Genomic DNA, 57,671 nt, shown 5'->3' with positions numbered 1-57,671 from the left:
ATCTCCGAGGGCGCGGCCATGATCCGCTCCAAGGGGGAGGCCGGTACCGGGAACGTGGTCGAGGCCGTGCGTCACATGCGGCAGATCAAGAGCGACATCGCCCGGCTGCGAGGCCTGGACAACCACGAGCTGTACGCCGCGGCCAAGGAACTGCGTGCCCCCTACGAACTGGTCAAGGAAGTCGCCGGGCTCGGCCGGCTGCCGGTGGTCCTGTTCTCCGCCGGCGGGGTGGCCACCCCGGCCGACGCGGCGCTGATGCGCCAGCTCGGGGCCGAGGGCGTCTTCGTCGGCTCGGGCATCTTCAAGTCCGGTGACCCTGCCAAGCGGGCCGCCGCCATTGTGAAGGCCACCACCTTCTGCGACGACCCCAAGGTGATCGCGGATGTGTCCCGCGGCCTGGGCGAGGCCATGGTCGGCATCAACTGCGACACGCTGCCGGAAGCCGAGCGCTACGCGTCCCGCGGCTGGTGACCAGCCGGTGTCCCTGAGGGCGGGCGCGCTTGTGCGCCCGCCCGCAGCCGTTGTCGAGAGGTATCACGTGAGCATGCCCGAGATCGGTGTCCTGGCTCTCCAGGGCGATGTCCGCGAACATCTGGACGCGCTGACCGGGGCCGGCGCGCGGGGCCGCCCCGTCCGGCGCCCGGAGGAGCTGGCGGCGGTGGACGGTCTGGTGATCCCCGGCGGCGAGTCCACCACCATGTCCAAGCTGGCCACGGCGTTCGGCCTGCTGGAGCCGCTGCGCGAGCGGGTGAGGGCGGGCATGCCCGCCTACGGCTCCTGTGCCGGGATGATCATGCTCGCGGACAAGATCCTCGACCCCCGTTCGGGGCAGGAGACCATCGGCGGCATCGACATGATCGTGCGCCGGAACGCCTTCGGACGGCAGAACGAGTCCTTCGAGGCGGCTGTGGAGGTCGAGGGCATCGACGGTGGTCCCGTGCAGGGTGTTTTCATCAGGGCCCCGTGGGTGGAGTCCACCGGAGCAGGGACCCTCTCGCTGGCCCGGTACGGGGGACACAGCGTGGCGGTCCGCCAGGGCGGGCTTCTGGCGACCTCCTTCCACCCGGAACTGACCGGGGACCACCGGGTGCACCGCTACTTCGCGGACATGGTCCGGGCCGCGGGCTGATCCACTGGCGGTAGGATCTCCCGCGTCGGTTCTGTTGGCGCCATCGAAGGAGCGAGGCTGTGTCCGGCCACTCGAAGTGGGCAACCACCAAGCACAAGAAGGCCGTGATCGATGCCAAGCGCGGCAAGCTCTTCGCCAAACTGATCAAGAACATCGAGGTCGCCGCGCGTACGGGAGGCGCCGACCCGGACGGCAACCCCACGCTGTTCGACGCCATCCAGAAGGCGAAGAAGAGCTCGGTCCCGAACAACAACATCGACCGTGCGGTCAAGCGCGGCGCCGGTCTGGAGGCCGGCGGCGCCGACTATCAGACGATCATGTATGAGGGCTACGGTCCCAACGGTGTCGCGGTGCTCATCGAGTGCCTCACCGACAACCGCAACCGCGCAGCCTCGGACGTCCGGGTCGCGATGACCCGCAACGGCGGGTCCATGGCCGATCCGGGCTCGGTGTCGTACCTCTTCCACCGGAAGGGCGTGGTCATCGTCCCCAAGGAGGGCCTGAGCGAGGACGACGTCCTGGGCGCGGTGCTGGATGCCGGTGCGGAGGAGGTCAATGACCTCGGGGAATCCTTCGAGGTGGTGAGTGAGGCGACCGATCTGGTGGCGGTCCGCACCGCTCTGCAGGAGGCGGGCATCGACTACGACTCCGCGGACAACAGCTTCCTGCCCACCATGCAGGTCGAGCTGGACGAGGAGGGCGCCCGCAAGATCTTCAAGCTGATCGAGGCGCTGGAGGACAGCGACGACGTGCAGAACGTCTTCGCCAACTTCGATGTCCCCGACGATGTGATGGCGAAGGTCGACGCCTGAGAGCCCGGCCCGGACTCGTCCGGCCGAGCCCGTCCGCCGCTGTCGGCGGCGGACGGTAGCCTCCAGGGAGGCAGGCAGGGCCGGGGAAGGGGAGTGCGCATGCGGGTACTCGGGGTCGATCCGGGCCTGACCCGTTGCGGCATCGGAGTGGTGGAGGGCACCACGGGCCGCCCACTGCGGATGGTCGCGGTGGGGGTGGTGCGCACCGACGCGGGATCCGCCACCGCCGGGCGTCTGGTCCTGATCGAACGCGGCATCGAGGAGTGGCTGGACGCCCATCGGCCCGAAGCCGTCGCCGTGGAGAGAGTGTTCAGCCAGCACAACGTCCGTACCGTGATGGGCACCGCCCAGGCCAGCGCCGTCGCCATGCTGTGCGCGGCCCGGCGGGGCCTGCCCGTCGCCCTGCACACCCCCAGCGAGGTCAAGGCGGCCGTCACCGGCAGCGGACGTGCGGACAAGGCTCAGGTCGGGGCGATGGTCACCCGGCTGCTGCGGCTGGCCGCCCCGCCCCGCCCGGCCGACGCCGCGGACGCGCTGGCCCTGGCCATCTGCCATATCTGGCGTGCCCCGGCGCACAACCGCCTGGAGCAGGCCCACGCCGCGGCGGCCGGCCGTGGCGCCGTTCGACCTTCCAAGGACAGCAGCACATGATCACGTTCGTCTCCGGACCGGTCGCCGCGCTCGCCCCGGACACCGCGGTGGTCGAGGTCGGCGGTGTCGGGCTGGCGGTGCAGTGCACCCCCGCGACCCTGGCCGGGCTGCGGGTCGGGGAGCCGGCCCGGCTGGCCACCGCGCTGGTCGTCCGCGAGGACTCGCTCACGCTCTACGGCTTCGCCGACGACGACGAGCGGCAGGTCTTCTGGCTGCTCCAGACCGCCAGCGGGGTCGGACCCCGGCTCGCCCAGGCGATGCTCGCCGTCCACCGGCCCGACGATCTCCGCCGAGCGGTTGCCGCGGGCGACGAGAAGGCGCTGACGGCGGTGCCCGGTATCGGGAAGAAGGGAGCCCAGAAGCTTCTTCTCGAGCTTCGTGACCGGCTGGGCGAACCTCTGGCCGCCGCGGGCCGCTCCGCACCGGTCCGCTCCGGCTCCTCCGGGACACCGGACTGGCGCGAGCAGCTCCACACCGCGCTGGTGGGCCTCGGATATGCGGCCCGCGAGGCGGAGGAGGCGGTCACGGCCGTCGAGCCCCGGGCCGAGGCCGCAGGCTCCGGCCCGCCCCAGGTCGCGCAGCTGCTGCGCGCGGCCCTGCAGACCCTGAACCGCTCCCGCTGATTGGACACCGCCCATGACCTGGGACGAGACCGCACCCGATGGGGGAACCCGCCTGGTGGGCGCCGAAGCCGACGGGGAGGACCGCGCGGCCGAGGCCGCCCTGCGGCCGAAGGACCTCGCGGAGTTCGTCGGCCAGTCCACCGTCCGCGAACAACTCGATCTGGTGCTCCGGGCGGCACGGGCGCGTGGTGCCACGGCGGACCACGTGCTGCTGTCGGGAGCTCCCGGCCTGGGGAAGACCACGCTCTCCATGATCATCGCGGCGGAGATGAACGCTCCCATCCGCATCACCTCCGGCCCTGCCATCCAGCACGCCGGCGACCTGGCGGCGATCCTGTCCTCGCTGACCGAGGGGGAGGTTCTTTTCCTGGACGAGATCCACCGGATGTCCCGTCCCGCCGAGGAGATGCTCTACATGGCGATGGAGGACTACCGGGTGGACGTCATCGTGGGCAAGGGGCCCGGTGCCACCGCGATCCCGCTCGAGCTGCCGCCCTTCACCCTGGTGGGCGCCACCACGCGGGCCGGCCTGCTGCCTCCGCCGCTGCGTGACCGTTTCGGGTTCACCGGTCACATGGAGTTCTACACGCCCGAGGAACTCGGCCATGTCATCCGCAGGTCCGCCGGGCTGCTGGAGGTGGAGGTCACCGAGGACGGAGCCGGCGAGATCGCCGGGCGGTCGCGTGGCACCCCCCGGATCGCCAACCGGCTGCTGCGCCGGGTGAGGGACTACGCCCAGGTCAAGGCCGACGGCGTGGTGACGCGGGAGGCCGCCCTGCGCGCCCTGGAGGTGTACGAGGTCGACGAGCGCGGCCTGGACCGCCTGGACCGGGCGGTGCTCACTGCCCTGCTGAAGCTGTTCGGCGGAGGGCCGGTCGGGCTCTCGACCCTCGCGGTCGCGGTGGGGGAGGAGCGCGAGACCGTGGAGGAGGTGGCGGAGCCCTTCCTGGTCAGGCAGGGTCTGCTGGCCCGGACTCCGCGCGGCCGGGTCGCCACCCCGGCGGCCTGGCAGCACCTCGGCCTGGTGCCGCCGCCGTCACCGGACCGGGGCGGCCAGACGGGACTCTTCGGGGCGTGACGGCGGCGGAATTGGCCTCTAAAGGAACTCCAATGCCATCCTTGACGTTGTTCCCCAGGCGTAGCCTCGCTTAGACTCCGCCGACGCCATCCGTCCTGGACGGCATGCCCACCCCGAATACCAGGCCGCGCGAGCCGCGGCCGTGCGAAGGAAATTCTTCCGCCGTGGATATCGCCTTTCTTTTCCCGTTCATCCTGCTCATCGGTGTCATGTTCCTCATGACCCGGTCGGCGAAGAACAAGCAGCGCCAAGCCATGCAGATGCGTGACTCGATGGAACCCGGCACCGGGGTCCGGACGATCGGCGGCATGTATGCCCTGGTCAAGGAGGTCCACGAGGACACCGTCCTGCTGGAGATCACCCCCGGCGTGTCCACGATGTACGCGAAGAACGCCATCGGCGCCGTCCTCGAGCCCGAGGAGTACGAGCGGATCATCAGCGGCGAGCCGGCCTTCCCGGACGAGACCCCCGTGGTGCCCGACGACGCCTCCGCACTCACCGGCGAGGAGCAGGCGGGCCGTGACGACCGGGTCGGCCTCGACAAGACGGAGAACGGCACCGCCGAGGGGGCTTCCGGTGAGGAGCCCGGTTCGCAGGACTCGCGGCGCGACGGCGAGAACGGCTCCAAGTCCTGAAACGGTGCCGGTGCCGCCCCACCCGGCCCGCTGCGGGCCGTCCCGGCACCGGTGCCTGCCAATCCACCCGCTGAGCCGCGCGGCGACCACCGGGCGCGAGCCGTTGGACAAGAGAGAGACGAGAAGGTGGCGACACCGAACAATGACCTCAGGTCCTCATCGAGAGACCGCAGGTCCCCGGCCGCCCAGGCCAAGCCCGGGCGCGCTCTGCTGCTGATCCTGCTGATCACGGTGGTGCTCACCGGAGGGATGTTCCTCTCCGGCGCCAACACCCCACGACTGGGCATCGACCTCGCCGGAGGCACCAGCATCACGCTGACGGCCACCGAGGACGCGCGCAACCAGAACGCGGTCAACCAGACCAACCTGGAGACCGCCGCGAGCATCATCGAGCGGCGCGTCAACGGTCTGGGCGTCGCCGAGGCGGAGGTGCAGACCCAGGGCGACCGCAACATCGTCGTCAGCATCCCGCGGGGTACGGACGAGGAGCAGGCTCGGGAGCAGGTCGGGGTGACGGCCCAGCTCGGCTTCCGGCCGGTGCTGAGCATCGACTCCGCCGCGCCGCTGCCCGGCGGCGAGGAGCCGGCCCCCGACGAGGAGGCCGTCGACCCGGACGCCGAGGGCGGCGAGGAGCAGGAGGGCGAGGACGGCGAGGAGGAGCGCAGCGACCAGAGCCTGCGCTCGCCCGGCGCGACGGCTCCGGCAGGGGCCACGACCGCCACCCACGCGTCGTTCCGCACCGAGGACGGCGAGGAAGCCACCGAGGACGGCGAGGAGACCGAGGAGCCCGGCGAAGGCGCCGAGGACGGCACCTCCGAGGACGAGGACGGCGCGGAGAACGAGCTGCTGGCACAACTCGCCGAGCTGGACTGCACCACTCCCGAGGCCCGTGCCGAGGCCGGCCGTGCCGCGGCACAGGTCGACGACTCCGAGCCGATCGTCGCCTGCGACACCGATGGCATGGCCAAGTACGCCCTCGGTCCGGTGGCCGTCCCCGGCACCGACGTCACCGATGCCAGCGCCGTCTACGAGACCCAGCGCGGCATGGGCTGGATCGTCCAGCTGGAGTTCAACTCCGCGGGCGCCGACAAGTTCGCCGACGTCACCGCCGAGCTCGCCACCCAGTTCCAGCCGCAGAACCAGTTCGCCATCGTGCTGGACGGCGAGATCGTCTCCGCGCCGAGCGTCTCCACCCGCATCGGTGGCGGCAGCGCCGAGATCTCGGGCAGCTTCACCCAGGAGTCCTCGGAGGAACTGGCCAACATCCTCAAGTTCGGCGCGCTGCCGATCTCCTTCGAGGAGGGCAACGTCGTCAGCGTCTCGCCGACGCTCGGCGCCGAGCAGCTCAAGGCCGGCCTCATCGCCGGCGGCATCGGCCTGCTGCTGGTGCTCGGCTACCTGGTGGTCTACTACCGGGCTCTGGCGATGGTCGCCGTCGCCAGCCTGCTGGCCATGGCGGCACTGAGCTACGTCATCATGACGCTGCTGGGCCCGGCCATCGGCTTCGCGCTGAGCCTCCCGGCGGTCTGCGGCGCCATCGTGGCCATCGGCATCACCGCGGACTCCTTCATCGTCTACTTCGAGCGGATCCGTGACGAGGTCCGTGAGGGGCGCCCGGTCCGCCCGGCCACCGAGCGGGCCTGGCCCCGGGCGCGGCGCACCATCCTGGTCTCCGACATGGTGTCCTTCCTTGCCGCCGTGGTGCTCTTCCTGGTCTCCGTCGGCTCGGTGCAGGGCTTCGCCTTCGTTCTCGGCCTGACCACCGCGCTGGACGTACTCATCGTGTTCCTGCTGACCAAGCCGATGGTGACACTGCTGATGCGCAGGAAGTTCTTCGCCTCCGGCCATCCGTGGTCCGGCCTCGACCCCAAGCGGCTGGGCATGCAGCCGCCGCTGCGACGCGGCCGCCGCCGCGTCACCGTCCCCGCCGAACCGAAGGAGGCCTGAGATGTCACGGCTCGGCTCACTGGGCTCCAAGCTCTACCGCGGCGAGACCGCCTACGACTTCGTCGGGAAGCGCAAGCTGTGGTACGGCGTCACTCTCGCCTTCGTCGTCATCGCACTGAGCGGTCTGGGCCTGCGCGGCCTGAACATGGGCGTGGAGTTCCAGGGCGGCGCGGTCTTCACCACGCCCCCCGCCGTCGAGATGACGGTCGAGGAGGCACGTGAGGTCACACAGGAGGCCTCCGGCAGCCAGGCCAGGGTCCAGCGCATGGGTGACGGCGCTCTGCGGATCCAGGTCACCGGACTGGACACCGAGCAGTCCAACGAGACCCGGGAGGTGCTGGCCGGTGAGCTCGGCATCCCCGTGCAGGAACTCAGCACCGACCTGGTCGGTCCCAGCTGGGGCGACCAGATGAGCAGCAAGGCCCTGCAGGGCCTGGTGGTGTTCCTCATCCTGGTGACGCTCTACCTCGCCATCGCCTTCGAGTGGCGGATGTCGATGGCGGCGCTCGTCGCCGTGCTCCACGACCTGGTGATCACCGTCGGGGTCTACGCCATCGTCGGCTTCGAGGTCACCCCCGGCACCGTGGTCGGCGTGCTGACCGTCCTCAGCTACTCGCTGTACGACACGGTGGTGGTCTTCGACAAGGTCAAGGAGAAGACCCAGAACGTCACCAAACAGTCCCGCCGCACCTACGGCGAACTGGCCAACCTGGGGCTCAACGCCACCCTGGTCCGGTCCGTCAACACCTCGGTGGTGGCACTGCTCCCGGTCGGCGCGCTGCTCTTCATCGGCACCGGGCTGCTCGGCGGTGGCATGCTGAAGGACATCGCGCTGTCGCTGTTCATCGGCCTGGCCGCCGGAACCTACTCCTCGATCATGATCGCCACCCCGCTGGTCACCGACTTCAAGCTGCGCGACCGGGAGATCCGCGCGCACGACAAGCGGATCCTGGCCAAGCGGGAGGCCGCGGCACAGGCCGCAGCCACCGGTGCGGAGAACGAGACGGGCGATGACGACTCCGGGGCTGAGGATGCCGGAGCCACCACCGCGAGCACCGTGGTGGGCCCGCGCCGACAGCCCGCCTCCCGCAACCGCGGGCGGGGCCGTCCCTCGGGCAAGCGGCGGTGAGCGCGGTGACTCCGGTGCCGGAGGGCCTGCGTGCCCTGCTGCTGGGCCGCATCCGCGACGTGGCCGATCACCCCGCACCCGGGGTGGTGTTCAAGGACATCACCCCGCTGCTCGCCGACCCGGCCGCCTTCTCGGCACTGACCGAGGCGCTGGCCGAGCTGTGCCGGAAGCACGGGGCGACGAAGGTCGTGGGCCTGGAGGCACGCGGCTTCATCCTCGCCGCCCCCGCAGCGGAACGGGCGGGCCTCGGATTCATCCCGGTCCGCAAGGCGGGGAAGCTGCCCGGCGCCACGCTCTCCCAGGCCTACGACCTGGAGTACGGGAGCGCGGAGATCGAGATCCACGCCGAGGACCTGTCCGCGGACGACCGCGTCCTGGTGATCGACGACGTACTGGCCACCGGCGGCACCGCGGAGGCTTCGCTGCGGCTCATCCGCCGGGCGGGGGCGCAGGTCGTCGGCCTGGCCGTGCTGCTGGAGATCGGCTTCCTCGCCGGCCGTGACCGGGTGCTCACCGCCCTGGAGGGCGCTCCGTTCGAGGCGCTGATAACCGTCTGACAGTACGCGGGAGCACAGCGGACACGACATCGCGGCCCGGCTTCCGGCGGATCCCTTCCGCCGGAAGCCGGGCCGCGATGCCGACCCGGCCGGAAACGAGCTCCCGGGCCGGATCTGGCTACCATGGCAGTCCGATCGTTTCTCCGGCCGGACCCGAAGGCCGTCCCGCGGCCCGTCCGGACCGCTCCCTTTCCCGGTCACCCGGCAGGAAAGGCCCGTGAAGGAGTGCCCTTGCCAGACGAGGCCAAGCCGCTGACCTCCGCCGAGCGGCAGAACGCCAGGCCGACCGGGCAGACGACGGCCCGGACGAACGGTGCGAGCGCGCCCAAGCCGCAGCCACCGGCCGTGTCCGGGATCTCCGGGCGCTCCGGGTCCTCCAACCGGGTCCGCGCCCGCCTGGCGCGGCTGGGCGTTCAGCGTTCCACGCCCTACAACCCCGTGCTGGAGCCACTGCTGAGGGTGGTGCGGGCCAACGACCCCAAGGCCGACACCGCCGTGCTGCGGCAGATCGAGCGGGCCTACCAGGTCGCCGAGCGCTGGCACCGCGGGCAGAAGCGCAAGAGCGGCGATCCCTACATCACCCACCCTCTCGCGGTGACCACCATCCTGGGCGAGCTGGGCATGGACCCGGCCACCTTGATGGCCGGCCTGCTGCACGACACCGTCGAGGACACCGAGTACGGGCTGGAGGCCCTGCGGCGCGATTTCGGCGACCAGGTCGCGCTGCTCGTCGACGGGGTCACGAAGCTGGACAAGGTCAAGTTCGGCGAGGCCGCGCAGGCCGAGACCGTGCGCAAGATGGTCGTCGCGATGGCCAAGGACCCCCGTGTGCTGGTCATCAAACTGGCCGACCGGCTGCACAACATGCGCACCATGCGTTTCCTGCAGCGTCACAAGCAGGAGCAGAAGGCCCGCGAGACGCTGGAGATCTACGCACCGCTGGCGCACCGGCTGGGCATGAACACCATCAAGTGGGAGCTGGAGGACCTGGCGTTCGCCATCCTCTACCCCAAGATGTACGACGAGATCGTCCGGCTGGTGGCCGAGCGCGCGCCCAAACGCGACGAGTATCTGGCCACGGTGATCGACGAGGTGCAGGCCGACCTCCGCGGCGCCCGCATCAAGGCGGCAGTGACCGGGCGCCCCAAGCACTACTACAGTGTGTACCAGAAGATGATCGTGCGAGGACGGGACTTCGCCGAGATCTACGACCTGGTCGGCATCCGCGTCCTGGTGGACACCGTGAGGGACTGCTACGCGGCGCTGGGCACCGTGCACGCGCGGTGGAACCCGGTTCCCGGGCGGTTCAAGGACTACATCGCGATGCCCAAGTTCAACATGTACCAGTCGCTGCACACAACGGTTATCGGCCCCGGCGGCAAGCCGGTCGAACTGCAGATCCGCACCTTCGACATGCACCGGCGCGCGGAGTACGGCATCGCCGCGCACTGGAAGTACAAGCAGCAGGCCGTCGCCGGGGCCTCCAAGATCCGCTCGGAGGGCCCGCGCAAGGGCGAGACCGTCGACGACATGGCCTGGCTGCGGCAGCTGCTGGACTGGCAGAAGGAGACCGAGGACCCCGGGGAGTTCCTGGAGTCGCTGCGCTTCGACCTCTCCCGGAACGAGGTCTTCGTCTTCACCCCCAAGGGCGATGTGATCGCCCTGCCGGCGGGGGCCACTCCCGTCGACTTCGCCTACGCGGTGCACACCGAGGTCGGCGACCGGACCATAGGGGCCAAGGTCAACGGCCGTCTGGTCCCCTTGGAGTCCACGCTGGACAACGGCGACACCGTGGAGATCTTCACCTCCAAGGCGGAGGGTGCCGGGCCCTCCCGCGACTGGCTCGGCTTCGTCAAGTCACCGCGGGCACGGAACAAGATCCGCGCGTGGTTCTCCCGGGAACGCCGGGACGAGGCGATCGAGCAGGGAAAGGACTCCATCGCCCGCGCCATCCGCAAGCAGAACCTGCCGATCCAGCACGTCATGACCGGGGACTCCCTGGTCACCCTCGCCCACGAGATGCGCTATCCGGACATCTCCTCCCTGTACGCCGCGATCGGGGAGGGGCACGTCTCGGCGCAGAGCGTGGTGCAGAAGCTGGTCCAGGCCGTCGGCGGGGAGGAGGCGGCCAGCGAGGACATCGCGGAGACCGCGCCGCCGGTGCCCGCCCGCAGCAAGCGGCGCTCCACGGCCGACCCCGGGGTGGTCGTCAAGGGCATCGACGATGTGTGGGTCAAGCTCGCGCGCTGCTGCACCCCGGTCCCGGGCGACCCGATCATCGGTTTCGTGACCCGCGGCAGTGGCGTCTCGGTCCACCGCTCGGACTGTGTGAATGTCGACTCCCTGTGCAAGGAGCCCGAGCGCATCCTGGAGGTCGAGTGGGCCCCCACCCAGTCCTCGGTCTTCCTGGTGGCCATCCAGGTCGAGGCGCTGGACCGCAGTCGGCTGCTCTCCGATGTCACCCGGGTGCTGTCCGACCAGCATGTGAACATTCTCTCCGCGGCCGTGCAGACCTCCCGTGACCGGGTGGCCACCTCGCGGTTCACCTTCGAGATGGGTGATCCCAAGCATCTGGGACACGTGCTGAAGGCGGTCCGTGGAGTCGAGGGCGTCTACGACGTCTACCGGGTCACCTCGGCCCGACGGCCCTGACNCCGGCACGCGAGCGCGTGCCGGGGCCCCGGAAGAAGCGGAGAGCCCGTCAGCCGCCGAACTCCTGCAGCCCCTTCAGCGCCTGGTCCAGCAGCGCCTGCCGGCCCGCCAGCTCCTTCTCCAGTTTCTCGGCCCTGGCGGTGTTCCCGGCCGCCCGTGCCTTGTCGGCCTGCTCGCGCAGCTTGTCCACCGCCCCCTGCAACTGCCCGGTCAGGCCCTCGGCCCGCGCCCTGGCCTCGGGGTTGGTCCGGCGCCACTCCGCGTCCTCGGCCTCGTGGACGGCCCGCTCGACCGCCTGCATGCGGCCTTCGATACCGGCCCGGGCGTCCCTCGGCACGTGGCCGATGGCCTCCCAGCGCTCACCGATCGACCGCAGAGCCGCCCGGGCCGCCTTCACGTCCGTGACGGGCAGCAGCTTCTCGGCCTCGGCGGCGAGCTCCTCCTTGCGGGCCAGGTTCTCCCGGTGCTCGGCGTCGCGCTCGGCGAAGACCTCGCCACGGGCCTGGAAGAAGGCGTCCTGCGCCGCCCGGAACCGGGCCCACAGGTCCTCCTCCGCGTCCCGGTGGGCGCGCCCGGCGGCCTTCCAGTCCCGCATCAGCTCACGGTAGCGTGCCGCCGTGGGCCCCCAGTCGGTCGAGCCGGACAGGCTCTCCGCCTCGGTGATCAGCTTCTCCTTGCGGCGCCGGGTCTCCTCCCGCTGCGCGTCCAGCGCCGCGAAGTGCGCCTTGCGGCGCTTGGAGAAGGCCGACCGGGCGTGCGAGAAGCGGTGCCACAGTTCGTCGTCCGCCTTGCGGTCCAGCCGCGGCAGGCCCTTCCAGGTGCCCACCAGTTCCCGCAGCCGCTCGCCGGCCGAACGCCACTGATCACTGCCCGCCAGCTCCTCCGCCTCGGCGACCAGGGACTCCTTGGCCCGCCTGGCCTCCTCGGCCTGCCTGGCCCGGGCCGCCTTGCGCTCCTCCCGGCGCGCCTCGACCACGCCGGTGAGCGCGGTCAGCCGCCGGTCCAGCGCCGCCAGGTCACCGACGGCGTGAGCCTGGGCCACCTGCTCCCGCAGGTGCTCGATGGCCGCCATGGCGTCCTTCGCCGGCAGATCGGTCGTCTTCGCCCTGTGCTCGAGGAGACCGACCTCCACCTCCAGGCCGTCGTACTTGCGCTCGAAATAGGCGAGAGCCTCCTCAGGGGAACCCGCCTGCCACGAACCGGCGACCTTCTCCCCGTCGGCTGTCCGCACGTACACGGTCCCCGTCTCATCGACGCGGCCCCACGGGTCGCTGCTCACAGCGCCTCCTCCACATGATGCCGGGAGGGGATGCACCGCCCCCGGCATCGTCCACAGTTCTCGTCCGGTCTCGATCCGGCTTCCGGGCCCGCCCGACCGGCGAAGGCACCCTACACAACGCCAACATAGGCGACCGGCCACCCGGCTGTCCGCACTTGCGGGCAGGCGAATTGCCTCCGGGCCGAGCTCCGGCCCGGCGGGTTCGCCCCGCTCCGCCCGCCGCCGGTAGGCTCTGTACACCGTCCGTCGCCGCACGGGCACCGGACCGACACCGAGGGGCGAACGTGCTGATTGCCGGCTTTCCCGCCGGGGCCTGGGGAACCAACTGCTACCTTGTCGCGCCCGCCGCGGGCGAGGAATGCGTGATCATCGACCCCGGCCACCAGGCGGCCGAAGGAGTCGCGGAGACGGTCGCCAAGTACCGGCTCAAGCCGGTGGCAGTCGTCCTCACCCATGGTCACATCGACCATGTCGCCTCCGTGGTCCCGGTGTGCGGGGCACACAGCGTCCCCGCCTGGATCCACCCACGGGACCGCTACATGCTCTCCGACCCGGAGAAGGCCCTGGGGCGGGCCATCGGGCAGCCGCTGATGGGTGAACTGACCGTCGGGGAGCCGGACGACCTGCTGGAGCTCTCCGACGGCGCCGCGCTGGCGCTGGCCGGGCTGGAGTTCTCCGTCGCGCACGCGCCCGGGCATACCGAGGGGTCGGTGACCTTCAGGCTCCCGGAACAGCCCGACATCCCCCCGGTGCTCTTCTCGGGCGACCTGCTGTTCGCCGGCTCCATCGGACGCACCGACCTGCCCGGCGGTGACCACGCCGAGATCCTGCGCTCGCTGGCCCGTGTGTGCCTGCCGCTGGACGACTCGACCGTGGTGCTGTCCGGACACGGACCCCAGACCACCATCGGCCGCGAACGCGCCGCCAACCCGTATCTGCGGGAGGTGGCCGGCGGCCCAGGAGCCGTGGACCTCCAGGCTCCGCGACGAGGAATGTGAAGAAGACCTCTGCTGTGAGCACTTTCTCCGCCCCCCGGGGCACCTACGACCTGATCCCGCCGGACTCCGCGGACTTCCTGGCCGTGCGGGAGGCGATGGCCGCGCCACTGCGCCGGGCCGGCTACGGCTACATCGAGACACCGGGCTTCGAGCAGGTGGAACTCTTCTCCCGGGGCGTCGGCGAATCGACCGACATCGTCACCAAGGAGATGTACACCCTCACCACCAAGGGCGGGGACAGGCTGGCACTGCGGCCCGAGGGCACCGCCTCGGTGCTGCGCGCGGCGCTGGAGGCCAATCTGCACCGCGGGGCCCTGCCGGTGAAGCTGTGGTACTCGGGTTCCTACTACCGGTACGAGCGCCCGCAGGCCGGCCGTTACCGGCACTTCTCCCAGGTCGGTGCCGAAGTTCTGGGCGCGGAGGACCCGGCGCTGGACGCCGAACTGATCATCCTGGCCGCCGACGCCTACGCCTCCCTGGGGCTCACCGGAGTCCGGCTGCTGCTCAACTCCCTGGGAGATCGTGAGTGCCGCCCCGGGTACCGGACAGCCCTGCAGGACTTCCTGCGCGGTCTGGACCTGGATGAGGACACCCGCCGGCGCATCGAGGTCAACCCGCTGAGGGTCCTGGACGACAAGCGGGAGGCCGTCCAGCGGCAGCTCACCGGCGCCCCGCTGATGCGCGACCACCTGTGCGAGGCGTGCAAGGAGTACCACGAGCAGGTGCGTGAGCTGCTCACCGGCGCGGGCATCACCTTCGAGGACGATCCCAAGCTGGTGCGCGGACTCGACTACTACACCCGCACTACGTTCGAATTCGTCCACGACGGTCTCGGTTCCCAGTCCGCGGTGGGCGGCGGGGGCCGCTACGACGGGCTCTCCGAGATGATCGGCGGGCCGGCCCTGCCCGCCGTGGGCTGGGCGCTGGGAGTGGACCGGACCGTGCTGGCGCTGCGTGCCGAGAAGATCGCCCCGGACCTCCCGCGGGGGACCGAGGTCTTCGCGGTGCCGCTCGGCGAGGACGCCCGCCGTGCCCTGTTCGCCCTGGTCACCGAGTTGCGCCGGGCCGGCGTGGCTGCCGACTTCGCCTACGGGGGCAAGGGGATGAAGAACGGCATGAAGTCGGCGGACCGCTCCGGTGCCCGGTTCGCGCTGGTCGCCGGGGAGAGGGACCTCGCCGAGGGCACGGTCCAGCTGAAGGACCTCGCCAGCGGAGAACAGAGCCCCGTCGGGCTCGGAGCGTTGGTGGGGACGCTGCTGGCCGCACTCCGGCCGGAGCCCTCCTGAGAAGGCGGCCGCTGGGGCACAATGGCGGTGACCGGCTCCATGGCGGCACCACTGGCAGGACGGACGGCTTGAGACCATGACGACGACGGCACCCGGGGACGAGATGACCCACGACGGCCCGGGGCAGGAGAGCCCTCCCGAGCCGCCTCCGGGCGGAGTCGGCTCCGGGCGCGGCTTCGCCTGGCTCCTGGTGATCACCGGGGCCATGGGGCTGCTCGCCTCCTGGGTCATCACCCTCGACAAGTTCCGCCTGCTGGAGGACCCGGACTTCTCGCCGGCCTGCAGCATTAACCCGGTGGTCTCCTGCGGCAACATCATGGAGAGCGACCAGGCATCCGTCTTCGGGTTCCCGAACCCGATGCTGGGACTGGTCACCTACGGCATGGTGATCGCCATCGGGGCGGGCCTGGCCGCCGGCGCCCGCTACCGGCGCTGGTTCTGGCTCGGCCTGCAGGCCGGAACCCTTTTCGGGGTGGGGTTCTGCACCTGGCTGATGTATCAGTCGCTGTACCAGATCGTCGCACTCTGCCTGTGGTGCTGCCTGGCCTGGGTCGCCACCATCACCATGTTCTGGTACACCACCCTGCACAACGTGCGCTCCGGGTTCATCCCCGCACCTCCGGCCCTGCGGCGGACCCTGGAGGAGTTCCACTGGCTGCTGCCCACGGTGCACATCGGCATCGTCGGCATGCTGATCCTGACCCGCTGGTGGGACTTCTGGCTCGGCTAGATGCCCCCCCCGCGGCCGGCCGCTCCCGGAGTCGTTCGTCGGTGGCGTGACCTAGGCTTCGGGGTGTGGAGCCCGACCTGTTCACCGCCGCCGCCGAGGAACGCCAGGCCAAGGACCCGTCCGCGAGCCCGCTGGCCGTGCGGATGCGCCCGCGCACCCTCGACGAGGTGGTCGGCCAGCAGCACCTGCTGCGCCCCGGGTCCCCGCTGCGCCGCCTCGTCGGCGAGGGCGGCGCCGGGACGGCCGGGCCCGCTTCGGTCATCCTGTGGGGGCCGCCCGGCACGGGCAAGACCACGCTGGCGCATGTGGTCAGCAGGGCCACCGACAAGCGCTTCGTCGAGCTGTCCGCGATCACGTCCGGGGTCAAGGAGGTGCGGGCCGTGATCGAGGGGGCCCGCCGTTCGTCGGGCGGCTACGGCCGCGACACCGTCCTCTTCCTCGACGAGATCCACCGCTTCAGCAAGGCGCAGCAGGATTCCCTGCTGCCCGCTGTGGAGAACCGCTGGGTCACCCTCATCGCCGCCACCACGGAGAACCCGTACTTCTCGGTGATCTCGCCGCTGCTGTCCCGTTCCCTGCTGCTGACCCTGGAGCCGCTCACCGACGAGGACGTGCGCGGGCTGCTGCGCCGGGCCGCAGGCGACGAGCGGGGACTGGGCGGGGCGATCGGGCTGCCCGACGACACCGAGGCCCACCTGCTGCGCATCGCCGGCGGTGACGCCCGCCGCGCGCTCACAGCGCTGGAGGCGGCGGCCGGCGCGGCGATGGTCAAGGGGGAGGGCACTGTCACCCTGCGGACGCTGGAGGAAGCGGTGGACCGGGCGGCGGTCACCTACGACCGGGACGGCGACCAGCACTACGACGTGGCCAGCGCACTGATCAAGTCCATCCGCGGCTCGGACGTCGACGCCGCCCTGCACTACCTCGCCCGCATGATCGAGGCCGGGGAGGATCCGCGGTTCATCGCCCGGCGGCTGATGATCTCGGCGAGTGAGGACATCGGCATGGCGGACCCGACCGCCCTGCAGACCGCTGTGGCGGCCGCTCAGGCAGTCGCCATGATCGGCTATCCGGAGGCGCGCATCCCACTGGGCCAGGCCACCGTGGCGCTCGCTCTGGCACCGAAGTCGAACGCCGCCTACCTGGCGGTCGACGCTGCTCTCGCGGATGTCCGGGCGGGTCTGGCCGGGCAGGTGCCGTCGCACCTGAGGGACAGCCACTACCGGGGTGCCGAAGGTCTCGGCCACGGAAGGGGGTACCAGTACCCGCACGACGTCGAGGGCGGTATCGCCGCCCAGCAGTACGCCCCCGACACCGTGCACGGCAAGCGCTACTACCACCCCACCCGGCACGGAGCCGAGGCCCGGTACGCGGAGGTGCTCCAGCGCGTCCGCCGCCGGCTGGCCGGTGGAGGCGGCGACCGGCCCTGACCACCGGCAGTCCCGGACCGGCGGTGCGAACGCACGACCGGCCTCGGCTAAGGTAAGCCTTACCTAAACCATTGAGAAAGGTCTTCTTCCGTGAACCAGTCGCGTCCCAAGGTCAAGAAGTCCCGCGCGCTGGGGGTCGCCCTGACCCCCAAGGCCGTGCGGTACTTCGAGAAGCGCCCCTACCCCCCGGGTGTCCACGGGCGCGGCCGCAAGCAGACCAGCGACTACAAGGTCCGGCTGCTGGAGAAGCAGCGGCTGCGGGCCCAGTACGACATCAGCGAGCGGCAGATGGCCCGGGCGTACGACCGGGCCCGGAAGGTGGAGGGAAAGACCGGCGAGGCGCTCATCGTGGAGCTGGAGCGCCGCCTGGACGCGCTCGTGCTTCGCTCCGGTCTCGCCCGCACCATCTACCAGGCCCGCCAGATGGTGGTCCATGGCCACATCGCGGTCAACGGCCGCAAGGTCGACAAGCCCTCCTTCCGGGTCCGGCCCGGTGACGTGGTGGCCGTGCGGGAGCGCAGCCGGGACAAGCACCCGTTCCAGGTGGCCCGTGAGGGAGGCTGGGCACCCGACGGCGAGACGCCGCGATACCTGGACGTCAACCTGCCGGCGCTCGCGTTCCGGCTGGACCGGGACCCCAACCGCAGCGAGATCCCGGTGATCTGCGACGAGCAGCTGGTGGTCGAGTACTACGCGCGATGAGCCCTGGACCGGGTCCGGCTGCCGCCCGGCCCCGGCAGCGGAGAATGTCGGTACGGACCTGCCGCCCGGTCACGGTAGGGTCGGTAACCGCCGCCGCTCCCGGGCAGGCCGCAGGGTGAGCGGCGGCCGACCCATAGGACTTCAGGGAAGCGGTGCAGCGTGTCCGGTGGAGAAGTGGCCGGTCTCCTGGTGGCCGTCTTCTGGGCGATTCTGGTGTCGTTCCTCGCTGTCGCACTGGTGAGGCTCGCACAGACGCTCAGGGCGGCGACCGAGCTCGTGACCGAGGTGACCCGGCAGGCGGTTCCGCTGCTCGGAGAGGCGTCCGAGACGATCCGCTCCGCACAGAGCCAGCTCGACCGGGTGGAGACCATCGCCTCCGATGTCCAGGAGGTGACCTCCAACGCCTCCGCTCTCTCCTCCACCGTGGCCACCACGTTCGGGGGTCCGCTGGTCAAGGTCGCCGCGTTCGGTTACGGCGTCCGGCGGGCTCTGCGCCGGCGTGAGACTCAGCCGCCGCGCCGTACCGTCGCCGGCCGTACGCTGCCGTCCCCCCGGCGCGGCCGGCCCCGAAAGGACTGATCCGCCAGATGTTCCGCCGCGCCTTCTGGTTCACCACCGGCGCTGCTGCCGGTGTGTGGGCCACCACCAAGGTCCAGCGAAAGCTGCGCAGTCTCGCGCCGGAGAGTGTCGCCGTCCGGACGGCGGACCGTGCCGTCCTCGCCGGTCAGCGCCTGCGCGATTTCGCTCTCGACGTGCGGACCGGCATGGCCCAGCGCGAGGGCGAGCTGCAGGACGCGCTGGGCATCGGTGAACTTCCCCACGCGCCCGCCGAGGAACGCGAGCGCGTGATCCCCCCGCAGACCGGCCGGCCCGGGCTCGGCCCGGTACCGCGCACAACCCGAAAAGAGGACCACTGATGGAGTCGGCAGAGATCCGCCGCCGCTGGCTGAGCTTCTTCGAGGAGCGCGGGCACCTTGTGGTGCCGTCGGCCTCGCTGATCGCGGACGACCCGACCCTGCTGCTGGTCCCGGCGGGGATGGTGCCCTTCAAGCCGTACTTCCTCGGCGAGGCCGCACCCCCCGCGCCCCGGGTCACCAGCGTGCAGAAGTGCGTGCGGACCCCGGACATCGAAGAGGTCGGCAAGACCACGCGGCACGGCACCTTCTTCCAGATGTGCGGGAACTTCTCCTTCGGCGACTACTTCAAGGAAGGTGCCATCAAGCTCGCCTGGGAGCTGCTGACCTCCCCACAGGAGGAAGGCGGATACGGCCTGGACGGTGAGCGGCTGTGGATCACCGTCTACGAGGAGGACGACGAGGCGGAGCGGATCTGGCGCGAGGTGATCGGAGTACCCGCCGAGCGCATTCAGCGACTGGGGATGGGGCCCAACTTCTGGTCCATGGGCGTTCCCGGGCCGTGTGGCCCGTGCTCGGAGATCAACTACGACCGAGGGCCCGAATTCGGCCCCGAGGGCGGCCCGGCCGTGAACGACGAACGCTACGTCGAGCTGTGGAACCTCGTCTTCATGCAGTACGAACGGGGGCCGGGCTCCGGTAAGACCGGCTTTCCCATTCTCGGTGAACTCCCCAGCCAGAACATCGACACCGGTCTCGGCCTTGAGCGGCTCGCCATGGTCCTCCAGGGTGTCCGCAACATGTACGAGACCGACACCCTGCGGGTGGTCATCGACAGGGCCACCGAACTCACCGGGGTCCGCTACGGCGACAGCGAGCGTACCGACGTGGCGCTTCGCGTGGTCGCCGACCACATGCGCACGTCCGTCATGCTCATCGGCGACGGCGTCACCCCCGGCAACGAGGGCCGCGGCTACGTGCTGCGCCGCATCATGCGACGGGCCATCCGCACCATGCGCATCCTCGGCGCCGGGACGCGTGTCGTGGGGGACCTGGTGGACGTCGTCCTGAAGACGATGGGACAGCAGTACCCCGAGCTGCTCACCGACCGCAAGCGCATCGAGACGGTCGCCCTGGCAGAGGAGTCGGCTTTCCTCAAGACGCTCAAGGCGGGTACCGGCATCCTGGACGCGGCCGTCGCGGAGACCCGGGCCACGGGAGGCACCGTGCTGCCGGGTGAGAAGGCCTTCCTGCTCCACGACACCTGGGGCTTCCCCATCGATCTCACCCTCGAGATGGCGGCCGAGCAGGGCCTGAGCGTGGACGAGACGGGTTTCCGCCGCCTGATGAAGGAGCAGCGGGAGCGGGCCAAGGCCGACGCCCAGGCCAAGAAGCAGGGCCACGCCGACCTGTCCGCCTACCGCGAGGTCGCCGACCGGGCCGGTACCACCGAGTTCACCGGCTACACCCACACCTCCGGCGAGGCCACGGTGGTCGGCCTGCTCGTGGACGGTCTGCCCTCCCCAGCGGCCGCCGAGGGCGACGACATCGAGGTGGTGCTCGACCGCACGCCGTTCTACGCCGAGGGCGGAGGGCAGCTCGCCGACACCGGCCGGATCAAGCTGGACTCCGGGGCAGTCATCGAGGTCCGTGACGTCCAGCAGCCCGTGCCCGGCGTGACGGTCCACAAGGGGGCCGTCCAGGTCGGCGAGGTGACCGTGGGGGCCGGCGCGTTCTGCCGCATCGACGTGCGCCGTCGCCGCTCCATCGCCCGGGCGCACAGTGCCACCCATCTCACCCACCAGGCGCTGCGCGACGCCCTCGGCCCGACGGCCGCCCAGGCCGGTTCCGAGAACGCGCCGGGCCGTTTCCGGTTCGACTTCGGCTCTCCGGCCCCGGTGCCCACCGCGGTCCTCACCGATGTCGAGCAGCAGATCAACGAGGTGCTCGGCAGGGAACTCGACGTCACCGCCGAGGTGATGTCGATGGAAGAGGCGAGGAGGCAGGGCGCCATCGCCGAGTTCGGCGAGAAGTACGGCGACCGGGTCCGGGTGGTCACCATCGGGGACTTCTCCAAGGAGCTGTGCGGCGGTACCCATGTGCACAACACCGCCCAGCTCGGGCTGGTGAAGCTGCTCGGGGAATCCTCCATCGGCTCGGGCGTGCGGCGGGTCGAGGCGCTGGTGGGTGCCGACGCCTACCAGTTCCTGGCTCGGGAGCACACGGTGGTCTCCCAGCTCACCGAGCTGCTCAAGGGACGGCCCGAGGAACTGCCCGAGCGGGTCTCCGGGATGCTCTCCCGGCTGCGGGAGGCGGAGAAGGAGATCGAGCGGTTCCGCGCGGAGAAGGTGCTGCAGGCCGCCGGAGGACTGGCCGACAGTGCCCGGGACGTCCACGGTGTCGCCCTGGCGGGAGCCCGGGTACCGGACGGCACCACCGCGGACGACCTGCGCAAGCTGGTCCTGGACGTGCGCAACCGGCTGCAGTCGCGAGCGGGAGCGTCCGACAGGGCCGCCGTGGTGGCCCTGTTCAGCGTGGTGGGCAATCGTCCGGTGACCGTGATCGCGACGAACGAGGCGGCCCGTGAGCGCGGGCTGAAGGCGGGTGACCTGGTCCGTGCCGCGGCCAAGGCCCTGGGCGGCGGTGGGGGCGGCAAGCCCGATGTGGCGCAGGGCGGGGGCCAGAACCCGGCTGCCATCGACGAGGCACTGGCCGCGGTCGAACGGCTCGTGTCCGGGAGTGCGTGATGCGGCGGGGCCGGCGGCTGGCCGTGGACGTCGGTGACGCCAGGATCGGGGTCGCCAGCTGTGACCCCGACGGGCTGCTGGCCACGCCCGTGGAGACGGTGCCGGGACGGGACCGGGCCGCAGCCCAGCGTCGACTGGCCGAACTCGTCGCCGAGTACGAACCGCTGGAGGTGGTGATGGGCCTTCCGCGGTCCCTGCGGGGAGGGGAGGGCCCGGCGGCGGGCAAGGTGCGTGCGTTCGCGCGCGAGACGGCTCAACGGGTGGCCCCGGTTCCCGTACGTCTGGTGGACGAGCGCATGAGCACCGTGACCGCCGCACAGGAGATGCGCATGTCCGGGGTCTCGGCGCGGAAGGGCCGCGGGCGCATCGATCAGGCTGCCGCGGTGGTCATCCTGCAGAGTGCTCTGGAGACCGAACGGGTGTCGGGGCGGCCGCCGGGGCAGTGCGTCGAAGTGGTTGTCTGATGGCTATACGGTAACGTTCCGCGCGACAAGGCAGTCAATCGAACAGCAGGACTACCGGCCTGCGGGCGAGCGTTCGACCGGACAGGGAAAGAACGGCTGCCGCTGTACGTCACAAGGGGATCGATGAGTGATTATGGCCGGGGTCCCGGCTCCGAACCGTGGCACCCCGACGACCCTCTCTACGGAGATCAGGGATGGGGTGACGGGTACGGCACCCAGGATGGCCATGCCCCGCGGCACGGCGACGCCGGCGGTCAGGGGCAGTGGCCGTCCGGGCACGGCGATCACCAGCAGCATCCCCACCAGCAGCATCCCCACCAGCAGCATCCCCACCAGCAGCACCCCCCTCAGGGCCACCAGCACGGGCAGTCCGGTTATCCGCAGGACCAGCAGTACCAGCAGCAGTCACCGGGGTACCCGCACCACCAGCAGTACCAGCAGAGCGCTCACCCCTACCCGGAGCAGCACCCCCAGCAGCACCAGGACCCTTACCAGGGGTATCACCCCCAGCAGCATCATGACCCCTACCAGCAGCAACAGGCCTCCGGGTATCCGTACCCCCAGCAGGGCGGCTGGGAGGGAGGGCAGCACTACGACGCCGAGCCCTACGACCCCTACGGTCGCGAGCAGCCCGATGCCTACGGCGCGGGCGCGCAGCGGAACACGGCGCCCCAGCAGGCTGAGCCCATGCCCCCGCAGGACGCCGGGCGGCGCCCGGCTCCGGGACCCGGCGCACGCCGGCGGCCGGAGGAGCCGTCCGGTCCCGACCCGGACACCGGGTGGGACCCGGGGCCGGACCAGGGGGAGAGCGATTTTTTCTCCGGGCGGGACAACGATGATGACGTCGATGACCGTGACGAGCCCGGTGGCAGGCGCGGCGGAAGGTCCAAGAAGAAGGGCAAGCCTCAGCGCAGCGGCTTCGCCTGTCTGGTTGCCGCTCTCGTCCTCACCGGAGGGCTGGGCACCGCCACATACCTCGGTTACCAGTTCTACGACAGCAGGTTCGGCGGCGGCGGTCCGCCGGAGGACTACGCCGGTGAGGGCACGGGTGAGGTCCAGGTGGAGATCCCCGAGGGCGCCTCTCTCTCCAAGATGGGGAACATCCTCAAGGAGGCGGGGGTCGTCAAGAGCCACGACGCCTTCGTCGCCGCCGCAGCGGCCGACGAGGAGAGGTCCCGGCGTATCCAGGCAGGTGTCTACACGCTGCGCAAGGAGATGTCCGCCGTGGCGGCCATCGAGATGCTCGTCTCCCCGGAGGCGCTGAACACGCTCACCATTCCGGAGGGGTGGCGCACCACCCGGGTCTACCAGGCGATCGACGAGCGGCTCGACCTCGCCGAAGGAACCACCGAGGAGATCGCCGAGAGCGGGGACTTCGACCTGCCGGACTGGGCCACCGGGAATCCGGAGATAAAGAGCCCCCTGGAGGGGTTCCTCTTTCCGGCGCGGTACAACGTGGGCGAGGGGGTCACGCCCGAGGACCTGCTGAGCCAGATGGTCGACCGCGCCGTCAAGGAGTACGAGCGGTTCGATCTCGCCGCCGCGGCGCAGAGTCTGGGGCTGGAGTCCCCGATGGATGTGCTGACCGTTGCCAGCCTGGTGCAGGCGGAGGGCAAGACCCACGAGGACTTCCGGAAGATGGCCCGGGTCGTCTACAACCGGCTCGAGCCCACCAACGATGAGACGAACGGCAAGATCGAGTTCGACTCCACATACAACTACATCATGAATCAGAGCGAGATCCTCCTGAACCCGGATACTCTCCGCAGTCATGATGATCCGTACAATACATACTATTATCGAGGTCTCCCCCCGGGACCGATCGGCAACCCCGGCTCGGAAGCGGTGGAGGCGGCGATCGACCCGGAACCGGGCGAGTGGATGTACTTCGTCTCGGTCGACGGGAACACCACCGAGTTCGCCGTCACCTACGAGGATCACCAGCGTCTGGTCGAGAAGTTCAACGAGTTCCAGCGACAGCAGAACGACGGGTGAGGTGGCACGCCCCGTGCGCCCCGCCGGGCCGGAGAGCGGGAGGGCAGGAATGACAGCGGCATCGGCCGGAAACCGGGCCGGCGCGTACCGGGCGGCTGTGCTCGGCTCGCCGATCGCCCACTCGCTCTCCCCGGTCCTGCACCGGGCTGCCTACGCGGACCTCGGCCTGAGCACGTGGACGTACGGGCGGTACGACGTGGACGAGCACGGACTGGAACGATTCGTCCGCGGGCTGGGGCCGGAATGGGCCGGACTCTCCCTCACCATGCCGCTCAAGCGCGCCGTCATTCCCCTGCTGGACAGCATGAGCGGGACCGCCGAGGCGGTGGAAGCGGTGAACACGGTGGTGTTCACCGCGGACGGGCGGCGTATCGGGGACAACACCGACGTCCCGGGCATCGTCGCCGCGCTCCGGGAGCGGGGCGTGGAGCGAGTCGAACGCGCGGCCGTTCTCGGTGCCGGAGCCACCGCTGCCTCGGCCCTGGCCGCGCTGGCCCACATCTGTGCCGGCGAGGTCACGGCCTACGTCCGCAGCACCGGGCGGGCCGCGGAGATGCGCGGCTGGGGGGAACGGCTCGGGCTGCCGGTGAGGACCGCCGACTGGTCCGAGGCACGCGAGGCGCTGCATGCCCCCCTGGTGGTCGCCACGACCCCGGCCGGCGCCACCGACTCTCTCGCCGCTGAGATCCCCGCAGCCCCCGGTGCCCTCTTCGACGTCCTCTATCACCCCTGGCCCACGCCGCTGGCCGCCGCCTGGGCCGAGCGCGGAGGGGTGCTGCTCGGCGGGCTGGACCTGCTGGTCCACCAGGCGGTGCTCCAGGTGGAGCTGATGACGGGGAAGACGCCCGGGCCGCTCGCCGCCATGCGTGCGGCGGGTCAGCGCGCGCTGGCCGCCCGGCCTGCCTGACATCCCGGCACCCGGAGGCGTCCGGAACCCGGACGGGGTTGGGGAGTGTCGGGCGGGCATGCAAAGATCAGGATGTCCGAGCCGTCCGGGATCCGAGGAGCACCGTTGAGCAGATTGCGCTGGCTGACCGCAGGGGAGTCGCACGGTCCGGCGCTGGTGGCGACGCTGGAAGGGCTGCCCGCCGGGGTGCCCGTCACCACCGCCATGGTGGCCGACGCCCTGGCCCGCCGCCGGCTGGGGTACGGCCGCGGTGCCCGGATGAAGTTCGAGCGGGACGAGGTCACCTTCCTCGGCGGTGTCCGGCACGGCCTGACTCTGGGCTCCCCGGTGGCCGTCATGATCGGCAACACCGAGTGGCCCAAGTGGGAGAAGGTCATGGCGGCCGACCCGGTGGACCCGGCAGAGCTCGCGGAACTGGCCCGCAACGCGCCGCTCACCCGCCCTCGCCCCGGCCACGCCGACCTCGCCGGCATGCAGAAGTACGGTGCCGCTGACGCCCGTCCGATCCTGGAACGGGCTTCCGCGCGGGAGACCGCCGCCCGGGTCGCCCTGGGGACCGTGGCCCGCTCCTACCTCAGGGAGACCACCGGCACGGAGATCGTCTCGCACGTCGTGGAACTGGGCGCGGCTGCCGCCCCGGCGGGAACCGTACCGGTGCCCGACGACGTCGCACGGCTGGACGCCGACCCGGTGCGCTGCCTGGACCCGGCCGCGAGCAAGGCGATGGTCGACGAGATCGATCAGGCCCACAAGGACGGCGACACGCTCGGGGGAGTCGTCGAGGTCGTCGCCCACGGCGTTCCTGTCGGGCTCGGCTCCCACGTGCACTGGGACCGCCGGCTGGACGCCAGACTCGCCGCCGCCCTGATGGGCATCCAGGCGATCAAGGGCGTCGAGATCGGTGACGGCTTCGGCCTCGCACGGGTCCCGGGCTCGCAGGCTCATGACGAGATCGTCGCCACGGCCGACGGCATCCGCCGGGCTTCCGGCCGCTCCGGCGGAACAGAGGGCGGGCTCAGCACCGGCGAGCTGCTGCGGGTCCGGGCGGCGATGAAGCCCATCGCTACCGTGCCGCGCGCGCTGGCCACCGTCGACACCGCCACCGGCGAGGCCACCAGGGCGCACCACCAGCGCTCGGACGTGTGCGCCGTGCCCGCGGCCGGGATCGTGGCGGAAGCCATGGTCGCACTCGTGCTGGCGGACGCGGTGGCCGAGAAGTTCGGCGGGGACAGCGTCACCGAGACCCGCCGCAACGTCACCGGCTATCTGGAAGCCCTGGAGATCCGGTGACCGGCCCTGCTGTGGTGCTGGTCGGCCCGCCCGGAGCGGGCAAGACCACCGTGGGGGCTCTGCTGGCCGAGCGGCTCGGCCTTTCCCTGCGGGACACCGACGCCGACGTGGAACGCATGGCGGGCAAGCCCATCCCCGAGATCTTCTTCCAGGACGGTGAGCGGCGGTTCCGGCAACTGGAGGCCGAGGCCGTCCGGTCCGCCCTCGGCGGCCACGACGGAGTGCTTTCGCTGGGAGGCGGCGCGGTCCTGGACGACGGCACCCGTGCCCTTCTGTCCGGGCTGCCGGTCGCCTTTCTCGACGTCGCGCTCTCCGACGCCGTCAAGCGGGTGGGTCTTGACGCCCCGCGTCCATTGCTGGCAGTCAACCCGCGTCAGCAGTGGCGGACCCTGATGGAGGCTCGCCGGCCGCTGTACCTGCAGGTGGCCCGCGCCGTGGTCGGCACCCAGGACCGGACACCCGCCGAGGTCGCCGCGGCGGTTCTCGACGCATTGGAGCTCAGGACAGCATGACCGGTACTCACCCCGCCCCCGTCCGTATCGCCGTCGGTGGCAGCGCGGGCACCGAACCCTACGACGTCCTCGTCGGCCGGCAACTGCTCGGTGACCTCCCCGGGCTCATCGGCACCGCCGCCCGGCGGGTCGCCGTTCTCCATCCCGAAGCGCTCGCCGAGACGGGAGACGCACTCCGGGAGGACCTGGCGGCCCAGGGCTACCAGGCCATCGCCGTGCAACTGCCGAACGCGGAGGAGGCGAAGACCGCCGAAGTCGCCGCCTACTGCTGGAAGGCGCTGGGGCAGAGCGGCTTCACCCGCACCGACGTGGTGGTGGGCGTGGGGGGAGGGGCGACCACCGATCTCGCCGGTTTCGTGGCCGCGACGTGGCTGCGCGGCGTGCGCTGGGTGGCCGTCCCGACCACGGTCCTGGGCATGGTCGACGCCGCGGTCGGCGGGAAGACCGGGATCAACACCGCGGAGGGGAAGAACCTGGTCGGCGCGTTCCATCCGCCGGCGGGCGTGCTCTGCGACCTGGCCGCGCTGGAGTCCCTTCCGGTCCATGACTACGTCTCGGGCCTGGCGGAGATCATCAAGGCCGGGTTCATCGCCGACCCGGTCATCCTGGAGCTGATCGAGAGCGATCCCCGGGCTGCCCGGACTCCCGAGGGGCCGCACACCGCTGAGCTCATCGAGCGCTCCATCAAGGTCAAGGCCGAGGTGGTGTCCGGTGATCTGCGCGAGGCCGGCCGCCGGGAGATCCTCAACTACGGCCACACCCTGGCCCACGCGATCGAGAAGAACGAGCGCTACGAGTGGCGGCACGGGGCCGCGGTCGCGGTCGGCATGGTGTTCGCCGCCGAGCTGGGCCGCATCGCCGGCCGGCTGGACGACGCCACCGCCGACCGGCACCGCGCCGTGCTGGAAGCGGTCGGCCTGCCGGTGACCTACCGGGGCGACCAGTGGCCCAGGCTGGTCGAGACGATGAGGGTCGACAAGAAGTCCCGCGGCGACCTGCTGCGCTTCATCGTGCTGGAAGGGCTGGCGCGGCCCACGGTGCTGGAGGGCCCGGATCCGGCCATGCTGCTGGCCGCCCACGCGGAGATCGCCCGGTGACCCGCCGGGTCCTGGTCCTGAACGGACCCAACCTGGGCAGGCTGGGTTCGCGGGAGCCCGATGTCTACGGCGCCACCTCCTATGCCGGGCTCGTCGAGCGCTGCGCGGCAGCCGGCCGCGAACTGGGTCTGGACGTCGAGGTCAGGGAGACCAACGACGAGGGCGAGCTGATCGGCTGGCTGCATGAGGCCGCGGACGGCCGGCTGCCGGTGGTCCTCAACCCGGGGGCGTTCACCCACTACTCCTACGGCATGCGGGACGCCGCCGCTCAGCGCACCGCACCGCTCATCGAGGTGCACATCTCCAACCCCCACGCACGCGAGGAGTTCCGGCACACCTCGGTGGTGGCCGCGGTGGCCACCGGTACCGTTGCGGGGTTCGGGATCGACTCCTACGTGCTCGCCCTGCGGGCCCTGGCGGGGGAACTGTCCGGCCAGACGTGAGCGACCTGCCGGTCGCGGGCACGCTGCGCCGGGCCGGGACGTTGAGTATGAGACGGACGGCACCGGTACGGTGAGTCCCCGACGGACAGCCGCACGGCCAGGGGAGGCCGTGCCCGGAGCAGACGGAGCGGGAGCGGATGCAACAGCCCGGTGGGATGCCCGTGCCGGCCGGCATCGGACCAAGCGGTCACCTCCGGCTTCCGCCCGGAGGTGCCGTCCCCGCCCCCGACACCGGGGCGGCCACGCCCGATCCGGCGCACGCCGGGGTCGCCGTCCTGCTGATCGGGCCGGCGGGAGCGGGCAAGACGACCGTCGCGCGCCACTGGGCGCAGGCACGCCCGGTCCCCACGGCCCACATCAGCCTGGACGACGTGCGCGAGTGGGTCCGCTCCGGCTTCGCCGATCCCCGCGCCGGATGGGACGACCGGTCCGAGGCGCAGTACCGGCTCGCCCGCCGCACCTGCGGATTCGCCGCCCGCAATTTTCTGGCCAACGGCATCTCCTGCATTCTGGACGACGCCGTCTTCCCCGACCGCCCTGCCATCGGCCTGGGGGGCTGGAAGCGCCACGTCGGGCCGGGCCTGATCCCTGTGGTGCTGCTGCCCGGCCTGGAGGTGGTTCTGGAACGCAACGCCTCGCGGACCGGCACCCGCCGGCTCTCCGACGAGGAGGTCGCCACCATCCACGGACGGATGGCCGGGTGGTACGGGGCAGGCCTGCCCATCATCGACAACTCCCGGCACGACGTGGCCACCACCGCCCGGATGCTCGACGACGCGGTCTCCCGGAGTCTCAGCAGCCCGGCGCAGTGGTGAGCCGGGCCGCGGCAGCGTCTGTGCGACGCGCCGACCGCCAGGACGCGCCGATGCGGCTGCCCGGTGGCCGGGCTGCGTAGGCTCGGGGCATGTCCGAGGTACACGCGGCCCGGCGTTCCCGCCTGCGTGCCCGCTGCATGCCAGCGGGCAGCGCAGCTGTGCTGATCAGCCGGCCGGCCAATGTGCGTTATCTGGCGGGTCCGGCGGCTCCTGCCGGCTCCGTGCTGTTGCTGGGCCCGTCCGGGGAGGACGTGCTGGTGAGCCATCCGGAGCCCGGCAGGGGGTCCGCACGGGCGGCACTTCCGGACGACGGGCTGAGCTGGTCGGAACTGCCCGCCGAGGCGGACCCCGCCGTGCGTGCGGCGAGTCTGGCCGCCGAGGCGGGAGCCGAAGTCCTCGCCCTCGAGGAGCACCATCTGACCGTCGCCCGCCACCGGGCACTGGCCGGCGGGTTTCCCCGGATCCGGCTGTCCGATCTGGGCTGCGCGGTCGAGGAGCAGCGCCTGGTGAAGGACGAGGAGGAGATCGCGGCACTCCGGGTGGCGGCGGAGATCACCGACCGGGCTCTGGGGGAACTCCTGGAGTCCATCCTCGTCGGCCGTACCGAGCGTCACCTGGCCCTGGAACTGGAGCGCCGGCTCGTCGATCACGGAGCCGACGGCCCGGCCTTCCCGACCTCCGTGGGCACCGGCAGCAACTCCGGCCTGGCGGGGCACCGGCCCACCGACCGCCGGGTGGAGGAGGGGGACTTCCTCTCCGTGCGCCTGGGTGCCCGGTTCGGCGGGTACCGGTGCCAGATCGGCCGGACGTTCGTCATCGGGACGAGCCCGGCGGACTGGCAGGTCGAACTGTACGATCTGGTGTTCGCCGCCCAGCGGGCAGGCCGGGAGGCTCTCGCGCCGGGAGCCGAATGCCGCGCGGTGGACCGGGCGGCCCGTCAGGTGCTGGATGCCGCCGGGCACGGCCAGGCGCTGGGACCTGTGACCGGCCACGGAGTGGGGCTGGAAATCGGGGAGGACCCCCGCTTGTCGCCCGCCGCCATGGGTAGACTGGGGGCTTGTGTTCCGGTCACCGTCGAGCCGGGGGTCCATCTTCCGGGCCGGGGCGGCGTCCGGATCGACGACACTCTCGTCGTCCGCCCCATGGCGGACGGCGGACCCGAGCTACTCACCATCACGACCAAGGAGCTCCTCGCCCTGTAAGCCCTCCCCGCGAGGCGGGTGCGCGTCGGGCCCGAGGTCACCCCAAGCAGCAGTCTCAGGAGATTCCGCGACCGTGGCGACCACGAACGACCTCAAGAACGGCATGGTGCTCAAGCTCGACGGAGGCCAGCTCTGGTCCGTTGTCGAGTTCCAGCACGTCAAGCCCGGCAAGGGAGGTGCATTCGTCCGCACCAAGCTCAAGAACGTGCTCTCCGGCAAGGTGGTGGACAAGACCTTCAACGCCGGTACGAAGGTCGAGACGGCCACCGTCGACCGGAGGGGGATGCAGTTCTCCTACAAGGACGGCTCGGACTTCGTCTTCATGGACACCCAGACATTCGACCAGCTGCACATCAACCCCGACACGGTGGGCGAAGCGGCCAACTACCTTCTGGAGGGGCAGGACTGTACGGTCGCCATCCACGAGGAGAGCCCGCTGTTCATCGAGCTGCCCGCGGCCGTGGAGCTGGTGGTGGAGTACACCGAACCGGGAGTCCAGGGAGACCGTTCCACCGGCGGCACGAAGCCGGCCAAGCTGGAGACCGGCTACGAGATCGGGGTGCCGCTGTTCATCACCACCGGGGAGAAGATCAAGGTCGACACCCGCTCGGGTGACTACCTCGGCCGGGTGAACAGCTAACCGTGGCAGCACGCAGCAAGGCCCGCAAGCGCGCCTTCCAGATCCTCTTCGAGGCGGACCAGCGCGGCAACGGCGTCACCGATGTGCTTGCCGACTGGATACGCCTGGCCCGTGACGACGGCCGGCAGCCGCCGGTCAGTGAGTACACGATGGAGTTGGTTGAGGGGTACGCCGAGCGGGCGGCCCGGATCGACGAACTCCTGTCGGCCTACTCGGTGGGCTGGCCGCTGGACCGGATGCCGGTGGTCGACCGCTCCATTCTCCGGCTGTGCGCCTATGAGCTGCTGTGGCGGGACGAGACTCCGGACGCGGTGGTGCTCGACGAGGCGGTCCAGCTCGCCAGGGAGTTCTCCACCGATGACTCCCCGGCGTTCGTCAACGGCCTGCTGGGCCGGCTCAAGAGCCTGAAGCCGACACTGCTGCGCTGACTGACCCGGCCCGCGGTGGCCCCGCAGGATCTGCCGCAACGGGCCCGGGACCGGAAGAACGAGAAAGGCGGGCTGCGGGGGCGATCGCGCCCCCGCCGCCCCCCTTCGTCCGTGTCGTGTGGTGCCCCGCGTACCGTCCGGCGCCGGACCGCCGTGATCGTCCCGGGTCAGCTGTCCTCGGACTGGACCGCCCGGCGGGCATCGTTGCCGAGCACTCCCCAGCTGATCAGCTGCTCGGTCAGCACGGAAGGTGACTGGTCGTAGATCACGGCCAGAGTGCGCAGGTCGTCCTGGCGGATGGAGAGCACCTTGCCGTTGTAGTCGCCGCGCTGGCTCTGGATGGTGGCGGTGTAGCGCTGGAGCGGCCCGGCCTTCTCCGTCGGCACGTGCGCCAGCCGCTCCAGGTCGAGCACGAGCTTCGGCGGGGGCTCAGCGGCGCCACCGGGCGTCGAGCCGGGCAGCAGCTCCTGCACCGGCACTCCGTAGAAGTCTGCGAGCTCGGCCAGGCGCTGCACGGTGACGGCACGGTCGCCGCGTTCGTACGAACCGACCACCACCGCCTTCCAGCGGCCCTGGGACTTCTCCTCGACTCCATGGAGGGACAGACCCTGCTGGGTACGGATGGCGCGGAGCTTGGCCCCGAGCTGTTTGGCGTATTCGCTGGACATGTGTCTCCCCGGACGGCTTGTGGTAACTCATTGTGAGATTACGCAGCGTGATATCTCTCGTCAAGCCGAAGCTGGGCAGACCGCTGTGACCAGCGTGAATGCGAATCGAACGGGTGATCCTGGTACGCTCGGCACCGGATAGTTCCGACGTCCTTTAAGGCCCGTCCCGTGAGGCGGGGAAGGAGGTCCGTTTTCGTATGGACAGCAGCAGCCCGTATCCGGTCCGCTCCGTTCTGGAGGCACCGGACATCGCGCGGGTACTGACCCGCATCGCCCACGAGATCGTGGAGCGCGCCAGGGGCGCGGACGACGTCGTGGTGCTCGGCATTCCCACCAGAGGTGTCTTCCTGGCCCGCCGCCTGGCCACCCGGCTCGCGGAGATCACCGGATCACAGATTCCCGTCGGCTCGCTCGACATCACCATGTACCGGGACGACCTGCGACTGGGCCCGGCCCGGGCGCTGGCCCGCACCGACATCCCCGACGACGGCATCGACGGCCGGCTGGTGGTGCTCGTCGACGACGTGCTGTTCTCCGGCCGCACCATCCGCGCCGCTCTCGACGCCCTCAACGACATCGGCCGCCCCCGCGCCGTTCAGCTCGCGGTCCTTGTGGACCGCGGCCACCGGCAGCTTCCCATCCGCGCCGATTACGTCGGCAAGAACCTCCCCACCTCCCTGCGGGAAACGGTCAGGGTCCAGCTCACCGAGGAGGACGGCCGCGAGGGCGTGTTCCTCGGCGTCCGCGAACCCGCTCCGGCCGCCGAGGACCGGTAACCGGTCAGGCTTCCCCGCACGGACCCCGGTGCAGGGGACCGCGACTCCGTCCTGCCCGGACGCCGGCGGTACCCAGCACCTCAGTACGCTCACGGAAGGCAACAGATGGAGCGCCACCTCATCTCGGCGGCCGACCTCACCCGCGACGACGCCGTCCTGGTCCTCGACACCGCCGAGGAGCTGGCCCGGATCGCGGACCGGCCGATCAAGAAGCTGCCCACACTGCGCGGCCGCACTGTCGTGAACCTCTTCTTCGAGGACTCCACTCGCACCCGGATCTCCTTCGAGGCCGCGGCGAAACGGCTCTCGGCCGACGTCATCAACTTCTCCGCCAAGGGCTCCTCGGTCTCCAAGGGCGAGTCCTTGAAGGACACCGCCCTCACCCTTGAGGCGATGGGTGCCGACGCGGTGGTGATCCGGCATCACGACTCGGGCGCACCGCACCGGCTGGCCACCTCCGGCTGGATCGGCGGGTCGGTCGTCAACGCGGGCGACGGCACCCATGAGCACCCCACCCAGGCACTGCTCGACGCCTTCACACTCCGCCGCCATCTGGCCGGCGGGCCGGATGGTGACCCCGTCGCGCACGGAACAGCCGGTGACGGGACGGGCCGCGATCTGACCGGGCGGCGGGTCACCATCGTCGGTGACATCCTGCACAGCCGGGTCGCCCGCTCCAACGTGCTTCTTCTGCACACGCTGGGTGCGGAGGTCACCGTCGTGGCACCGCCCACGCTGCTGCCGATCGGCATCGAGTCGTGGCCGTGCCAGGTGAGTTACAGCCTCGACACGGTCCTGGACACCTCGGACGCCGTGATGATGCTGCGCGTCCAGCGGGAGCGGATGAACGCCGCCTACTTCCCCACCGAGCGGGAGTACGCCCGCCGCTACGGACTGGACGGCGACCGGATGAGCCGGATGCCCGGGCACGCCGTCGTCATGCACCCCGGGCCGATGAACCGGGGGATGGAGATCACCGCCGAGGTGGCCGACTCGCCGCGCTGCACCGCGGTCGAACAGGTCACCAACGGTGTCAGCATCCGTATGGCGGTGCTGTACCTGCTGCTGGGCGGGGCCGAGCCCGCCGTCACCACCCGCACCGAGGAGAGCAAGTGAGCAACAGCAAGACCCTGATCCGCGGCGCGAGGATCCTCGGCGGCGAGCGGACCGACGTACTGATCGACAACGGCACGGTCGCCGGTATCGGCACCGGCGCCGACACCGGCGGGGCCACGGTGATCGATGCGGACGGGCAGATCCTGCTGCCCGGCCTGGTCGACCTGCACACACACCTGCGCGAGCCCGGCCGCGAGGACTCCGAGACCGTTCTCACCGGCACCCGGGCCGCGGCGGCCGGCGGCTACACCGCCGTGCACGCCATGGCGAACACCTTCCCGGTGGCCGATACCGCCGGGGTGGTCGAACAGGTCTGGCGGCTGGGCCGGGAGGCCGGCTACTGCGACGTCCAGCCCGTCGGGGCCGTGACCGTCGGACTGGAGGGCAGGCAACTCGCCGAACTGGGAGCCATGCACGAATCCGCAGCGGGGGTCAGGATCTTCTCCGATGACGGAAAGTGCGTCGACGACGCCGTGATCATGCGCCGGGCACTGGAGTACGTGAAGGCCTTCGACGGAGTCATTGCCCAGCACGCGCAGGAACCCAGGCTCACCGAGGGCGCCCAGATGAACGAGGGCACCGTTTCGGCCGAGCTCGGCCTCACCGGCTGGCCTGCCGTGGCGGAGGAGTCGGTCATCGCCCGGGACGTGCTGCTGGCCGCGCATGTCGGCTCCCGGGTGCACATCTGCCACCTGAGCACCGCGGGATCGGTCGAGATCGTCCGCTGGGCCAAGTCCAAGGGGTGGAACGTCACCGCCGAGGTGACTCCGCACCATCTGCTGCTGACCGATGAGCTGGTCCGCTCCTACGACCCGGTCTACAAGGTCAACCCGCCGCTGCGCACCGAGAACGACGTGATGGCGCTGCGGGCGGCCCTGGCCGACGGCACCATCGACTGCGTGGCGACGGACCACGCCCCCCACCCCCACGAGGACAAGGACTGCGAGTGGGGAGCGGCGGCCATGGGGATGGTCGGCCTGGAGACGGCGCTGGCCGTCGTCCAGCACACCATGGTCGAGACCGGACTGCTCGACTGGGCCGGGGTCGCCGAGCGGATGTCCCACCGGCCGGCCGCCATCGGCCGGCTGGCCGGCCAGGGCCGTCCGGTGGCAGTGGGGGAACCCGCCAACCTCACGCTGGTCGATTCCGCCTACCGTGGAGAAGTGAACTCCGCAGGCTTCGCCTCCCGCAGCCGCAACACCCCGTATCAGGGCCGTGAGCTGCCAGGACGCGTGACGCACACCTTCCTGCGGGGCAGGGCAACGGTCGTGGACGGGAAGCTGGCGTGAATCCTCTGCTCAATATCCTCGCGGACGGCACCATCGAGCGCAGGTCGCAGGAGGTGACCGACTGGGGCGCCCGGATCGCCTGGACCGTGGCCACCCTGCTCTTCATCGCCTTCCTCTACTGGCTGATGCGCAAGGGCTGGCAGAACCGCGGAGCCTCGCAGTCCGACCTGCCCGACCTGCTGCCGGCTCCCGCGGTCACGGGAGAGCCCCGGCTGGAGATGTCCGGCCGCTACCACGGCTCCACCACCGCGGGCCAGTGGCTGGACCGCATCGTCGCGCACGGCCTGGGAGCCCGCAGCCGGGCCCGGCTCACCCTCACCGACGAGGGCGTGACGGTGCTGCGGCCCGGGGCACGGGACTTCTTCATCCCCGCCGACCGCATCAGGGGAGCCCGCCTGGACAAGGGCATCGCCGGGAAGGTCCTCACCGAGGGCGGACTGCTGGTGATCACCTGGCAACACGGCGAGCGCCTGCTCGATTCCGGTTTCCGTTCCGACCGGGCGGCCGACCACGCCGCCTGGGCCGGGACTCTCATTAACCTTTCCGGCGCCACCGATGCCGCCGCCCAGCACGACCCGGAGGCCGCACGATGACGACCCTCACCCGGGGAGCGGAAGCTCCCGCCCTTCTCGTCCTGGAGGACGGCCGCAGCTTCCGCGGCCGTGCCTACGGGGCGGCCGGGGAGACCGTCGGCGAGGCGGTCTTCTCGACCGGTATGACCGGATACCAGGAGACCCTCACCGATCCCTCCTACCACCGCCAGGTGGTCGTGATGACCGCCCCGCACATCGGCAACACCGGCATCAACGACGAGGACCCGGAGTCCCGGCGGATCTGGGTGGCCGGCTACGTCGTGCGCGACCCGGCCCGGGTCCCCTCCAACTGGCGCTCTGTGCGATCCCTGGACGAGGAACTGGCGGCCCAGGGCGTGGTCGGCATCAGCGGCGTCGACACCCGTGCCCTGACCCGCCACCTGCGGGAGCGCGGCGCCATGCGCGTGGGCATCTTCTCCGGGGACGCCCTGCGGGCAGGGGAGGAGGAACTGCTCGCCCGGGTGCGCTCGGCACCGCCGATGGCGGGGGCCGACCTGTCCGCCGAGGTGGCGACCACCGAGCCCTACACCGTCGACGCCATCGGGCCGAAGAAGTTCACGGTGGCCGCGGTCGACCTCGGCATCAAGGGAATGACGCCGCAGCGGATGGCCGAGCGCGGCATCGAGGTCCGGGTGCTGCCGGCCACGGTCACCACCGAGGAGCTCTACGCCACGGAGCCGGACGGAGTGTTCTTCTCCAACGGGCCGGGGGACCCGGCGGCAGCGGAACACGCCGTGGCCCTCATGCGGGACGTCCTGGAGCGCCGCACGCCCCTGTTCGGCATCTGCTTCGGCAACCAGATCCTCGGCCGGGCCCTGGGCTTCGGAACCTTCAAGCTCAAGTACGGCCACCGCGGGATCAATCAGCCGGTGCAGGACCGCAGTACCGGCAAGGTGGAGATCACCGCGCACAACCACGGGTTCGCCGTGGACGCGCCGCTGGACCAGGTCTGCGACACCCCCTTCGGCCGTGCCGAGGTCAGCCATGTCTGCCTCAACGACAACGTCGTGGAGGGCCTGCGACTGCTGGACAGGCCGGCCTTCAGCGTGCAGTACCACCCCGAAGCGGCCGCCGGCCCGCACGATGCCGCCTACCTCTTCGACCGCTTCGTCTCCCTGATGGAGGGCCAGCGTGCCTAAGCGCACCGATATCCAGTCCGTCCTGGTCATCGGCTCCGGCCCGATCGTCATCGGACAGGCCGCCGAGTTCGACTACTCCGGAACCCAGGCATGCCGCGTGCTCAAGGCCGAGGGCCTGCGCGTCATCCTGGTCAACTCCAACCCGGCCACGATCATGACCGACCCGGAGATCGCCGACTCCACCTACGTGGAACCGATCACTCCGGACATCGTCGAGAAGATCATCGCCAAGGAGCGCCCCGACGCCCTGCTGCCGACCCTCGGCGGCCAGACCGCGCTCAACACCGCGATGTCCCTGCACGAGGCGGGAACACTGGAGAAGTACCGCGTCGAGCTGATCGGCGCGAACGTCGAGGCCATCGCCAAGGGGGAGGACCGCGACCAGTTCAAGGAGGTCGTCGCCGCGGTGCGCGCACGCACCGGGCACGGTGAGTCCGCCCGGTCGGTGATCTGCCACACCATGGAGGAGGTCATCGCCGGAGTGGAGGAGCTGGGCGGCTACCCGGTGGTGGTCCGGCCCTCCTTCACGATGGGCGGCGCGGGTTCGGGCTTCGCCCACAACGAGGACGAGCTGCGCCGCATCGCGGGACAGGGCCTGGCTCTCTCCCCGACCACCGAGGTGCTCCTGGAGGAGTCCATCCTCGGCTGGAAGGAGTACGAGCTGGAGCTGATGCGCGACAAGCACGACAACGTCGTGGTGGTCTGCTCCATCGAGAACTTCGACCCGATGGGCGTGCACACCGGCGACTCCATCACCGTGGCCCCCGCCATGACGCTCACCGACCGGGAGTACCAGGTGCTGCGCGACATCGGCATCGAGGTCATCCGTGAGGTCGGCGTCGACACCGGCGGCTGCAACATCCAGTTCGCGGTCGATCCCCGGGACGGCCGGGTGGTCGTCATCGAGATGAACCCCCGGGTGTCGCGTTCCTCCGCGCTGGCCTCCAAGGCCACCGGGTTCCCGATCGCGAAGATCGCCGCCAAGCTCGCGGTCGGCTACACCCTGGACGAGATCCCCAACGACATCACCGAGCAGACACCGGCCTCCTTCGAGCCCACGCTCGACTACGTCGTGGTCAAGGTGCCCCGCTTCGCCTTCGAGAAGTTCCCGGCGGCCGACGCGGGCCTCACCACCACCATGAAGTCCGTCGGTGAGGCCATGGCGATCGGCCGCAACTTCACCGAGGCGCTGAACAAGGCCCTGCGTTCGCTGGAGAAGAAGGACTCCCAGTTCGCCTTCACCGGAGACCCCGGTGACCGCGAGAAGCTGCTGGAACAGGCCGCCGTGCCCACCGACGGCCGCGTCAACACCGTCATGCAGGCGATCCGTGCCGGAGCGTCGCCGCAGGAGGTCTTCGAGGCCACCGGCATCGACCCGTGGTTCGTGGACCAGCTGTTCCTGATCAACGAAGTCGCCGGAGAACTCGCCGCGGCGGACCGGCTCGGCCCGGACCTGCTGCACCTGGCCAAGCGGCACGGTTTCTCCGACGCCCAGATCGCCCGCATCCGCGGCCTGCGCGAGGACGTCGTCCGTGAGGTCCGGCACGCCCTCGGGGTGCGCCCGGTCTTCAAGACCGTGGACACCTGTGCCGCCGAGTTCGCCGCCCGCACCCCGTACTTCTACTCCTCCTACGACGAGGAGAGCGAGGTCGCTCCGCGCGAGAAGCCCGCGGTGATCATCCTCGGGTCCGGTCCGAACCGCATCGGGCAGGGGATCGAGTTCGACTACTCCTGTGTGCACGCCTCCTTCGCGCTGCACGACGCCGGCTACGAGACCGTGATGGTCAACTGCAACCCGGAGACGGTCTCCACCGACTACGACACCTCCGACCGGCTGTACTTCGAGCCGCTCACCCTCGAGGACGTCCTGGAGATCGTGCACGCGGAGACCCAGGCCGGGCCGGTGGCCGGTGTCGTCGTCCAGCTCGGCGGCCAGACACCGCTGGGACTGGCGCAGGCGCTCAAGGACAACGGTGTGCCCGTCGTCGGCACCCCGCCGGAGGCCATCCACCTGGCCGAGGAGCGTGGCGCGTTCGGCCGGGTGCTGACCGAGGCCGGGCTTCCCGCCCCGAAGTACGGCACCGCCTTCTCCTTCGAGGAGGCCCGGGCGACCGCGGCGGAGATCGGCTACCCGGTGATGGTCCGCCCCTCCTACGTGCTGGGCGGCCGCGGCATGCAGATCGTGTACGACGAGGCCTCCCTCGCCGAGTACCTCGAACGCCACGCCGGGCTCATCTCGGAACACCCGGTGCTGATCGACCGCTTCCTCGACGACGCCATCGAGATCGATGTCGACGCCCTCTACGACGGCCACGAGCTCTACCTGGGCGGCGTGATGGAGCACATCGAGGAGGCCGGCATCCACTCCGGCGACTCCGCCTGCGCGCTCCCGCCCATCACGCTGGGCGGTTACGACATCAAGCGGCTGCGCGCCTCCACCGAGGCCATCGCGAAGGGCGTCGGTGTCCGCGGACTGATCAACATCCAGTTCGCCCTGGCAGGAGACATTCTCTACGTCCTGGAGGCGAACCCGCGCGCCTCCCGCACCGTCCCCTTCACCTCCAAGGCCACCGCCGTCCCGCTGGCGAAGGCCGCGGCGCGGATCTCGCTGGGCGCCACCATCGCCGGCCTGCGTGCCGAGGGCATGCTCCCGGCCACCGGTGACGGCGGCACCCTTCCGCTGGACGCCCCCATCTCCGTGAAGGAGGCCGTGCTGCCGTGGACGCGCTTCCGCGACGTGCACGGCCGCGGGGTCGACACCGTGCTCGGCCCCGAGATGCGCTCCACCGGCGAGGTGATGGGTATCGACTCGGCCTTCGGCACCGCTTATGCCAAGTCGCAGGCGGCGGCCTACGGAGCACTGCCCACCAAGGGCCGTGCGTTCATCTCGGTCGCCAACCGAGACAAGCGTTCCATGATCTTCCCCGCCCGGGAACTGGTCGCCATGGGCTTCGAACTGCTGGCCACCTCGGGCACCGCCGAAGTCCTGCGGCGCAACGGGATCGACGCGACCGTGGTGCGCAAGCAGAGCGAGGGCCCGGGACCCGACGGTGAGCCCACCATCGTCCAGCTCATCCACGACGGACGGGTCGATCTCATCGTCAACACGCCCTACGGTACCGGCGGGCGGCTGGACGGTTACGACATCCGCACCGCGGCCGTCGCACGCGCCGTCCCCTGTCTCACCACGGTGCAGGCCCTGGCAGCCGCCGTGCAGGGCATCGACGCACTCTCCCGGGGCGAGGTCGGGGTGCGGTCCCTGCAGGAACACGCCGAACACCTCACCTCGGCCCGGGCCCGGTGACCGAAGTGACCTTGTATCCCTGGCTGTTCCGCACCGTCCTGCGACGGATGGACCCCGAGCGCGCCCACCGGCTGGCTTTCGGGACCATCCGCGCGGCGGCGGCGGTACCTCCGCTGCGGTCCGTGCTGCGGTCCCTGTTCGCCCGTCGCAGGCCGGAACTCCGCACCCGGGCACTGGGCCTGGACCTTCCCGGCCCGTTCGGGCTGGCCGCGGGTTTCGACAAGAACGCCGTGGGCATCGACGGGCTGGCGATGCTGGGCTTCGACTTCGTCGAGATCGGCACCGTCACCGCCCGTCCGCAGCCGGGAAATCCGGCACCCCGGCTGTTCCGCCTGGAGGCCGACCGCGCCTTGATCAACCGCATGGGCTTCAACAACGACGGGTCCGCCGCCGTTGCCGCCCGGATGTCCCGGCGCAGCCGGCGGGCTCCCGGGCCCAGGACCGTCACCGGTGTCAATATCGGGAAGACCAAGGCCGTGCCCGAGGAAGAGGCGGTGGCCGACTATGTGGCGTCCACCGAGCGCCTCGCGGCGCTGGCCGACTATCTGGTCGTCAATGTTTCCTCTCCGAACACCCCGGGTCTGCGTGACCTCCAGACGGCCGACCGGCTCCGCCCTCTGCTGACCGCGGTGCGCGCGGCGGCCGACCGGGCGGCACCGCGGCACGTCCCGCTGCTGGTCAAGATCGCCCCCGATCTCGCCGACGAGGATCTGGACGCCGTCGCCGACCTCGCCCTCGAACTCGGTCTGGACGGCATCATCGCCACGAACACCACCGTCGGCCGCGAAGGACTGGCCGGTCCGCCGGAGGCAGTGGCCGCCTGCGGGCCCGGGGGCCTTTCCGGAGCCCCGCTCAAGGAGCGCTCCCTTCAGGTGCTGCGCCGGCTGTACGCGCGGGTGGGGGACCGGGTCACGCTGGTCGGGGTCGGGGGTGTGGAGACCGCGCAGGACGCCTGGGAGCGGATCCTGGCCGGTGCCTCCCTGGTCCAGGGCTACAGCGCCTTCGTCTACCAGGGGCCTGCCCTGCCCCGGCGGATCCACCGCGGGCTGGCCCGTCGCCTGGCCTCCAGTCCCTACCGCACCCTCGCCGAGGCGGTCGGCGCCGACACCCGCAAGGAGCCCATGTGAGTACCGACGCCGCCCCGCTGCCCTTCGGCGGCCGGCTGCGCGACGCCCTGGACACCCGGGGCCCGCTGTGCGTGGGGATCGACCCCCATCCCTCCCTGCTGGCGGACTGGGGGCTGGCCCAGGACGCCGCCGGCCTGGAGAGGTTCACCCGCACCGTCGTCGAAGCACTGGCGGACTCCGTGGCCGTGCTCAAGCCGCAGAGCGCCTTCTTCGAACGATTTGGGTCGGCCGGCATCGCCGTGCTGGAGCGCGCCGTGGCGGACGCCCGGTCGGCGGGCGCACTGGTGGTCATGGATGCCAAGAGAGGCGACATCGGTTCCACGATGACGGCTTATGCCGCTGCCTATCTCGACCCGTCCGCCCCGCTGTTCTGCGATGCCGTGACCCTGAGCCCGTACCTGGGGTTCGGTTCGCTGCGGCCCGCGCTGGACCGGGCGCGCGAGGCCGGTGCGGGAGTCTTCGTCCTGGCCCTCACCTCCAATCCCGAAGGGGCCCAGGTTCAGCGTGCCGTCGGGACCGACGGCCGTGCCGTCGCGGCGGCCGTGCTGGCCGCGCTCGCGGAGGAGAACCGTGGTGCCGAGCCGCTTGGGTCCTTCGGCGCGGTGGTGGGGGCGACCCTCACAGCCCCCTCGGCCGACCTGGCCGTGAATGGACCGTTGCTGGCACCGGGTTTCGGGGCTCAGGGCGCCACGGCCGGGGACCTGCCGCGGGTCTTCGGCGCGGTGGCACGCAATGTCGTCCCCAGCGTCAGCCGGGACGTGCTCAGGGCCGGTCCCTCCGCCGCCGGGCTGCTCTCGGCGGCCCGGCGCTGGGCCGACGACCTTGCGCAGGCTCTGGAGAGCGCGCCGGGCGCGGGAGGGGCCTGAGGGGCCCGGCGGGCATCGTCCCGGGCGGGGTTCGCCCGGGCTTCCGCGGCGTGCCCGCGACAGGGGAGGCCGAGAGGTTGCCGGGACGATGCAGGCTGTGGCGCCCTCGTCCCCTCCGGAGTCCGGTGGTGATATGCCCGAAAAGTACTGTTCTGGCGACGCTGACCAGGACTTTTCATCGATTCTCGCTGACTCAGGGCGTCTCGGCCGCTAGTCTCCATCGGGAGGACGCCGCCGAGGCGTTGCTCGTTGCCCCGCGCAGGCGGGGCAGCTAGGTTCACACACCGATCCGTATCCGTCAGTCCTACACCCGAGGTGAACGGCGTGGCTCTTCCGCCCCTTACCCCTGAACAGCGCGCAGCCGCGCTCGAGAAGGCCGCCGCGGCTCGCCGGGAGCGCGCCGAGGTGAAGAACAGGCTCAAGCACTCCGGCGCTTCGCTTCACGACGTCATCAAGCAGGGCCAGGAGAACGACGTCATCGGCAAGATGAAGGTCAGCGCCCTGCTCGAGAGCCTTCCGGGCGTCGGCAAGGTCCGCGCCAAGCAGATCATGCAGGAGCTCGGCATCTCCGAGAGCCGCCGGGTCCGCGGTCTCGGCTCCAATCAGATCGCGGCGCTGGAGGGCAGGTTCAGCAGCGGGACCGCCTGATTTCTCAGGCTGCCGGGCAACCGGGATAATCGCTGCATGAGTGCCGCAGCTTTCCCGGGGTCGACCCCCGCATCACCGGCCGGTCGTCCGAGACTGACCGTGCTCTCCGGCCCCTCCGGGGTCGGCAAGAGCACGGTCGTCGCCCATCTGCGCAAGGCCCACCCCGAGGTCTGGCTGTCCGTGTCCGCCACGACGCGGGAACCCCGCCCGGGAGAGCGGCACGGAGTGCAGTACTACTTCGTGGACGACAAGGAGTTCGACAAGCTGGTCGCCAACGACGAACTCCTGGAGTGGGCCGAGTTCGCCGGGAACCGTTACGGGACCCCCCGCCGTGCCGTCATGGAGCGGCTGGAAGCGGGGGAGCCCGTGCTCCTCGAGATCGACCTGCAGGGTGCCCGTCAGGTGCGGGAATCCATGCCGGACGCCCGGCTGGTCTTCCTCGCGCCGCCGAGCTGGGACGAGCTGGTGCGCCGGCTCACCGGCCGGGGCACCGAAGCGCCGGAAGTGATCGAGCGGCGGCTGCTGGCGGCGCGCACCGAACTGGCCGCCGAACCGGAGTTCGACGTCACCCTGGTGAACACGTCGGTCGAGGCCGTCTCCGCCGAGCTGCTAGCCTTGCTGTGTTGAACCGGGGGCGCCCGGGCCCACCGGTCCCGCCGATCGTTCCCCGCCACTGACCAACGCAGCGGAAGGCAGAGCGTGTCCTCTTCCATCACCACGCCCGAGGGCATCATCAACCCGCCGATCGACGAGCTGCTCGAGGCCACCGACTCGAAGTACAGCCTGGTGATCTACGCGGCCAAGCGCGCGCGCCAGATCAACGCCTACTACTCGCAGCTCGGTGAGGGCCTGCTGGAGTACGTCGGCCCGCTGGTCGACACTCACGTCCACGAGAAGCCGCTGTCGATCTCGCTCCGAGAGATCAACGCCGGGCTGCTGACCGCCGAGGCCGTCGAGGGCCCGGCGGAGTAACCGCTAAGGGGTGCCGTTCCGGCACCNCCGGCGGCTGTGCCTCCGGGCCGCCCGCCGTGCCGCACGCCTGCCGCGCGGCATCCGCGTGCGCAAGAGGTGAACTGATGGATCAGCCCGAGGTCGTCCTGGGGGTGGGCGGAGGTATCGCCGCCTACAAGGTCTGCGAGTTGCTGCGGCGGCTCGCCGAGTCCGGTCACCGGGTCCGTGTCGTGCCGACCTCCGCCGCGCTGGAGTTCGTGGGCGAGGCCACGTGGTCGGCGCTGTCGGGGGCCCCGGCACACACCGGGGTCTGGAACGACGTCCACGAGGTGCCGCATGTGCGCATCGGGCAGCGCGCCGACCTGGTCGTGGTCGCGCCCGCCACCGCGGATCTGCTCGCCAGAGCAGCCCACGGGCTCGCCGACGATCTTCTCACCAACACCCTGCTCACCGCCCGCTGTCCGGTGGTCTTCGCGCCCGCCATGCACACCGAGATGTGGGAGCACCCGGCGACCCGGGAGAACGTGGCCACGTTGCGACGGCGCGGAGCCGTGGTCATCGAGCCCGCGGTCGGCCGGCTGACCGGCGCCGACACCGGAAAGGGGCGGCTGCCCGATCCCGGTGAGATCTTCGAGGTCTGCCGCGGGGTGCTGGCCCACGGTGCCGGTGGGAGCCCGGTCGCGGACCTGGCCGGGCGCCATGTCGTCGTCAGCGCCGGGGGCACCCGCGAGCCGCTGGATCCGGTGCGGTTCCTGGGAAACCGCTCCTCGGGTAAACAGGGCTACGCGCTGGCGCGCACCGCGGTTGCCCGTGGGGCGCGGGTGACCCTTGTGGCCGCCAACACCTGCCTGCCCGATCCGGCGGGTGCCGAGGTCCTTCCGGTGGGAACCGCGGCCGAACTCCGCGAGGCCGTCCTGGGGGCGGCCGGGGACGCGGACGCGGTGGTGATGGCCGCTGCGGTGGCGGACTTCCGGCCGGCCGCCCGCTCGGAGAGCAAGATCAAGAAGCGGGACGGAGCCGATCCCGAGCCGATCGTTCTGGTCCGTAACCCGGATGTGCTGGCGGAGCTGGCCGCCCGACGCCGGGCCGGACAGGTCGTGGTCGGTTTCGCCGCCGAGACCGACGACGTGCTCGCCAACGGCCGAGCGAAACTCGCCCGCAAGGGCTGCGACCTCCTGGTGGTCAACGAGGTGGGGGAGAACCGCGCCTTCGGCACCGAGGACAACGAAGCCGTGATCATCGAGGCCGGAGGAGAGGAGACCCCCGTTCCTCCGGGCCCCAAGGAACAGCTGGCGGACCGGGTGTGGGACGCCGTCACACGCCTCCTCGGCGCCGCGGACTGACCGGTTGGCGTGCCCCGCCACGACCCGAAGTGCCGAGTACCCTCCCGGACGGGCCGCGCTGGGGATATGGTGTGCTCCGGAGGGCTGGGCCCGGCTGCGGCAGACCGCGGTCCCCTCAGCCCTCCAGCCAGCCCGGTACACTGGCCCGGAGCCTGAGCCGGGGTTCTCTGTTCCCGGGCCGGCCAGCAGATCAGTCAGCAGCCGCTGCAAACCCAGGGAGCGATGTGTCCCGCCGCCTGTTCACCTCGGAGTCCGTCACCGAGGGTCACCCAGACAAGATCGCCGATCAGATCAGCGACACCATCCTCGACGCCCTGCTGAAGGAGGACCCCTCCTCGCGGGTGGCCGTCGAGACATTGATCACCACCGGCCTGGTGCACGTCGCGGGCGAGGTGACCACCAAGGCATACGCGCCGATCGCGACGCTGGTGCGCAACAAGGTGCTGGAGATCGGCTACGACTCCTCCAAGAAGGGGTTCGACGGCGCCTCCTGCGGAGTGTCGGTGTCGATCGGGGCGCAGTCCCCGGACATCGCCCAGGGCGTCGACACCGCCTACGAGAGCCGTGTCGAGGGTATCCAGGACGAACTGGAGCGGCAGGGCGCCGGGGACCAGGGCCTGATGTTCGGCTACGCCTGTGACGAGACCCCCGAACTGATGCCGCTGCCCGCCATGCTGGCGCACCGGCTGGCCCAGCGGCTGTCGGAGGTCCGCAAGAACGGCACCATCCCCTACCTGCGGCCGGACGGCAAGACGCAGGTGACGGTGGAGTACGACGGGGACAAGGCCGTCCGCCTGGACACCGTCGTGGTCTCCAGCCAGCACGCCTCGGACATCGACCTCGATTCGCTGCTGGCTCCCGACATCCGGGAGTTCGTCGTGGAGCCGGAGCTCAGGGCTCTGATCACGGCCGGCATCAAGCTGGACACCGAGGGGTACCGGCTGCTGGTCAATCCGACCGGGCGGTTCGAGGTGGGCGGGCCGATGGGGGACGCCGGGCTGACCGGCCGGAAGGTCATCATCGACACCTACGGAGGGATGGCCCGGCACGGCGGCGGGGCGTTCTCCGGCAAGGACCCCTCCAAGGTGGACCGCTCGGCGGCCTACGCGATGCGCTGGGTCGCCAAGAACGTGGTGGCCGCGGGACTGGCCTCGCGCTGCGAGGTACAGGTCGCCTACGCCATCGGCAAGGCCGAGCCGGTGGGCCTGTTCGTGGAGACCTTCGGCACCGCGACCGTCGACCCCGACCGCATCGAGCAGGCCATCACCGAGGTCTTCGACCTGCGCCCGGCCGCCATCATCCGCGACCTGGACCTGCTGCGCCCCATCTACGCCCAGACCGCGGCCTACGGCCACTTCGGCCGTGAGCTGCCCGACTTCACCTGGGAACGCACCGACCGCACCGACGCCCTGCGCACCGCCGCGGGCCTGTAGCGGGCGGGCCCAGCCGGGGGCGGGGGCCGCGCGGCTGTCCGGCCCGTCTGCTAGGACTGTCGGGTGACCAGTGAGGAACCCCGCCACGCCGGGGAGGGGGAGAGACCGGCCCCGGATGCCGAGCAGCTCGCTCTCATCCGCGGCCCGGCCCGCTCCGCTCCGCGTGAGCGGGCCCGGCCGCGGACCTGGCGCGGTGCTCCTCTCGCGGAGAGTCTGCCGGTCGCCCGGGTGCTGGTGGACAAAGGGCTGGTCCATCTGGACCGTTTCTTCGACTACGCGGTCCCGGCAGCGATGGCCGACGAGGCCCGCCCCGGCGTACGGGTGCGGGTCCGCTTCGGCGCCGGCGAACGGGGCGGCCGCCGCGAGGGCGGAGGCCTGGTGGGCGGCTACATCGTGGAACGCCGTCCGGACAGCGACTACCCGGGGGTGTTGGCGCCCCTCGCCCAGGTTCTGTCCACCGAGCAGGTCCTGACCCCGGCTCTGCTGCGGCTGTGCCGGGCGGTCGCCGACCGGTACGCCGGGGCGCTGGCCGATGTGGTGCAGCTCGCGGTCCCGCCCCGGATGGCCAGGGCCGAACGCAAGGAGTCCCCGCCCCCCGCCGCTCCGCCGGCCGAACCCGCACCGGGAACCTGGTCGCGCTTCCCGCAGGGGCCCGGCTTCCTGCGCTCCCTGGCGCGCGGTGGAGCGCCGCGAGCGGTCTGGACAGCCCTGCCCGGACCGCAGTGGCCCACCGAACTGGCGACCGCCATGGCCGCCGCTCTCTCCTCCGGCCGGGGCGCCCTGGCGGTGCTCCCCGACGGCCGGAGCGCGGCCCGGGTCGACGACGCCCTGACGGCTCTGCTCGGCTCCGGACACCACGTACTGCTGACGGCGGATGCCGGCCCCGAAGCCCGGTACCGCCGCTGGCTTGCCCTCAGCCGGGGCTCGGTGCGGGCCGTGGTGGGCACCCGGGCAGCGATGTTCGCGCCGGTGCCGCACCTTGGGCTGGTTGCCGTCTGGGACGACGGTGACGCGGCACACAGCGAGGAGCGGGCACCGCTGCCGCACGCCCGCGAGGTGCTGATGCTGCGCTCCGCACAGGAGAACACGGGCTTTCTGCTGGGGGCGCACAGCTGTACGGTCGAGGCGGCCCAGCTGGTCGAGTCCGGCTGGGCCCGTTCACTGGCCGCCGACCGTGAGACCGTCCGAGCCGCCGCGCCACTGATCCGCACCGTCGACGATACGGAGCAGGCCAGGGACGCCGCCGCCCGCACAGCCCGGCTGCCCTCTCTCGCCTGGCGCACCGCAAGGGACGCCCTGGAGCGTGGCCCCGTGCTCGTCCAGGTGCCCCGGCGCGGATATGTTCCCCGGCTGGCCTGTGAGCGCTGCCGGGAGCCGGCGCGCTGCGGCCACTGCCACGGGCCGCTCGCCTCGCCCGCTGCGGACCGGGCACCGGACTGCGCCTGGTGCGGCAGACCGGAGCCTCACTGGTCCTGTCCCGGGTGCGGCTGCACCCGGCTGCGCGCCACGGTGGTCGGGGCCCGGCGCACCGCGGAGGAGCTCGGCCGTGCGTTTCCCGCCGTGCCGGTGCGGACCTCCGGCCGCGACCATGTCCTGCCGTCGGTGCCGGACCGGCCCGCGCTCGTGGTGAGCACCCCCGGAGCCGAGCCGGTGGTCGAGGAGGGGCCCGGGTACGCCGCTGCCCTGCTGCTGGACGGCTGGGCGCTTCTCGGCCGCCCCGATCTGAGGGCGGGGGAGGAAGCGCTGCGGCGCTGGCTGAACGCGGCGGCCCTGGTCCGGCCTGCGGGAGAGGGTGGCACCGTCCTGGTGATCGCCGAGCAGGGCCTTCGCCCGGTCCAGGCCCTGGTCCGCTGGGATCCTCCGGGCCATGCCCGGCGTGAACTGGCCGACCGGGCCGTGCTGGGACTTCCGCCGGTGAGCCGGATGGCGGCAGTCAGCGGTTCCCCGGAAGCGGTGGAGGGTCTGCTGCGCACGGCCACGCTTCCCGGCGATGCCGAAGTACTGGGGCCGGTGCCGGTGGCCGGAGCGGGCGGCCCACGGCGTCCGGGTGGCCCACCCCCGGGCGAACGGTGGGACCGGGCCCTGATCAGAGTGCCCCCGGGCAGTGGCGCGGCGCTGGCGGCAGCCCTGAAGAGTGCTCAGGCCGCCCGCCTGGCCCGGAGGCAGGGACCGCCGGTCCGGGTCCGGATCGATCCACCGGACATCGGCTGAGGGCGGGGGTTCTCAGCCGGTGCGCGGGCCGGGCAGCGTGCTCCGGGGGACGTCCTCCGCCTCGGCGGACAGCCCCGGGGCGGACCCCTGCCCGGGCAGACAGCGGGGAGCAGGGACGGACGGTGTTCCGGCCGGAGGGTCGTCGGCCGGGCCGGTGAGCTCCGCTGCCGGGTCGGCTTCGACGACCACGCCCCTGTCCGGGGCACGCCGGGCGCCGTAGCGCCGGTGCACGGCCTGTTTCGTCACGCCGAGGGCCGAGCCGACCGCGTCCCAGGAGAACCCCAGAGAGCGGTCGAAGTCCACCGCCGCGGTCACCAGCGTCTCGACGCTGTCCCTCAGCTCCTGGGCGAGCCTGACCGTGGGGGCCGGAGCCCGGCCGTACACGACGAAGCCGGCCGAGGAGGAGGTGCGCCGCGGCCGGTACACGTTGCCCAGCTGGGCGGTCAGGGTGCGCAGCGCATCCACCTGCCGGCGGACCCGCTCGATGTCCCGTACCAGCAACTGCAGACTGGCCCGCGCCTGGGCGTCAGGGGTGTCGTGGTCGGCCATGAACAAGCCTCTCAACCGGCGGAAGGGAACGGGCCGGGCGGCCCGCGGGCAGTCAATCCGCCGTGACCAACGCGTCACCCCGGTGCCCGGTCACGCTCCCGGGGCGCGTCCCGGCCCAATGGGGGCGCGTCGGTGCGCCCGCGCTCCCCGTGGGTGAGACCCCGCGACGGGCCGTAGACTGTGACGCTGCCCCGCCGCCCCGCCCGAGAGGTGAATTCCGCACGATGAGGCTCGTCTTCGCCGGCACCCCAGAGGTGGCCGTACCCGCTCTGGACGCGTTGCTGGCCTCCTCGCGGCACGAGGTGGCCGCCGTGGTCACCCGGCCCGACGCCCCGGCCGGCCGCGGGCGGCGGATGGTGGCCAGTCCGGTCGCCCGTCGTGCGGAGGAGGCCGGCATCGAGATCCTGCGCCCGGCCCGGCCGGGCGAGGAGAGTTTCCTGGACAGGCTTCGGCAGATCGCTCCCGACTGCTGCCCGGTGGTCGCCTACGGGGCGCTGCTACCCGCTCCCGCACTGCGGATTCCGTCGCACGGGTGGGTGAATCTGCACTTCTCCCTGCTGCCGGCCTGGCGCGGTGCCGCACCGGTCCAGCACGCCGTCATGGCAGGGGACGAGATCACCGGCGCCTCCACCTTCCTGATCGAGGAAGGTCTCGACTCCGGGCCCGTCTTCGGTACCGTCACCGAGGAGATCCGCCCCCGGGACACCAGCGGTGACCTGCTCACGCGGCTGGCGTTCGCGGGCGCCGGGCTGCTCGCCGCGACGATGGACGGCATCGAGGACGGCACGCTCAAGGCCGTTCCCCAGCCCGGTGAGGGCATCACGTCCGCGCCCAAGCTGACGGCGGCCGACGCCCGCGTCGACTGGCGGGCCCCCGCCCTGCGGGTGGACCGGGTGGTGCGTGGTTGCTCGCCGGCGCCGGGGGCCTGGACCCAGGTGCGCGGTGAGCGGCTGAAGCTGCGGGAGGTCGCCCCCTCCCCGCAGCACACCGGCCTGGCACCGGGTGAACTCTCCGTCGGCAAGCACAGCGTGTACGTGGGCACCGGCTCGCACGCGGTGGAGCTGATCTGGGTCCAGCCCCAGGGGAAGAAGCCGATGCGGGCTGCGGACTGGGCCCGTGGCGCCCGCGTGACCTCCGGTGAGAGGCTGGAGCCGGGGGAGTGACCCTCGGCCGTACGCTGTTCCCCGGATCGCCGTCCGCAGACCGTCCCCGCACTGTCCGTATCCCCCGTACCACCGGAGTCGTCCCCTCGTGAGCAACCGGCCGCGCCGACCCGCCAGGCCCTACCGCCGACCACGCCCGGACCCGGTGCGCGAGCTCGCCTTCGAGGTCCTGCGGGCGGTGGACGAGCGCGACGCCTACGCCAACCTCGTCCTGCCACCGTTGCTGGACAAAGCGCGCGCGAGCGGGGGATTCGACACCAGGGACGCCGCGCTGGCCACCGAACTCGTCTACGGCACGCTGCGCCGGCAGGGCACCTACGACGCCGTCCTGGCCGCTTGCACGGACCGTCCGCTGCGCGAGGTCGACCCGCCGGTCCTGGACGTCCTCTCGCTCGGGGTGCACCAGCTGCTGGGCACTCGCATCCCCGACCACGCCGCGGTGAGTGCCACCGTCGAGCTGGCCCGCCGGGTCCTGGGGGACGGGCGGGCGAAGTTCGTCAACGCCGTGCTCCGCCGGGTCACCGCCCACAGCCTGGACGGCTGGCTGGAGCGGGTCGCCCCGCCCTACGAGGAGGACCCGGAGGAACACCTCGGAATCGTGCACGGCCACCCGCGGTGGGTGGTCTCCGCTCTGTGGGACGCCCTGGGCAGCGGCCGGACCGAGCTGGAGGAGATGCTGGCGGCCAACAACGAGCGCCCCGAGGTGACCCTGGTGGCCCGCCCCGGACGGTCCACCACGGACGAACTGCTGGCCGCAGCCGAGGACTCCCGCCCCGGACACTGGTCGCCCTACGCCGTACGGATGGCAGAGGGCGGTGATCCCGGAGCGCTGGAGGCGGTGCGCGAGGGGCGTGCCGGAGTGCAGGACGAAGGCAGTCAGCTGGTGGCCGCGGCCCTGGCGGACGCGCCGCTTGAGGGCCCCGACAGCCGCTGGCTGGACGGCTGCGCGGGGCCGGGCGGCAAGGCGGCTCTGCTGGCAGCCCTCGCGGCGCGGCGCGGCGCGGCGCTGGTCGCCGCCGAGAAACGCCCGCACCGTGCCCGCCTGGTCGTCCGTGCCCTGGAGGGGAACCCGGGCCCTTTCCAGGTCCTCACCGCCGACGGGACCCGCCCCGCGTGGCGGCCTGCGGCCTTCGACCGGGTGCTGGTCGATGTGCCCTGCACCGGGCTCGGTGCCCTGCGTCGCCGCCCCGAGGCCCGCTGGCGCCGGCGTCCCGGCGATCTGGCGGGCTTCGCGCCGCTCCAGCGGGCTCTGCTGACCCATGCCCTGCGCTCCGCGAGGCCCGGCGGTGTGGTCGGCTACGCCACCTGCTCTCCGCACCCGGCCGAGACCAGGGCAGTCGTCGACGATGTGCTGGCCGCGTCCGGGACCGGCGCCACAGCGGAATGGATCGACGCCCGCCCGCTGCTGCCGGGGGTCCCGGAACTGGGGGAGGGCCCCGACATCCAGCTCTGGCCGCACAGGCACGGAACCGACGCGATGTATCTCGCTCTGCTGCGCCGCACCGCATGACGGCCCGCCGCGATGGTGCCGCAGGCCGTCCTGAATACTGTGGGCCATGGCCCAGATCAACCCCAGCATGCTGTCCGCAGACTTCTCCCGGCTCGCGGAGGAGGCCCGCGCCGTCGAAGGAGCCGACTGGCTCCACATCGACGTCATGGACAACCATTTCGTGCCCAACCTCACCCTCGGTCTGCCGGTCGTCGAGTCGCTGAGCAGGGCGACGGAAACGCCGCTGGACTGTCATCTGATGATCGAGGACCCGGACCGGTGGGCGCCTGCCTACGTCGAGGCCGGAGCGGGTTCGGTCACCTTCCACGTGGAAGCCGCCGCCGCGCCCGTCCGGCTGGCGCGCGACATCAGGGCCAAGGGGGCCAAGGCGTCGATGGCTCTGCGCCCGGCCACACCCGTCGAGCCGTACGAGGACCTGCTTCCCGAGCTCGACATGCTGCTGATCATGACGGTGGAGCCCGGCTTCGGGGGCCAGGCCTTCCTCGACATCATGCTGCCCAAGATCCGCCGGGCCCGGCGGATCATCGACCGGCACGGTCTGCAGCTCGCACTCCAGGTCGACGGAGGTGTCTCCGCGGCCACCATCGAACGCTGCGCCGAGGCCGGTGCCGATGTCTTCGTGGCGGGCTCCGCCGTGTACGGAGCCGATGACCCGGCGGCGGCCGTGCGGTCGCTGCGCGCACAGGCGGAGAAGGCCGCGGCCGCGAAGGGTGCGGTCTGAGCTGTTCCGCGTGACGCCAAGCCGGTTGCACCGTGCACGGGCCGTCTCGGCCGCGCCACAGATCTGCGAGGATGAACACGCGCGGTACCACCAGCGGGAGACGAACCGGAGGACAGTGAGGTGAGCGGGGTGTCGACCGGAAGGTCAGCCACACGTATGGGACCCGCCGAGCTGATGCAGGCGGCAGCCATGGCACGCCGTTTCTACCTGGAAGGAAAGTCCAAGATCCAGATTGCGGACGAGTTCGGGGTGAGCCGGTTCAAGGTCGCCCGGGTACTGGAGTCCGCGGTCGAGCACGAGCTGGTGCGCATCGAGATCCGGGTGCCCGCGGAGCTGGACGCCGACCGCTCGGACGCTCTGCGCGCGCGTTACGGACTGCGGCATGTGGTCGTGGTGGAATCGCCCTCCGAGTCGCAGGACGACACCTCCGATCCGGAGAACCTGGGCGAAGTCGCGGCGGACCTGCTCGGCGAGCTGGTCACCGAGGGGGATGTCCTCGGTCTGGCCTGGGGCCGTTCCACCATCCACATGGCGGCGGCCCTGCGTGAACTGCCACCGTGCACCGTCGTCCAGCTCACCGGGGTCTACGACGCGGGAACGGCGGAGCGGGGCTCTGTCGAGGCGGTGCGCCGGGCCGCCGCCGTCTCCGGAGGGGCGGCCCACCCCATCTACGCCCCCATGCTGCTGCCCGACCCGGCCACCGCGGCCGCGCTGCGCGGCCAGACGGGCATCGCCGGGGCCTTCGAGTACTTCGACCGGGTGACGATCGCTGCGGTGTCCATCGGCTCGTGGGAACCGGGCATCTCCACCGTCCACGACATGCTCAGTCCCGAGGAACGGGCGCACTACGCGTCCCTGGGGGTGGCCGCGGAGATGTCCGCGCACCTCTTCGACGCCGATGGCCGCCGCATCGGCCGGGATCTGGGGGAGCGGTGCATCACGGTCGAGGCCGACCGGCTCCGCAGGGTCCCCGAGGTCGTCGCCATCGCAGGCGGTCGTCGCAAGGCCGACGCGATCGCCGCGGTCCTGCGTTCGGGCCTGGTCACCAGCCTTGTCACCGACACCGCCGCGGCCGCGCATCTGCTGACCGCCGCTCCCGGCCCGCGCCCCGCGCTGGAGCGGGTCGATCCCGACAACGCCTGAGACCGGCCGCCGCCGACCGGCCCAGTGCCTCCGTGAACCGTCCCGACCGCAGGTGAGAGAGCCGGCATGAGATTCCTTCACGACGCCCAGCCTCCGTACGACCTCACGTACGACGATGTCTTCATGGTTCCCCGCCGTTCTTCGGTGGGCTCCAGGCTGGCGGTGGACCTGTCCTCCCCGGACGGCACCGGTACCACCATCCCGCTGGTGGTGGCGAACATGACCGCCGTGGCGGGCCGCCGGATGGCAGAGACCGTCGCCCGTCGCGGCGGCATGGCGGTCATCCCCCAGGACATCCCGCTGGACGTGGTCACCGAGGTGATCGGCTGGGTCAAACGGCGTCACCTCGTGCTGGACACCCCGATCACCCTGGCCCCCTCGCAGACCGTGGCCGACGCCCTGTCACTGCTGCCCAAGCGAGCCCACGGCGCGGGCGTCGTCGTCTCCCAGGGGCGCCCCGTCGGCATCGTCACCGAGGCCGACCTGGCCGGAGTGGACCGCTTCACCCAGCTCGGCGAGGTGATGTCCCGCGAACTGCTCCTGCTCGACGCGGACATCGATCCCCGGGACGCCTTCAACCGACTGGACGCGGCTCACCGGCGGATCGCCCCGGCCATCGGCAGCGACGGCCGGCTCGTCGGCATCCTCAACCGCAAGGGCGCCCTGCGGGCCACCCTCTACACCCCGGCCACCGATGACACGGGCCGGCTGCGGATCGCCGCGGCGGTCGGTGTCAACGGTGACGTCGCCGGCCGGGCGGAGGGACTGCTGGCGGCGGGGGTCGACACCCTCGTGGTGGACACCGCCCACGGCCACCAGGAATCGATGCTCGCCGCGCTGTCCGCTGTCCGGAAGCTGGACCCGCGCGTCCCCGTGGTGGCGGGCAACGTGGTCGCGGCCGACGGGATCCGTGACCTCATCGAGGCCGGCGCCGACATCGTGAAGGTGGGAGTGGGGCCCGGAGCCATGTGCACGACCCGCATGATGACCGGAGTGGGCCGTCCGCAGTTCTCCGCCGTCCTGGAGTGCGCCGCAGAGGCAAGGCGGCACGGCAAGCACGTGTGGGCCGACGGCGGGGTGCGCCACCCCCGTGACGTGGCGATGGCCCTGGCCGCAGGCGCGTCCAACGTCATGATCGGCTCCTGGTTCGCCGGTACCCACGAGTCGCCCGGAGATCTCCAGCAGTCGGCGGACGGCAGGCTGTACAAGGAGAGCTTCGGCATGGCATCGGCCCGAGCCGTGCGGTACCGCACCAGCGAGGAATCCGCCTACGACCGGGCCCGCAAGGCACTGTTCGAGGAGGGTATCTCCACCTCGCGGATGTTCCTGGACCCGGACCGGCCCGGGGTGGAGGATCTGATCGACTCGATCGTCGCCGGTGTCCGCTCGGCGTGCACCTACGCGGGCGCCGCCGACCTGTCCGAGTTCACCGAGAAGGCGGTCGTGGGCGTGCAGAGCGCCTCCGGCTATGCGGAAGGCAAACCTTTGCACGCCAGCTGGCAGTGACGGGTCCCGGGCGGCGCGGGGCCCGGGCGGTGCCCGTCGGCGCCGCGGGAGCGGTCGGCATGGTCTACTGCGACGGTGCGACTGAACGATCTGGACGAACGCATCGTGCACGCCCTCGCCGAGGACGCCCGCCGCTCCTACGCCGACATCGGAAACCTGGTGGGTCTGTCCGCGCCCGCGGTCAAGCGCCGGGTGGACAGGCTGAGAGCCGAGGGGGCCATCACCGGCTTCACCGTCCGGGTGGACCCGGCGGCGCTCGGATGGCGCACGGAGGGTTTCGTCGAGATGTACTGCCGCTCCAACACCTCCCCCGATGACATCCGCCGCGGGCTGTCCCGCTATCCCGAGGTCGCGTCCGCCTCGACGGTCACCGGCGATGCGGATGCCGTGATCCAGGTCTTCGCCGCGGACATGCGGCACTTCGAGCAGGTTCTGGAGCGCATCGCCGGAGAGCCGTTCGTCGAGCGCACCCGTTCCGTACTGGTGCTCTCGCCGCTGCTGCGCCGCTACTCGGGCGGCCCGCCGGTATGACAGGAACGGGCCGTGCAACGGATCGCCGGTCGCGGCCACAAGGACGCAACGAACAGCCGATGGATGCGCAATGAGCACATCTTGCCGCCCCTCACCCCCGACCGTACCGTCGAGGCGTACCCCCGAAAGGCACGCATCACCGGTTCGCGAGGTCCCATGAAGCCGCTGCGCATCGCGCTGCACCAAGGCCCCCCAGGCGTGCCCGCCTCACGCGAGGAAAGCCTCGCTTCCCTGGAGCGTGCCGCCGCCCGGGCGGCCGCTTCGGGGGCCCGGCTGCTGGTCACCGCCGAACTCCGGCTCACCGGCTACGCCGTCGGCGACGACCCGCCCGGACGGTCCGCCGGCGAGGACGGCCCCGCGGCCCGGGAGGTATCGGCCATCGCCGCCCGCCATCGGATCGCCCTCGCTTTCGGCCGGCCCGAGCGCGAAGGCGCGGCCGTGTACAACGCCGTCCGGCTGACCGGACCGGACGGGGCGGTTCTGGCCGACTACCGCAAGACGCATCTCTACGGTGACTTCGAGGCCGGGCGTTTCGTCCCCGGCGACCGGCTGGTGGTCCAGGCCGAGCTGGACGGCCTGCGGATCGGCCTGCTGATCTGCTACGACGTGGAGTTCCCGGAGGCGGTGCGGGCGCACGCACTGGCGGGCACCGACCTCCTGCTGGTCCCCACGGCCCTGATGCGCCCCTACGAGTTCGTCGCCCGCACTCTGGTCCCGGCCCGTGCCTGGGAGAACCAGCTCTACATCGCCTACGCCAATCGCTGCGGCCCGGAAGGGGAATGGGACTTCGCCGGCCTCAGCTGTCTGGCGGCGCCGGACGGCACCGTGCCGGCCCGGGCGGGGGCGCATGAGGAACTGCTCGTCGCGGACGTCGATCCCGCCGTGCTGAGCGCCTCCCGTGCCCGCAACCCGTATCTGAGCGACCGCAGGCCCGAGCTGTACGGCCCGCTGGTACGGCCCGCCGCCTGAGCCGCCGCAGGCCCTCCTGCCGACGCTCCGGCCACCGCACCACCACCTTCCAGGAGAACCGCGCCATGACGTCCACCCTGCCCACCGCCGTGCCCGACGAGCAGCACACCGGGGCCGGGACACAGCCCCCGGTCACCATGTTCGGACCGGACTTCCCCTATGCCTACGACAGTTACCTCGCGCACCCCGCGGGGCTCGGGCAGATCCCGGCGACGGAGCACGGCACCGAGGTTGCCGTCATCGGGGGTGGCCTGTCCGGAATCATCACCGCGTACGAGCTGATGAAGATGGGCCTGAAGCCGGTCGTCCACGAGGCGGACCGGATCGGCGGACGCCTGCGGACCGACACCTTCGAGGGCTGCGACCCTCAGCTGACTGCCGAGATGGGCGCGATGCGCTTTCCCCCGTCCTCGACAGCGCTCCAGCACTACATCGACCTGGTGGGCCTGGAGACCCGGCCGTTCCCCAATCCGCTGGCACCCTGTACCCCGTCCACCGTCGTCGACCTCAAGGGGCAGTCGCACTACGCGCGGACCATGGACGACCTGCCCGAGGTCTACCGCGAGGTCATGGACGCCTGGAACACCTGTCTGGAGGAGGGCGCGGACTTCTCCGCCATGCAGCGTGCCATCCGGGAGCGTGACGTGGCCCGGATCAGGGACATCTGGTCCCGGCTCGTGGAAAAGCTGGACAACCAGACCTTCTACGGATTCCTGTGTGACTCCCCGTCGTTCCGCTCCTTCCGGCACCGTGAGATCTTCGGTCAGGTCGGCTTCGGTACCGGAGGGTGGGACACCGACTTCCCCAACTCCATCCTGGAGATCCTGAGAGTCGTCTACACCGGCGCCGACGACGACCATCGCGGCATTGTGGGCGGCAGCCGGCAGCTGCCCGAACGGCTGTGGGAGCGGTCGCCGGACAAGATGGTGCACTGGCCTCAGGGAACCTCGCTCCGGTCCCTGCACGACGGCGCCCCCCGGCCGGCGGTGACCCGTCTGCACCGGACAGCGGGGGAACGCATCACCGTCACCGACGCCGGGGGTTCCATCCGCACCTACCGGGCGGCCGTCTTCACCGCGCAGT

The 57,671-nt window shown here is 71.4% G+C and carries 55 protein-coding genes (2 of these 55 running past the window's edge); 52 read left to right on the top strand and 3 right to left on the bottom strand.

What is annotated here, in order from left to right; all coding sequences use genetic code 11:
* From pdxS to ABD299_RS00500, 11 genes are all read left to right on the top strand, one after another.
* On the top strand, positions 1-471 hold the 3' portion of the coding sequence (pdxS, locus tag ABD299_RS00550; protein ID WP_344257860.1) for a pyridoxal 5'-phosphate synthase lyase subunit PdxS. Its footprint begins 444 nt before the window's first position; only the last 471 of its 915 coding nucleotides appear in the window; its start codon lies beyond the left edge, outside the window; it ends in the stop codon at positions 469-471.
* Between the two features lie 73 nt (positions 472-544).
* A complete protein-coding gene (gene pdxT, locus ABD299_RS00545) occupies positions 545-1,129 on the top strand; it encodes a pyridoxal 5'-phosphate synthase glutaminase subunit PdxT (protein WP_344257857.1) in 585 nt (194 codons plus the stop codon).
* A gap of 59 nt (positions 1,130-1,188) precedes the next feature.
* Positions 1,189-1,941, top strand: a complete 753-nt coding sequence (locus ABD299_RS00540; protein ID WP_344257855.1) for a YebC/PmpR family DNA-binding transcriptional regulator — start codon at positions 1,189-1,191, stop codon at positions 1,939-1,941.
* Between the two features lie 99 nt (positions 1,942-2,040).
* Complete coding sequence (ruvC, locus tag ABD299_RS00535) at positions 2,041-2,592, top strand: crossover junction endodeoxyribonuclease RuvC (protein WP_344257853.1); 552 nt, start codon at positions 2,041-2,043, stop codon at positions 2,590-2,592.
* Positions 2,589-3,215, top strand: coding sequence for a Holliday junction branch migration protein RuvA (gene ruvA, locus ABD299_RS00530; RefSeq protein ID WP_344257851.1), 627 nt, complete (start codon positions 2,589-2,591; stop codon positions 3,213-3,215). The genes ruvC and ruvA overlap by 4 nt, the downstream gene beginning before the upstream one ends.
* A gap of 13 nt (positions 3,216-3,228) precedes the next feature.
* Positions 3,229-4,293, top strand: a complete 1,065-nt coding sequence (gene ruvB, locus ABD299_RS00525; RefSeq protein ID WP_344257849.1) for a Holliday junction branch migration DNA helicase RuvB — start codon at positions 3,229-3,231, stop codon at positions 4,291-4,293.
* Positions 4,294-4,457: 164 nt separating this feature from the next.
* A complete protein-coding gene (yajC, locus tag ABD299_RS00520; RefSeq protein ID WP_344257848.1) occupies positions 4,458-4,928 on the top strand; it encodes a preprotein translocase subunit YajC in 471 nt (156 codons plus the stop codon).
* A 126-nt stretch (positions 4,929-5,054) separates the two neighbouring features.
* Positions 5,055-6,875 carry a protein translocase subunit SecD gene (secD, locus tag ABD299_RS00515; RefSeq protein WP_344257847.1) on the top strand — a complete coding sequence of 607 codons (1,821 nt, stop codon included), beginning with the start codon at positions 5,055-5,057 and terminating at the stop codon, positions 6,873-6,875.
* A gap of 1 nt (position 6,876) precedes the next feature.
* On the top strand, positions 6,877-8,004 hold the full coding sequence (gene secF, locus ABD299_RS00510) for a protein translocase subunit SecF (RefSeq protein WP_344257845.1): 1,128 nt from the start codon (positions 6,877-6,879) through the stop codon (positions 8,002-8,004).
* A gap of 5 nt (positions 8,005-8,009) precedes the next feature.
* Positions 8,010-8,561 carry an adenine phosphoribosyltransferase gene (locus ABD299_RS00505; protein WP_344257938.1) on the top strand — a complete coding sequence of 184 codons (552 nt, stop codon included), beginning with the start codon at positions 8,010-8,012 and terminating at the stop codon, positions 8,559-8,561.
* A gap of 231 nt (positions 8,562-8,792) precedes the next feature.
* The gene (locus ABD299_RS00500; RefSeq protein ID WP_425581218.1) at positions 8,793-11,213 is read left to right on the top strand and encodes a RelA/SpoT family protein; all 2,421 of its coding nucleotides are present in this window, start codon (positions 8,793-8,795) and stop codon (positions 11,211-11,213) included.
* Positions 11,214-11,262: 49 nt separating this feature from the next.
* On the opposite strand, the gene ABD299_RS00495 is transcribed toward ABD299_RS00500, so the two are convergent.
* Positions 11,263-12,492 carry a DUF349 domain-containing protein gene (locus tag ABD299_RS00495; RefSeq protein WP_344257844.1) on the bottom strand — a complete coding sequence of 410 codons (1,230 nt, stop codon included), beginning with the start codon at positions 12,490-12,492 and terminating at the stop codon, positions 11,263-11,265.
* Positions 12,493-12,776: 284 nt separating this feature from the next.
* Between ABD299_RS00495 and ABD299_RS00490 the strand changes: the two genes are divergently transcribed.
* The 19 genes from ABD299_RS00490 (at position 12,777) to nusB (ending at position 31,032) form a co-directional block, all read left to right on the top strand.
* Positions 12,777-13,490: an MBL fold metallo-hydrolase gene (locus tag ABD299_RS00490; RefSeq protein WP_344257843.1), complete on the top strand. Its 714-nt coding sequence runs from the start codon at positions 12,777-12,779 to the stop codon at positions 13,488-13,490.
* 14 nt (positions 13,491-13,504) lie between these two features.
* Complete coding sequence (gene hisS / locus ABD299_RS00485) at positions 13,505-14,776, top strand: histidine--tRNA ligase (RefSeq protein ID WP_344257842.1); 1,272 nt, start codon at positions 13,505-13,507, stop codon at positions 14,774-14,776.
* 76 nt (positions 14,777-14,852) lie between these two features.
* Positions 14,853-15,506 carry a vitamin K epoxide reductase family protein gene (locus tag ABD299_RS00480; RefSeq protein WP_425581217.1) on the top strand — a complete coding sequence of 218 codons (654 nt, stop codon included), beginning with the start codon at positions 14,853-14,855 and terminating at the stop codon, positions 15,504-15,506.
* Positions 15,507-15,571: 65 nt separating this feature from the next.
* Positions 15,572-16,936, top strand: a complete 1,365-nt coding sequence (locus ABD299_RS00475; protein WP_344257840.1) for a replication-associated recombination protein A — start codon at positions 15,572-15,574, stop codon at positions 16,934-16,936.
* Between the two features lie 90 nt (positions 16,937-17,026).
* The gene (gene rpsD / locus ABD299_RS00470) at positions 17,027-17,638 is read left to right on the top strand and encodes a 30S ribosomal protein S4 (protein WP_344257839.1); all 612 of its coding nucleotides are present in this window, start codon (positions 17,027-17,029) and stop codon (positions 17,636-17,638) included.
* Between the two features lie 159 nt (positions 17,639-17,797).
* On the top strand, positions 17,798-18,217 hold the full coding sequence (locus ABD299_RS00465; protein WP_344257838.1) for a DUF948 domain-containing protein: 420 nt from the start codon (positions 17,798-17,800) through the stop codon (positions 18,215-18,217).
* Between the two features lie 8 nt (positions 18,218-18,225).
* Positions 18,226-18,555, top strand: a complete 330-nt coding sequence (locus tag ABD299_RS00460; protein ID WP_344257837.1) for a DUF6167 family protein — start codon at positions 18,226-18,228, stop codon at positions 18,553-18,555.
* Complete coding sequence (gene alaS, locus ABD299_RS00455; protein WP_344257836.1) at positions 18,555-21,239, top strand: alanine--tRNA ligase; 2,685 nt, start codon at positions 18,555-18,557, stop codon at positions 21,237-21,239. The genes ABD299_RS00460 and alaS overlap by 1 nt, the downstream gene beginning before the upstream one ends.
* Entirely contained in the window at positions 21,239-21,703 is a 465-nt protein-coding gene (gene ruvX, locus ABD299_RS00450; protein WP_344257835.1) for a Holliday junction resolvase RuvX, read from the top strand. Before alaS ends, ruvX begins: the two co-directional genes overlap by 1 nt.
* 123 nt (positions 21,704-21,826) lie before the next feature.
* Positions 21,827-23,698: an endolytic transglycosylase MltG gene (mltG, locus tag ABD299_RS00445; protein ID WP_344257833.1), complete on the top strand. Its 1,872-nt coding sequence runs from the start codon at positions 21,827-21,829 to the stop codon at positions 23,696-23,698.
* A 49-nt stretch (positions 23,699-23,747) separates the two neighbouring features.
* Positions 23,748-24,605 carry a shikimate dehydrogenase gene (locus ABD299_RS00440; RefSeq protein ID WP_344257832.1) on the top strand — a complete coding sequence of 286 codons (858 nt, stop codon included), beginning with the start codon at positions 23,748-23,750 and terminating at the stop codon, positions 24,603-24,605.
* A 105-nt stretch (positions 24,606-24,710) separates the two neighbouring features.
* Positions 24,711-25,895, top strand: a complete 1,185-nt coding sequence (gene aroC / locus ABD299_RS00435; protein WP_344257831.1) for a chorismate synthase — start codon at positions 24,711-24,713, stop codon at positions 25,893-25,895.
* Positions 25,892-26,407, top strand: a complete 516-nt coding sequence (locus ABD299_RS00430; protein ID WP_344257828.1) for a shikimate kinase — start codon at positions 25,892-25,894, stop codon at positions 26,405-26,407. Before aroC ends, ABD299_RS00430 begins: the two co-directional genes overlap by 4 nt.
* The gene (aroB, locus tag ABD299_RS00425) at positions 26,404-27,504 is read left to right on the top strand and encodes a 3-dehydroquinate synthase (protein WP_344257827.1); all 1,101 of its coding nucleotides are present in this window, start codon (positions 26,404-26,406) and stop codon (positions 27,502-27,504) included. The genes ABD299_RS00430 and aroB overlap by 4 nt, the downstream gene beginning before the upstream one ends.
* On the top strand, positions 27,501-27,947 hold the full coding sequence (gene aroQ, locus ABD299_RS00420; protein WP_344257825.1) for a type II 3-dehydroquinate dehydratase: 447 nt from the start codon (positions 27,501-27,503) through the stop codon (positions 27,945-27,947). Before aroB ends, aroQ begins: the two co-directional genes overlap by 4 nt.
* Before the next feature lie 137 nt (positions 27,948-28,084).
* A complete protein-coding gene (locus ABD299_RS00415) occupies positions 28,085-28,762 on the top strand; it encodes an AAA family ATPase (protein ID WP_344257823.1) in 678 nt (225 codons plus the stop codon).
* Positions 28,763-28,851: 89 nt separating this feature from the next.
* A complete protein-coding gene (locus tag ABD299_RS00410) occupies positions 28,852-29,964 on the top strand; it encodes a M24 family metallopeptidase (RefSeq protein ID WP_344257822.1) in 1,113 nt (370 codons plus the stop codon).
* A 73-nt stretch (positions 29,965-30,037) separates the two neighbouring features.
* On the top strand, positions 30,038-30,604 hold the full coding sequence (gene efp / locus ABD299_RS00405) for an elongation factor P (protein ID WP_344257821.1): 567 nt from the start codon (positions 30,038-30,040) through the stop codon (positions 30,602-30,604).
* Positions 30,605-30,606: 2 nt separating this feature from the next.
* On the top strand, positions 30,607-31,032 hold the full coding sequence (gene nusB, locus ABD299_RS00400) for a transcription antitermination factor NusB (RefSeq protein WP_344257819.1): 426 nt from the start codon (positions 30,607-30,609) through the stop codon (positions 31,030-31,032).
* A gap of 167 nt (positions 31,033-31,199) precedes the next feature.
* Here the strand turns inward: nusB and bldD are convergent, their stop codons facing one another.
* Positions 31,200-31,700, bottom strand: a complete 501-nt coding sequence (gene bldD, locus ABD299_RS00395; RefSeq protein WP_344257818.1) for a transcriptional regulator BldD — start codon at positions 31,698-31,700, stop codon at positions 31,200-31,202.
* Between the two features lie 197 nt (positions 31,701-31,897).
* Between bldD and pyrR the strand changes: the two genes are divergently transcribed.
* The 14 genes from pyrR (at position 31,898) to ABD299_RS00325 (ending at position 48,496) form a co-directional block, all read left to right on the top strand.
* Positions 31,898-32,476, top strand: coding sequence for a bifunctional pyr operon transcriptional regulator/uracil phosphoribosyltransferase PyrR (gene pyrR / locus ABD299_RS00390; protein ID WP_344257817.1), 579 nt, complete (start codon positions 31,898-31,900; stop codon positions 32,474-32,476).
* 105 nt (positions 32,477-32,581) lie between these two features.
* Positions 32,582-33,592 carry an aspartate carbamoyltransferase catalytic subunit gene (locus tag ABD299_RS00385; RefSeq protein ID WP_344257816.1) on the top strand — a complete coding sequence of 337 codons (1,011 nt, stop codon included), beginning with the start codon at positions 32,582-32,584 and terminating at the stop codon, positions 33,590-33,592.
* Positions 33,589-34,881, top strand: coding sequence for a dihydroorotase (locus ABD299_RS00380; RefSeq protein WP_344257815.1), 1,293 nt, complete (start codon positions 33,589-33,591; stop codon positions 34,879-34,881). The genes ABD299_RS00385 and ABD299_RS00380 overlap by 4 nt, the downstream gene beginning before the upstream one ends.
* A complete protein-coding gene (locus ABD299_RS00375) occupies positions 34,878-35,474 on the top strand; it encodes a PH-like domain-containing protein (RefSeq protein ID WP_344257813.1) in 597 nt (198 codons plus the stop codon). The genes ABD299_RS00380 and ABD299_RS00375 overlap by 4 nt, the downstream gene beginning before the upstream one ends.
* Entirely contained in the window at positions 35,471-36,613 is a 1,143-nt protein-coding gene (carA, locus tag ABD299_RS00370; RefSeq protein WP_344257811.1) for a glutamine-hydrolyzing carbamoyl-phosphate synthase small subunit, read from the top strand. Before ABD299_RS00375 ends, carA begins: the two co-directional genes overlap by 4 nt.
* Positions 36,606-39,917 (top strand): carbamoyl-phosphate synthase large subunit, encoded by a 3,312-nt coding sequence (carB, locus tag ABD299_RS00365; protein ID WP_344257810.1) that lies wholly within the window; start codon positions 36,606-36,608, stop codon positions 39,915-39,917. Before carA ends, carB begins: the two co-directional genes overlap by 8 nt.
* Positions 39,918-39,928: 11 nt before the next feature.
* Positions 39,929-41,044: a quinone-dependent dihydroorotate dehydrogenase gene (locus ABD299_RS00360; RefSeq protein WP_344257936.1), complete on the top strand. Its 1,116-nt coding sequence runs from the start codon at positions 39,929-39,931 to the stop codon at positions 41,042-41,044.
* Positions 41,041-41,910, top strand: a complete 870-nt coding sequence (pyrF, locus tag ABD299_RS00355) for an orotidine-5'-phosphate decarboxylase (protein WP_344257808.1) — start codon at positions 41,041-41,043, stop codon at positions 41,908-41,910. The genes ABD299_RS00360 and pyrF overlap by 4 nt, the downstream gene beginning before the upstream one ends.
* 324 nt (positions 41,911-42,234) lie before the next feature.
* Positions 42,235-42,558: an integration host factor, actinobacterial type gene (gene mihF / locus ABD299_RS00350; protein ID WP_344257806.1), complete on the top strand. Its 324-nt coding sequence runs from the start codon at positions 42,235-42,237 to the stop codon at positions 42,556-42,558.
* Between the two features lie 36 nt (positions 42,559-42,594).
* The gene (gene gmk / locus ABD299_RS00345; RefSeq protein ID WP_344257804.1) at positions 42,595-43,185 is read left to right on the top strand and encodes a guanylate kinase; all 591 of its coding nucleotides are present in this window, start codon (positions 42,595-42,597) and stop codon (positions 43,183-43,185) included.
* A gap of 72 nt (positions 43,186-43,257) precedes the next feature.
* A complete protein-coding gene (gene rpoZ, locus ABD299_RS00340; protein WP_344257802.1) occupies positions 43,258-43,530 on the top strand; it encodes a DNA-directed RNA polymerase subunit omega in 273 nt (90 codons plus the stop codon).
* 104 nt (positions 43,531-43,634) lie between these two features.
* Positions 43,635-44,852 (top strand): bifunctional phosphopantothenoylcysteine decarboxylase/phosphopantothenate--cysteine ligase CoaBC, encoded by a 1,218-nt coding sequence (gene coaBC / locus ABD299_RS00335; RefSeq protein WP_344257800.1) that lies wholly within the window; start codon positions 43,635-43,637, stop codon positions 44,850-44,852.
* Positions 44,853-45,076: 224 nt separating this feature from the next.
* Positions 45,077-46,285 (top strand): methionine adenosyltransferase, encoded by a 1,209-nt coding sequence (gene metK, locus ABD299_RS00330; RefSeq protein ID WP_344257798.1) that lies wholly within the window; start codon positions 45,077-45,079, stop codon positions 46,283-46,285.
* A 63-nt stretch (positions 46,286-46,348) separates the two neighbouring features.
* Positions 46,349-48,496, top strand: a complete 2,148-nt coding sequence (locus ABD299_RS00325) for a primosomal protein N' (protein WP_344257796.1) — start codon at positions 46,349-46,351, stop codon at positions 48,494-48,496.
* 12 nt (positions 48,497-48,508) lie between these two features.
* Here the strand turns inward: ABD299_RS00325 and ABD299_RS00320 are convergent, their stop codons facing one another.
* Positions 48,509-49,045 carry a hypothetical protein gene (locus ABD299_RS00320; RefSeq protein ID WP_344257794.1) on the bottom strand — a complete coding sequence of 179 codons (537 nt, stop codon included), beginning with the start codon at positions 49,043-49,045 and terminating at the stop codon, positions 48,509-48,511.
* A gap of 224 nt (positions 49,046-49,269) precedes the next feature.
* On the opposite strand from ABD299_RS00320, the gene fmt reads away from it, so the two are divergent.
* The 8 genes from fmt to ABD299_RS00280 form a co-directional block, all read left to right on the top strand.
* On the top strand, positions 49,270-50,208 hold the full coding sequence (fmt, locus tag ABD299_RS00315) for a methionyl-tRNA formyltransferase (protein WP_344257792.1): 939 nt from the start codon (positions 49,270-49,272) through the stop codon (positions 50,206-50,208).
* Positions 50,209-50,296: 88 nt separating this feature from the next.
* On the top strand, positions 50,297-51,718 hold the full coding sequence (locus ABD299_RS00310; protein WP_344257790.1) for an RsmB/NOP family class I SAM-dependent RNA methyltransferase: 1,422 nt from the start codon (positions 50,297-50,299) through the stop codon (positions 51,716-51,718).
* 46 nt (positions 51,719-51,764) lie between these two features.
* Entirely contained in the window at positions 51,765-52,439 is a 675-nt protein-coding gene (gene rpe, locus ABD299_RS00305) for a ribulose-phosphate 3-epimerase (RefSeq protein ID WP_344257788.1), read from the top strand.
* 156 nt (positions 52,440-52,595) lie between these two features.
* A complete protein-coding gene (locus ABD299_RS00300; protein ID WP_344257786.1) occupies positions 52,596-53,582 on the top strand; it encodes a sugar-binding transcriptional regulator in 987 nt (328 codons plus the stop codon).
* A 66-nt stretch (positions 53,583-53,648) separates the two neighbouring features.
* Positions 53,649-55,088, top strand: coding sequence for a GuaB1 family IMP dehydrogenase-related protein (locus ABD299_RS00295; protein WP_344257784.1), 1,440 nt, complete (start codon positions 53,649-53,651; stop codon positions 55,086-55,088).
* Between the two features lie 75 nt (positions 55,089-55,163).
* Positions 55,164-55,619 (top strand): Lrp/AsnC family transcriptional regulator, encoded by a 456-nt coding sequence (locus ABD299_RS00290; RefSeq protein WP_344257782.1) that lies wholly within the window; start codon positions 55,164-55,166, stop codon positions 55,617-55,619.
* A 156-nt stretch (positions 55,620-55,775) separates the two neighbouring features.
* Positions 55,776-56,588, top strand: a complete 813-nt coding sequence (locus tag ABD299_RS00285; RefSeq protein WP_344257780.1) for a carbon-nitrogen hydrolase family protein — start codon at positions 55,776-55,778, stop codon at positions 56,586-56,588.
* 65 nt (positions 56,589-56,653) lie between these two features.
* A protein-coding gene (locus tag ABD299_RS00280; protein ID WP_344257778.1) for a flavin monoamine oxidase family protein crosses the window boundary here: on the top strand, positions 56,654-57,671 show its 5' portion. It continues 689 nt past the right edge of the window; 1,018 of the gene's 1,707 nt are visible here — the first part of the coding sequence; the start codon lies at positions 56,654-56,656; its stop codon lies off the right edge, out of view.

Origin of the sequence: Streptomyces sodiiphilus, from assembly GCF_039529215.1 — a bacterium.
Taxonomy (GTDB): domain Bacteria; phylum Actinomycetota; class Actinomycetes; order Streptomycetales; family Streptomycetaceae; genus Streptomyces; species Streptomyces sodiiphilus.
The sequence above is the reverse complement of the archived record's forward strand: the minus strand, read 5'-3'. Positions and strand labels throughout refer to the sequence as shown.

Bases quoted from the DNA above. Each gene is read 5' to 3' on its own strand.
- aroB (WP_344257827.1), top strand. From the start codon at position 26,404: ATGACCGGTACTCACCCCGCCCCCGTCCGTATCGCCGTCGGTGGCAGC.
- ABD299_RS00415 (WP_344257823.1), top strand. From the start codon at position 28,085: ATGCAACAGCCCGGTGGGATGCCCGTGCCGGCCGGCATCGGACCAAGC.
- ABD299_RS00410 (WP_344257822.1), top strand. From the start codon at position 28,852: ATGTCCGAGGTACACGCGGCCCGGCGTTCCCGCCTGCGTGCCCGCTGC.
- ABD299_RS00385 (WP_344257816.1), top strand. From the start codon at position 32,582: ATGGAGCGCCACCTCATCTCGGCGGCCGACCTCACCCGCGACGACGCC.
- alaS (WP_344257836.1), top strand. From the start codon at position 18,555: ATGGAGTCGGCAGAGATCCGCCGCCGCTGGCTGAGCTTCTTCGAGGAG.
- fmt (WP_344257792.1), top strand. From the start codon at position 49,270: ATGAGGCTCGTCTTCGCCGGCACCCCAGAGGTGGCCGTACCCGCTCTG.
- pdxT (WP_344257857.1), top strand. From the start codon at position 545: ATGCCCGAGATCGGTGTCCTGGCTCTCCAGGGCGATGTCCGCGAACAT.
- ruvC (WP_344257853.1), top strand. From the start codon at position 2,041: ATGCGGGTACTCGGGGTCGATCCGGGCCTGACCCGTTGCGGCATCGGA.
- ABD299_RS00300 (WP_344257786.1), top strand. From the start codon at position 52,596: ATGGGACCCGCCGAGCTGATGCAGGCGGCAGCCATGGCACGCCGTTTC.
- ABD299_RS00460 (WP_344257837.1), top strand. From the start codon at position 18,226: ATGTTCCGCCGCGCCTTCTGGTTCACCACCGGCGCTGCTGCCGGTGTG.
- ruvX (WP_344257835.1), top strand. From the start codon at position 21,239: ATGCGGCGGGGCCGGCGGCTGGCCGTGGACGTCGGTGACGCCAGGATC.
- bldD (WP_344257818.1), bottom strand. From the start codon at position 31,700: ATGTCCAGCGAATACGCCAAACAGCTCGGGGCCAAGCTCCGCGCCATC.
- ABD299_RS00320 (WP_344257794.1), bottom strand. From the start codon at position 49,045: ATGGCCGACCACGACACCCCTGACGCCCAGGCGCGGGCCAGTCTGCAG.
- ruvB (WP_344257849.1), top strand. From the start codon at position 3,229: ATGACCTGGGACGAGACCGCACCCGATGGGGGAACCCGCCTGGTGGGC.
- carA (WP_344257811.1), top strand. From the start codon at position 35,471: ATGACGACCCTCACCCGGGGAGCGGAAGCTCCCGCCCTTCTCGTCCTG.
- ABD299_RS00295 (WP_344257784.1), top strand. From the start codon at position 53,649: ATGAGATTCCTTCACGACGCCCAGCCTCCGTACGACCTCACGTACGAC.
- gmk (WP_344257804.1), top strand. From the start codon at position 42,595: ATGAGTGCCGCAGCTTTCCCGGGGTCGACCCCCGCATCACCGGCCGGT.
- ABD299_RS00440 (WP_344257832.1), top strand. From the start codon at position 23,748: ATGACAGCGGCATCGGCCGGAAACCGGGCCGGCGCGTACCGGGCGGCT.
- coaBC (WP_344257800.1), top strand. From the start codon at position 43,635: ATGGATCAGCCCGAGGTCGTCCTGGGGGTGGGCGGAGGTATCGCCGCC.
- rpe (WP_344257788.1), top strand. From the start codon at position 51,765: ATGGCCCAGATCAACCCCAGCATGCTGTCCGCAGACTTCTCCCGGCTC.
- mltG (WP_344257833.1), top strand. From the start codon at position 21,827: ATGAGTGATTATGGCCGGGGTCCCGGCTCCGAACCGTGGCACCCCGAC.
- ABD299_RS00480 (WP_425581217.1), top strand. From the start codon at position 14,853: ATGACGACGACGGCACCCGGGGACGAGATGACCCACGACGGCCCGGGG.
- pyrR (WP_344257817.1), top strand. From the start codon at position 31,898: ATGGACAGCAGCAGCCCGTATCCGGTCCGCTCCGTTCTGGAGGCACCG.
- ruvA (WP_344257851.1), top strand. From the start codon at position 2,589: ATGATCACGTTCGTCTCCGGACCGGTCGCCGCGCTCGCCCCGGACACC.
- secF (WP_344257845.1), top strand. From the start codon at position 6,877: ATGTCACGGCTCGGCTCACTGGGCTCCAAGCTCTACCGCGGCGAGACC.
- ABD299_RS00285 (WP_344257780.1), top strand. From the start codon at position 55,776: ATGAAGCCGCTGCGCATCGCGCTGCACCAAGGCCCCCCAGGCGTGCCC.